The sequence below is a fragment of the Bradyrhizobium sp. Ce-3 genome (assembly GCF_022835695.1).
Taxonomy (GTDB): Bacteria; Pseudomonadota; Alphaproteobacteria; order Rhizobiales; family Xanthobacteraceae; genus Bradyrhizobium.
Window position 1 is genome coordinate 55838 of the sequence record NZ_BQUV01000014.1, and the last position, 52998, is coordinate 108835.

62 protein-coding genes, 1 tRNA gene and 1 pseudogene (2 of these 64 only partly in view) are annotated in these 52998 nt (G+C 64.6%); 36 read left to right on the plus strand and 28 right to left on the minus strand.

Annotated features, from left to right (window positions below; translation table 11 throughout):
- Window positions 1–415: the 5' end (the start) of a LysR substrate-binding domain-containing protein gene (locus tag BRSPCE3_RS34695; RefSeq protein ID WP_244071443.1), read on the minus strand. It extends 500 nt beyond the left edge of the window; the window shows 415 of its 915 coding nt (coding positions 1–415); its start codon is at window positions 413–415; its stop codon lies off the left edge, out of view.
- Window positions 416–538: 123 nt separating this feature from the next.
- Between BRSPCE3_RS34695 and BRSPCE3_RS34700 the strand changes: the two genes are divergently transcribed.
- Window positions 539–1465 (plus strand): alpha/beta fold hydrolase, encoded by a 927-nt coding sequence (locus tag BRSPCE3_RS34700; RefSeq protein WP_244071445.1) that lies wholly within the window; start codon window positions 539–541, stop codon window positions 1463–1465.
- Here the strand turns inward: BRSPCE3_RS34700 and BRSPCE3_RS34705 are convergent.
- From BRSPCE3_RS34705 to BRSPCE3_RS34715, 3 genes are all read right to left on the minus strand, one after another.
- A complete protein-coding gene (locus BRSPCE3_RS34705; RefSeq protein ID WP_244071447.1) occupies window positions 1462–1944 on the minus strand; it encodes a DUF992 domain-containing protein in 483 nt (160 codons plus the stop codon). The genes BRSPCE3_RS34700 and BRSPCE3_RS34705 overlap by 4 nt on opposite strands.
- Window positions 1945–2191: 247 nt before the next feature.
- The gene (locus BRSPCE3_RS34710) at window positions 2192–2713 is read right to left on the minus strand and encodes a DUF992 domain-containing protein (protein ID WP_244071449.1); all 522 of its coding nucleotides are present in this window, start codon (window positions 2711–2713) and stop codon (window positions 2192–2194) included.
- Window positions 2714–2996: 283 nt separating this feature from the next.
- Window positions 2997–4199, minus strand: coding sequence for a pyridoxal phosphate-dependent aminotransferase (locus BRSPCE3_RS34715; protein ID WP_244071451.1), 1203 nt, complete (start codon window positions 4197–4199; stop codon window positions 2997–2999).
- A gap of 675 nt (window positions 4200–4874) precedes the next feature.
- Here BRSPCE3_RS34715 and BRSPCE3_RS34720 point away from each other — a divergent pair.
- The 3 genes from BRSPCE3_RS34720 to BRSPCE3_RS34730 all read left to right on the plus strand — a co-directional run bounded on the left by BRSPCE3_RS34720 (window position 4875) and on the right by BRSPCE3_RS34730 (window position 6100).
- Window positions 4875–5528, plus strand: a complete 654-nt coding sequence (locus BRSPCE3_RS34720) for a glutathione S-transferase family protein (RefSeq protein WP_244071558.1) — start codon at window positions 4875–4877, stop codon at window positions 5526–5528.
- 178 nt (window positions 5529–5706) lie between these two features.
- The gene (locus tag BRSPCE3_RS34725; protein WP_244071453.1) at window positions 5707–5883 is read left to right on the plus strand and encodes a hypothetical protein; all 177 of its coding nucleotides are present in this window, start codon (window positions 5707–5709) and stop codon (window positions 5881–5883) included.
- Between the two features lie 61 nt (window positions 5884–5944).
- Window positions 5945–6100: a hypothetical protein gene (locus tag BRSPCE3_RS34730; protein ID WP_244071455.1), complete on the plus strand. Its 156-nt coding sequence runs from the start codon at window positions 5945–5947 to the stop codon at window positions 6098–6100.
- Window positions 6101–6116: 16 nt separating this feature from the next.
- Here BRSPCE3_RS34730 and BRSPCE3_RS34735 read toward each other — a convergent pair whose 3' ends face one another.
- Window positions 6117–6470, minus strand: a complete 354-nt coding sequence (locus BRSPCE3_RS34735; protein ID WP_212016991.1) for a DMT family protein — start codon at window positions 6468–6470, stop codon at window positions 6117–6119.
- Window positions 6471–6679: 209 nt separating this feature from the next.
- Here BRSPCE3_RS34735 and BRSPCE3_RS34740 point away from each other — a divergent pair, with 209 nt between their 5' ends.
- The 3 genes from BRSPCE3_RS34740 (at window position 6680) to BRSPCE3_RS34750 (ending at window position 9270) form a co-directional block, all read left to right on the plus strand.
- Window positions 6680–7495: a PAS-domain containing protein gene (locus tag BRSPCE3_RS34740; RefSeq protein WP_244071457.1), complete on the plus strand. Its 816-nt coding sequence runs from the start codon at window positions 6680–6682 to the stop codon at window positions 7493–7495.
- Between the two features lie 95 nt (window positions 7496–7590).
- Complete coding sequence (locus BRSPCE3_RS34745; RefSeq protein ID WP_244071459.1) at window positions 7591–8052, plus strand: GNAT family N-acetyltransferase; 462 nt, start codon at window positions 7591–7593, stop codon at window positions 8050–8052.
- 276 nt (window positions 8053–8328) lie between these two features.
- Window positions 8329–9270 carry an aldo/keto reductase gene (locus BRSPCE3_RS34750; protein ID WP_244071461.1) on the plus strand — a complete coding sequence of 314 codons (942 nt, stop codon included), beginning with the start codon at window positions 8329–8331 and terminating at the stop codon, window positions 9268–9270.
- A gap of 65 nt (window positions 9271–9335) precedes the next feature.
- Here the strand turns inward: BRSPCE3_RS34750 and BRSPCE3_RS34755 are convergent, their stop codons facing one another.
- From BRSPCE3_RS34755 to BRSPCE3_RS34765, 3 genes are all read right to left on the minus strand, one after another.
- Complete coding sequence (locus BRSPCE3_RS34755; protein ID WP_244071463.1) at window positions 9336–9680, minus strand: endonuclease domain-containing protein; 345 nt, start codon at window positions 9678–9680, stop codon at window positions 9336–9338.
- Window positions 9681–9759: 79 nt separating this feature from the next.
- The gene (locus tag BRSPCE3_RS34760; RefSeq protein ID WP_244071464.1) at window positions 9760–10989 is read right to left on the minus strand and encodes a DUF1501 domain-containing protein; all 1230 of its coding nucleotides are present in this window, start codon (window positions 10987–10989) and stop codon (window positions 9760–9762) included.
- On the minus strand, window positions 10986–12551 hold the full coding sequence (locus tag BRSPCE3_RS34765; protein WP_244071466.1) for a DUF1800 family protein: 1566 nt from the start codon (window positions 12549–12551) through the stop codon (window positions 10986–10988). The genes BRSPCE3_RS34760 and BRSPCE3_RS34765 overlap by 4 nt, the downstream gene beginning before the upstream one ends.
- 314 nt (window positions 12552–12865) lie before the next feature.
- Here BRSPCE3_RS34765 and BRSPCE3_RS34775 point away from each other — a divergent pair, with 314 nt between their 5' ends.
- From BRSPCE3_RS34775 to BRSPCE3_RS34785, 3 genes are all read left to right on the plus strand, one after another.
- Window positions 12866–13540, plus strand: coding sequence for an HAD family phosphatase (locus BRSPCE3_RS34775; RefSeq protein ID WP_244071470.1), 675 nt, complete (start codon window positions 12866–12868; stop codon window positions 13538–13540).
- A gap of 249 nt (window positions 13541–13789) precedes the next feature.
- Window positions 13790–14230: a hypothetical protein gene (locus BRSPCE3_RS34780; RefSeq protein ID WP_244071472.1), complete on the plus strand. Its 441-nt coding sequence runs from the start codon at window positions 13790–13792 to the stop codon at window positions 14228–14230.
- 98 nt (window positions 14231–14328) lie between these two features.
- Window positions 14329–14529: a hypothetical protein gene (locus tag BRSPCE3_RS34785; protein WP_244071473.1), complete on the plus strand. Its 201-nt coding sequence runs from the start codon at window positions 14329–14331 to the stop codon at window positions 14527–14529.
- A 20-nt stretch (window positions 14530–14549) separates the two neighbouring features.
- Here BRSPCE3_RS34785 and BRSPCE3_RS34790 read toward each other — a convergent pair whose 3' ends face one another.
- Window positions 14550–15146: a TetR/AcrR family transcriptional regulator gene (locus BRSPCE3_RS34790; RefSeq protein ID WP_244071476.1), complete on the minus strand. Its 597-nt coding sequence runs from the start codon at window positions 15144–15146 to the stop codon at window positions 14550–14552.
- A gap of 89 nt (window positions 15147–15235) precedes the next feature.
- Here BRSPCE3_RS34790 and BRSPCE3_RS34795 point away from each other — a divergent pair, with 89 nt between their 5' ends.
- A complete protein-coding gene (locus BRSPCE3_RS34795) occupies window positions 15236–16027 on the plus strand; it encodes a crotonase/enoyl-CoA hydratase family protein (protein WP_244071478.1) in 792 nt (263 codons plus the stop codon).
- 114 nt (window positions 16028–16141) lie between these two features.
- On the opposite strand, the gene BRSPCE3_RS34800 is transcribed toward BRSPCE3_RS34795, so the two are convergent.
- Window positions 16142–16849 (minus strand): glutathione S-transferase N-terminal domain-containing protein, encoded by a 708-nt coding sequence (locus BRSPCE3_RS34800; protein WP_244071480.1) that lies wholly within the window; start codon window positions 16847–16849, stop codon window positions 16142–16144.
- Between the two features lie 233 nt (window positions 16850–17082).
- Between BRSPCE3_RS34800 and BRSPCE3_RS34805 the strand changes: the two genes are divergently transcribed.
- A complete protein-coding gene (locus BRSPCE3_RS34805; RefSeq protein WP_244071481.1) occupies window positions 17083–18198 on the plus strand; it encodes an MBL fold metallo-hydrolase in 1116 nt (371 codons plus the stop codon).
- Window positions 18195–18827 (plus strand): SCO family protein, encoded by a 633-nt coding sequence (locus tag BRSPCE3_RS34810; protein ID WP_244071483.1) that lies wholly within the window; start codon window positions 18195–18197, stop codon window positions 18825–18827. The genes BRSPCE3_RS34805 and BRSPCE3_RS34810 overlap by 4 nt, the downstream gene beginning before the upstream one ends.
- A 122-nt stretch (window positions 18828–18949) precedes the next feature.
- Here the strand turns inward: BRSPCE3_RS34810 and BRSPCE3_RS34815 are convergent, their stop codons facing one another.
- Entirely contained in the window at window positions 18950–19183 is a 234-nt protein-coding gene (locus BRSPCE3_RS34815) for a hypothetical protein (RefSeq protein ID WP_244071486.1), read from the minus strand.
- A gap of 111 nt (window positions 19184–19294) precedes the next feature.
- Here BRSPCE3_RS34815 and BRSPCE3_RS34820 point away from each other — a divergent pair, with 111 nt between their 5' ends.
- The 8 genes from BRSPCE3_RS34820 (at window position 19295) to BRSPCE3_RS34855 (ending at window position 27354) form a co-directional block, all read left to right on the plus strand.
- Window positions 19295–20197, plus strand: a complete 903-nt coding sequence (locus BRSPCE3_RS34820; protein WP_244071488.1) for a LysR substrate-binding domain-containing protein — start codon at window positions 19295–19297, stop codon at window positions 20195–20197.
- Window positions 20190–21410, plus strand: a complete 1221-nt coding sequence (locus BRSPCE3_RS34825) for an NAD(P)-binding domain-containing protein (RefSeq protein ID WP_244071490.1) — start codon at window positions 20190–20192, stop codon at window positions 21408–21410. Before BRSPCE3_RS34820 ends, BRSPCE3_RS34825 begins: the two co-directional genes overlap by 8 nt.
- Before the next feature lie 138 nt (window positions 21411–21548).
- Complete coding sequence (locus tag BRSPCE3_RS34830) at window positions 21549–21785, plus strand: hypothetical protein (protein WP_244071492.1); 237 nt, start codon at window positions 21549–21551, stop codon at window positions 21783–21785.
- The gene (locus tag BRSPCE3_RS34835) at window positions 21782–21988 is read left to right on the plus strand and encodes a hypothetical protein (RefSeq protein ID WP_375710000.1); all 207 of its coding nucleotides are present in this window, start codon (window positions 21782–21784) and stop codon (window positions 21986–21988) included. Before BRSPCE3_RS34830 ends, BRSPCE3_RS34835 begins: the two co-directional genes overlap by 4 nt.
- A 110-nt stretch (window positions 21989–22098) precedes the next feature.
- Window positions 22099–25011 (plus strand): excinuclease ABC subunit UvrB, encoded by a 2913-nt coding sequence (gene uvrB, locus BRSPCE3_RS34840; protein ID WP_244071494.1) that lies wholly within the window; start codon window positions 22099–22101, stop codon window positions 25009–25011.
- Between the two features lie 3 nt (window positions 25012–25014).
- Window positions 25015–25431, plus strand: a complete 417-nt coding sequence (locus BRSPCE3_RS34845) for a pyridoxamine 5'-phosphate oxidase family protein (RefSeq protein ID WP_244071496.1) — start codon at window positions 25015–25017, stop codon at window positions 25429–25431.
- 259 nt (window positions 25432–25690) lie between these two features.
- Window positions 25691–26209: a hypothetical protein gene (locus tag BRSPCE3_RS34850; protein WP_244071498.1), complete on the plus strand. Its 519-nt coding sequence runs from the start codon at window positions 25691–25693 to the stop codon at window positions 26207–26209.
- Window positions 26209–27354 (plus strand): DGQHR domain-containing protein, encoded by a 1146-nt coding sequence (locus BRSPCE3_RS34855; protein ID WP_244071500.1) that lies wholly within the window; start codon window positions 26209–26211, stop codon window positions 27352–27354. The genes BRSPCE3_RS34850 and BRSPCE3_RS34855 overlap by 1 nt, the downstream gene beginning before the upstream one ends.
- 33 nt (window positions 27355–27387) lie before the next feature.
- Here BRSPCE3_RS34855 and BRSPCE3_RS34860 read toward each other — a convergent pair whose 3' ends face one another.
- A complete protein-coding gene (locus BRSPCE3_RS34860; protein WP_244071502.1) occupies window positions 27388–28026 on the minus strand; it encodes an MT-A70 family methyltransferase in 639 nt (212 codons plus the stop codon).
- Window positions 28027–28155: 129 nt separating this feature from the next.
- Here BRSPCE3_RS34860 and BRSPCE3_RS34865 point away from each other — a divergent pair, with 129 nt between their 5' ends.
- A complete protein-coding gene (locus BRSPCE3_RS34865; RefSeq protein ID WP_244071504.1) occupies window positions 28156–28944 on the plus strand; it encodes a BglII/BstYI family type II restriction endonuclease in 789 nt (262 codons plus the stop codon).
- Between the two features lie 41 nt (window positions 28945–28985).
- On the opposite strand, the pseudogene BRSPCE3_RS34870 reads toward BRSPCE3_RS34865, so the two are convergent.
- The 4 genes and pseudogenes from BRSPCE3_RS34870 to BRSPCE3_RS34885 all read right to left on the minus strand — a co-directional run bounded on the left by BRSPCE3_RS34870 (window position 28986) and on the right by BRSPCE3_RS34885 (window position 30836).
- A pseudogene (locus tag BRSPCE3_RS34870) lies at window positions 28986–29487 on the minus strand (GNAT family N-acetyltransferase).
- Between the two features lie 46 nt (window positions 29488–29533).
- Complete coding sequence (locus BRSPCE3_RS34875; RefSeq protein ID WP_244071506.1) at window positions 29534–29920, minus strand: hypothetical protein; 387 nt, start codon at window positions 29918–29920, stop codon at window positions 29534–29536.
- A 404-nt stretch (window positions 29921–30324) separates the two neighbouring features.
- Complete coding sequence (locus tag BRSPCE3_RS34880; RefSeq protein WP_244071508.1) at window positions 30325–30516, minus strand: hypothetical protein; 192 nt, start codon at window positions 30514–30516, stop codon at window positions 30325–30327.
- Between the two features lie 80 nt (window positions 30517–30596).
- A complete protein-coding gene (locus BRSPCE3_RS34885; protein WP_244071510.1) occupies window positions 30597–30836 on the minus strand; it encodes a hypothetical protein in 240 nt (79 codons plus the stop codon).
- Window positions 30837–30978: 142 nt separating this feature from the next.
- On the opposite strand from BRSPCE3_RS34885, the gene BRSPCE3_RS34890 reads away from it, so the two are divergent.
- Window positions 30979–31815 carry a hypothetical protein gene (locus BRSPCE3_RS34890; RefSeq protein WP_244071511.1) on the plus strand — a complete coding sequence of 279 codons (837 nt, stop codon included), beginning with the start codon at window positions 30979–30981 and terminating at the stop codon, window positions 31813–31815.
- A 64-nt stretch (window positions 31816–31879) separates the two neighbouring features.
- On the opposite strand, the gene BRSPCE3_RS34895 is transcribed toward BRSPCE3_RS34890, so the two are convergent.
- Window positions 31880–32998: an alpha/beta fold hydrolase gene (locus tag BRSPCE3_RS34895; protein ID WP_244071513.1), complete on the minus strand. Its 1119-nt coding sequence runs from the start codon at window positions 32996–32998 to the stop codon at window positions 31880–31882.
- Window positions 32999–33282: 284 nt separating this feature from the next.
- On the opposite strand from BRSPCE3_RS34895, the gene BRSPCE3_RS34900 reads away from it, so the two are divergent.
- The 6 genes from BRSPCE3_RS34900 to BRSPCE3_RS34925 all read left to right on the plus strand — a co-directional run bounded on the left by BRSPCE3_RS34900 (window position 33283) and on the right by BRSPCE3_RS34925 (window position 37038).
- Window positions 33283–33735, plus strand: a complete 453-nt coding sequence (locus tag BRSPCE3_RS34900) for a nuclear transport factor 2 family protein (RefSeq protein ID WP_244071515.1) — start codon at window positions 33283–33285, stop codon at window positions 33733–33735.
- A gap of 101 nt (window positions 33736–33836) precedes the next feature.
- Entirely contained in the window at window positions 33837–34097 is a 261-nt protein-coding gene (locus BRSPCE3_RS34905) for a hypothetical protein (RefSeq protein WP_050422442.1), read from the plus strand.
- 450 nt (window positions 34098–34547) lie between these two features.
- The gene (locus BRSPCE3_RS34910; RefSeq protein ID WP_244071562.1) at window positions 34548–34982 is read left to right on the plus strand and encodes a nuclear transport factor 2 family protein; all 435 of its coding nucleotides are present in this window, start codon (window positions 34548–34550) and stop codon (window positions 34980–34982) included.
- Between the two features lie 160 nt (window positions 34983–35142).
- Window positions 35143–36096, plus strand: coding sequence for a hypothetical protein (locus BRSPCE3_RS34915; RefSeq protein WP_244071517.1), 954 nt, complete (start codon window positions 35143–35145; stop codon window positions 36094–36096).
- Window positions 36097–36250: 154 nt separating this feature from the next.
- Window positions 36251–36673 carry a hypothetical protein gene (locus BRSPCE3_RS34920; protein ID WP_244071519.1) on the plus strand — a complete coding sequence of 141 codons (423 nt, stop codon included), beginning with the start codon at window positions 36251–36253 and terminating at the stop codon, window positions 36671–36673.
- Window positions 36674–36900: 227 nt separating this feature from the next.
- Window positions 36901–37038 carry a hypothetical protein gene (locus tag BRSPCE3_RS34925; protein WP_244071520.1) on the plus strand — a complete coding sequence of 46 codons (138 nt, stop codon included), beginning with the start codon at window positions 36901–36903 and terminating at the stop codon, window positions 37036–37038.
- A gap of 109 nt (window positions 37039–37147) precedes the next feature.
- Here BRSPCE3_RS34925 and BRSPCE3_RS34930 read toward each other — a convergent pair whose 3' ends face one another.
- From BRSPCE3_RS34930 to BRSPCE3_RS34940, 3 genes are all read right to left on the minus strand, one after another.
- On the minus strand, window positions 37148–37291 hold the full coding sequence (locus BRSPCE3_RS34930; protein WP_167350177.1) for a hypothetical protein: 144 nt from the start codon (window positions 37289–37291) through the stop codon (window positions 37148–37150).
- Window positions 37292–37462: 171 nt separating this feature from the next.
- A complete protein-coding gene (locus tag BRSPCE3_RS34935; RefSeq protein WP_244071523.1) occupies window positions 37463–37945 on the minus strand; it encodes a MaoC family dehydratase in 483 nt (160 codons plus the stop codon).
- Window positions 37946–37953: 8 nt separating this feature from the next.
- Entirely contained in the window at window positions 37954–38412 is a 459-nt protein-coding gene (locus BRSPCE3_RS34940) for a MaoC family dehydratase (protein ID WP_244071525.1), read from the minus strand.
- 320 nt (window positions 38413–38732) lie between these two features.
- On the opposite strand from BRSPCE3_RS34940, the gene BRSPCE3_RS34945 reads away from it, so the two are divergent.
- Both BRSPCE3_RS34945 and BRSPCE3_RS36095 read left to right on the plus strand, forming a co-directional pair.
- Complete coding sequence (locus tag BRSPCE3_RS34945; RefSeq protein WP_244071527.1) at window positions 38733–39029, plus strand: DUF4282 domain-containing protein; 297 nt, start codon at window positions 38733–38735, stop codon at window positions 39027–39029.
- Window positions 39030–39203: 174 nt separating this feature from the next.
- The gene (locus BRSPCE3_RS36095; protein WP_283843189.1) at window positions 39204–39332 is read left to right on the plus strand and encodes a hypothetical protein; all 129 of its coding nucleotides are present in this window, start codon (window positions 39204–39206) and stop codon (window positions 39330–39332) included.
- Between the two features lie 119 nt (window positions 39333–39451).
- On the opposite strand, the gene BRSPCE3_RS34950 is transcribed toward BRSPCE3_RS36095, so the two are convergent.
- From BRSPCE3_RS34950 to BRSPCE3_RS34975, 6 genes are all read right to left on the minus strand, one after another.
- Window positions 39452–40132, minus strand: a complete 681-nt coding sequence (locus tag BRSPCE3_RS34950) for a ParA family protein (RefSeq protein ID WP_021081815.1) — start codon at window positions 40130–40132, stop codon at window positions 39452–39454.
- 182 nt (window positions 40133–40314) lie between these two features.
- Entirely contained in the window at window positions 40315–40641 is a 327-nt protein-coding gene (locus BRSPCE3_RS34955; RefSeq protein ID WP_375710001.1) for a hypothetical protein, read from the minus strand.
- A 212-nt stretch (window positions 40642–40853) separates the two neighbouring features.
- Window positions 40854–41138, minus strand: coding sequence for a hypothetical protein (locus tag BRSPCE3_RS34960; RefSeq protein WP_375710002.1), 285 nt, complete (start codon window positions 41136–41138; stop codon window positions 40854–40856).
- Between the two features lie 220 nt (window positions 41139–41358).
- Window positions 41359–41435, minus strand: a tRNA-His gene (locus tag BRSPCE3_RS34965).
- A gap of 184 nt (window positions 41436–41619) precedes the next feature.
- A complete protein-coding gene (locus tag BRSPCE3_RS34970; protein WP_244071533.1) occupies window positions 41620–42054 on the minus strand; it encodes a phasin in 435 nt (144 codons plus the stop codon).
- Between the two features lie 292 nt (window positions 42055–42346).
- Complete coding sequence (locus BRSPCE3_RS34975) at window positions 42347–42745, minus strand: phasin family protein (RefSeq protein WP_212016897.1); 399 nt, start codon at window positions 42743–42745, stop codon at window positions 42347–42349.
- Window positions 42746–43080: 335 nt separating this feature from the next.
- Between BRSPCE3_RS34975 and BRSPCE3_RS34980 the strand changes: the two genes are divergently transcribed.
- Both BRSPCE3_RS34980 and BRSPCE3_RS34985 read left to right on the plus strand, forming a co-directional pair.
- Entirely contained in the window at window positions 43081–46974 is a 3894-nt protein-coding gene (locus tag BRSPCE3_RS34980; protein ID WP_244071535.1) for a PAS domain-containing protein, read from the plus strand.
- A 379-nt stretch (window positions 46975–47353) separates the two neighbouring features.
- Window positions 47354–48181: a metallophosphoesterase gene (locus BRSPCE3_RS34985; RefSeq protein ID WP_244071537.1), complete on the plus strand. Its 828-nt coding sequence runs from the start codon at window positions 47354–47356 to the stop codon at window positions 48179–48181.
- Here the strand turns inward: BRSPCE3_RS34985 and BRSPCE3_RS34990 are convergent.
- Both BRSPCE3_RS34990 and BRSPCE3_RS34995 read right to left on the minus strand, forming a co-directional pair.
- Window positions 48120–48605, minus strand: coding sequence for a Crp/Fnr family transcriptional regulator (locus tag BRSPCE3_RS34990; protein WP_244071539.1), 486 nt, complete (start codon window positions 48603–48605; stop codon window positions 48120–48122). The genes BRSPCE3_RS34985 and BRSPCE3_RS34990 overlap by 62 nt on opposite strands.
- A gap of 119 nt (window positions 48606–48724) precedes the next feature.
- Window positions 48725–49522: an alpha/beta fold hydrolase gene (locus BRSPCE3_RS34995; protein WP_244071541.1), complete on the minus strand. Its 798-nt coding sequence runs from the start codon at window positions 49520–49522 to the stop codon at window positions 48725–48727.
- Window positions 49523–49666: 144 nt separating this feature from the next.
- Between BRSPCE3_RS34995 and BRSPCE3_RS35000 the strand changes: the two genes are divergently transcribed.
- The 3 genes from BRSPCE3_RS35000 to BRSPCE3_RS35010 all read left to right on the plus strand — a co-directional run.
- Window positions 49667–50320 carry a GntR family transcriptional regulator gene (locus BRSPCE3_RS35000; protein ID WP_244071543.1) on the plus strand — a complete coding sequence of 218 codons (654 nt, stop codon included), beginning with the start codon at window positions 49667–49669 and terminating at the stop codon, window positions 50318–50320.
- Window positions 50317–51846: an aldehyde dehydrogenase gene (locus BRSPCE3_RS35005; RefSeq protein WP_244071545.1), complete on the plus strand. Its 1530-nt coding sequence runs from the start codon at window positions 50317–50319 to the stop codon at window positions 51844–51846. The genes BRSPCE3_RS35000 and BRSPCE3_RS35005 overlap by 4 nt, the downstream gene beginning before the upstream one ends.
- A gap of 76 nt (window positions 51847–51922) precedes the next feature.
- Window positions 51923–52998, plus strand: the 5' portion of a protein-coding gene (locus tag BRSPCE3_RS35010) for an MFS transporter (protein WP_244071547.1). It continues 292 nt past the right edge of the window; only the first 1076 of its 1368 coding nucleotides appear in the window; the start codon lies at window positions 51923–51925; its stop codon lies off the right edge, out of view.

Consider the following 52998-nt stretch of genomic DNA (forward strand, 5'->3'; position numbering starts at 1 on the left):
GCCGCCGCAGCGCCTCGGCGATCTCGGCCGCCAGCATCTCGTCGAGCACGAGCTCGACATCGGGACAGGCGTCGCGATAGCTCCCGATGACATCGGGCAGGCCGGCAAACATCGCCGAGCCGACGAATCCGATCGCGAGCTTGCCGGCCTGACCGCGACCGACGCGCCGCGTGTCGGCGACCGCGTTTTCGAAATTGGCAAGCAGCGCGCGAGCGCGCGTCAGAAACAGCTCGCCGGCCTCGGTGAGCCTGACCGGACGGCTATTCCGCTGCAGCAGCGTCACGCCGAGCTCGTCCTCGAGCTGACGGATCTGCTGGCTCAGCGGCGGCTGCGCGATGTGCAGCCGCTCGGCGGCGCGGGTGAAATTCAATTCCTCGCCGAGCGCCACGAAATATCTGAGGTGTCGCAATTCCATGCAGCGATATAGCACGGCGGCCAGCGCCGCCAGCAATACGCAATAGCTCTGCTAGCGTATCGAACGAGTATTGGACCGGACGCGCGAACATCGACAGCCTGCGGCAAACCACAGGAGGTCGCCATGACGGCGCTGGACAAGGCTTTCGCGGACGCAGCCGCGGCAGGCATCACGCAACAGAAGATCGATATCGGCGGCCTGTCCGTCAACGTGGCGCGGTTCGGCAAGGGGCCGCCGCTGCTGCTGCTCCATGGCTGGCCGGAGTTCTGGCTGGTGTGGCGCCCGCTGATGCTGCGCCTCGGCGACAGCTTTGAGCTGATCGCGCCCGACCTGCGCGGCTGCGGCGATACCGGCAAGCCGACGCCGCAGCCCGATGCATCCGCCACCGCGGAGCGCCATGCGCTGGACATGTTCGCGGTCATGGATGCGCTCGGCCATGACTGCTTCGGCGCGATCGGCGGCGATCTCGGCGCCTATGTCATGCAGGCGATGTCGCATCGCGAACCACGGCGGCTGCGAGGGACGCTCTATCTCTGCACGCCCTATCCGGGCCTTGGCCACCGCTACGGCCAGCCCGGCCACCTGATCGAGGTCTGGTATCAATACTTCCAGCAGCTGCCCTGGGCCGCCGAGCTGGTCGGCAGTTCGCGCGAGTCATGCCGGCTCTACTTCCGCCATTTCCTCGACCATTGGTCGGGCGACAATGCCGCCGTGTTCGATGACCTGCTGGAAGCTTATGTCGACAACTTCATGAAGCCCGGCAACATCCAGGGCGGCTTCGACTGGTATCTGTCATCCGCGCCCAATCGCCGGCTCTGGCTGGAAGGCAGGCTGCCGCCGGCGCCGCGCATCGAGATCCCCTCACGTTTTCTCTGGGGCCGCCGCGATCCGCTGATCGCGCCCGAATGGTCGGACAGGCTGGCGGACTACTGGCGCGAACCTTCGATCAGGTTCGTCGACACCGGGCATTATGTTCACGCCGAGGCGCCGCAGATCGTTGCCGAAGAAGCCCGCGGCTTCTTCGGCAGATTGCAGGAGCGCGGGCGTTAGCGGCCGGGACGCAGCTCCAGGCTCTCGAGGCCGGCGGCGATGTTGACGCCGACCTGGCCCTGCACGCTGAGCGGCTGCAGGGCGATCGTGTTGTCGGAACCGCCGACCAGCACGTTGCCGCCGACGCCGACGCCGAGCGTCGCGCTGCCCTGCGCACCGGCGTAATTGCCGGACAGCGCACCCGGCCCGAGCCGCTCCACCGGCGCATAGACGCCCCAGGCCAGCGCCGATTCCTGGGTGATGCCGAGATCGATGCCGACCTTCTGGATGGTCGCGATGTAGCGATCCTCAGGCAGGCCGTTGGCCCGCAGCACGCAACCGAGATGAGTCACGGAGCCGACGATGAAGCCGACGCTCGCGCCACCGCGGCATTCCAGGACGCCGACCTGAACGCGCTGGCTCGGCTGTTGGGCGTTGGCACCAACGATGGCGGTCAGCGTGGCGATGGCGGCAACGGCTGGGAGAGTGAAGCGACGCATGGTGGGAGTCTCCGGCTGAGAGGCATTGACGCGAGCACAGAACAGAACGGCGCCGTGTCTGCGGCGCCGTTTGCATCCTATGCCACAACATCGAACGGTCAGCCAGAATTTGCGGTGCCCGGCCACCGATTGTTGGGAGATGTTGCGGCGCTGCTATGTTCCTCGCAGCGCCGGAGTATAGGACAGCAAACCAAAGACAAAAAAGAGGCCCGCTTTCGCGGGCCTCTTTGATCGGACACCGACCAGCTTAGTGGTGGCGATGATGACGGTGGTGGCGATGATGACGGCGCGGGCCGTAGGCAACCGGCTCGAGATCGATCCCGGCGATACCGGCCGCAACGTTGAGGCCGGTCTGGCCCTGCACGCTGATCGGCTGCAGCGCGTAGGCGTTGTTCGGACCACCGAACAGGAAGTTGCCGCCGGCACCGAGGCCGACCGAAGCGTTGACGCCGAAGCCGCCATAGCTGCCGGCCAGCGCACCGCGCGGCACCACCGTGGTCGGCGCGCTCACGGCCCAGGCGAGCTGGGTCGTCGCGGTGACGCCGAGGTCGACGCCGATCCGCTTGACGGTTGCGATGTAGGGCTCGGGACGGCGGCCGCCGCTCTGGAACACGCATTCGAGGCGAGCGACAGAGCCGACGACGAAGCCGACATTCTCGCCGCCATGGCATTGCAGGACCCCAGCCTGAATCTGAGGCTGCTGCGCGTTGGCGGTGGCGAACGGCGCCAGCAACGCAAGCGCTGCAAGGGTGAGGGTCGAAAGTCGCATTATCTGTCTCCGCAAGGTGAACTGAACTGGAATTTGTGCGGCGGACAGAAGGGAAGGGTCGTGTCCAAAACAAGGCAGTTCGCAAAGAGGCCGTAAAAACTTCCAGCGTGTGGCATCGATGTTCGTACACACGCGCGTGAGGTGATTGCGATGTGATTTGACTCCGCGATTTTACCGCGAGGCGCAGGCACACATCAACGAACCAATACACAAACAGAAACGCTCCCGCACCGAATGCGGGAGCGTTGTCTCAGCGTTTCTTGGTTTCTTAATTCAGAACCGATTACCGAAGATTACCGCAGAAGCGCTGGATGCGCTTGCACGCATCCTCGAGATCCGAGGTCTTGGTGGCGTAGGAGATGCGGAATGCCGGTCCGAGACCGAATGCCGATCCCTGCACGACCGCGACGCCTTCGCTCTCGAGCAGCTCGGTGACGAACGCCTCGTCGTTGTCGATCACCTTGCCGGTCGGCGCCGTCTTGCCGATCGTGCCGGCGCAGGACGGATAGACGTAGAACGCGCCTTCCGGCCGCGGGCACTCGATGCCGCTCGCCTGGTTGAGCATCGACACCACGAGGTCGCGACGCTCCTTGAACACCTTGTTGTTCGCGGCGATGAAGTCCTGCGGACCGTTGAGCGCCTCGACCGACGCCCATTGCGCGATCGACGACGGGTTCGAGGTCGACTGCGACTGGATGGTCGCCATCGCCTTGATCAGCTGCGCCGGGCCGCCGGCATAGCCGATGCGCCAGCCGGTCATGCAGTAGGCCTTCGACACGCCGTTCACGGTCAGCGTGCGATCGTACAGGCTCGGCTCGACCTGCGCCGCGGTGGTGAAGACGAAGTCGTCATAGACGAGGTGCTCGTACATGTCGTCGGTCATCACCCAGACATGCGGATGCTTGACCAGCACGTCGGTCAGCGCCTTGAGCTCGCTCCTGGTGTAGGCCGAGCCGGTCGGGTTCGACGGCGAGCACAGGATCACCCACTTGGTCTTCGGCGTGATCGCCTTCTCGAGATCCTGCGGACGCAGCTTGAAGCCGGTCGAGGCCGGGCAGACCACCGGCACCGACTCGCCACCGGCGAGCGCCACCATCTCGGGATAGCTGACCCAGTACGGCGCCGGGATGATCACCTCGTCACCCGGATTGATGGTGGCCATCAGCGCATTGTAGAGCACCTGCTTGCCGCCGGTGCCGACGATGATCTGGTTCGGCTTGTAGGTCAGGCCGTTCTCGCGCGAGAACTTGTTGATGATGGCTTCCTTGAGCTCCGGAATGCCGCCGACATCGGTGTACTTGGTCTTGCCGGCCTCGATCGCGTGGATCGCGGCCAGCTTGATGTTCGCGGGCGTATCGAAGTCCGGCTCGCCGGCGCCGAGGCCGATGACGTTGCGGCCCGCGGCTTTCAGCGCGCGTGCTTTGTCCGTGACCGCGATCGTCGCGGACGGCTTCACACGGTCGAGCGCAGCGGACAGGAAGGCCATTATCATCTCCTGGCAAACGTCGTGAGCCGTTGGGCCACGACTTGATTTGAATGGGATCGCGGCACCCTAGGCCTGTCGCCGCTGCATCGCAAGAAGCTTGGCGGGAAAGCACGAAAACTTTCACGCATGGCTCGCGAGACGCGCAATTTTCCGCAAGTTCCGACCCCAAATGACTCATATCCGGCAAGCCCGGCTGTGGCCGCTGCAGCCTTGCCGGCAAGGCCCGCGGCGCTGTGCTCGTCCACGGATTGCTCCGAGGACAATGGGCCGTGTTGGCGCCTGGCAGGGCCTGCCGACGGCAGGCCGTCCGGCGCGGCAGCCGAGGTGCAAATCGCGTTAAGGTTTGTGAATGGTCACGCATCAGCCAAGGTATCCACCTCGGCAACCATGCCATCGACCGGCACCGTGCACAGCGTCGCGCGAGCGTGATCCGAGTTGTTCTGCCGTGTTGATGGAATCATTCTGCACGCGTGCAGTGCGGTAGACGTTTCGACTTTTTCCACGCTTCAGGGCTTGCGACGCACCCCCGACGGCATCATTGTTTAGCGGCGTTGCGGTGTGACAGGCCGCGCAATTTTGAAGCGTACCGTCTCAGACCAACCTGCTCAGACCAACCTGCTCAGACCAACCTGCTCAGACCAAGTGAACCTGACGCACCGAGTGAACCCCGACGCAATGTACAAGCTCTATTCGATGCAGCGCTCCGGCAACAGCTACAAGGTCCGGCTGGCGCTTGCGGTGCTGAACACGCCGTACGAGGCGATCGAGATCGACATCCTGCGCGGCGAGAGCCGCACCCCGGACTTCCTGGCCAAGAATCCGAGCGGCCAGGTGCCGCTGCTCGAGGTCGCCGACGGCCGCCATCTCGCCGAGTCCAACGCCATCCTCTGGTATGTCGCGATCGGCACGCCGCTGGCGCCGGAGTCGCGGATCGAGCGCGCCGAGGCGCTGCAGTGGATGTTCTTCGAGCAACACGCGCTGGAGCCGAATATCGGCGCCGCCTATTTCTGGCTGTCGCTGGTCAAGGGTGGGCGCGACCTGCAGACCCATGCGCTGGAAGATTGGATGGAGCGCGGCTATGCGGCGCTGCAGGTGATGGAAAATCACCTCAAGGGGCACGCCTATTTCGCTGCCGAGCAGTTCACCGTCGCCGACATCGCGCTCTACGGCTACACCCATGTCGCCGACCGCTGCGACTTCGACCTGACGACCTTCCCGTCGATCCGCGCCTGGCTGAAACGGGTCGAGCAGACCCCCGGATTTGTCTCGATGGATTGGCAGCCCGGGCCCGAGGCCGAGCCTCGGACCCGCCTTGTCGCCGGCCTCTGAATCCGGGTCTGAATTCCGGGAATAGCGGGGAAATTGCCTAAATTGCGGGCAGAACCCCCGCCGGCGCCGCATTTCCGCCGCTTTCAAGGGGCCCCGCCGCCGCAATCTTGCCGGTGACGCTGGGCAGATTCGCGCGGATGTCGCGAGTGATTCGCTCGCGGCCTGAGGGATTTAGACCATGACACGGTGGTCCGGCACGGCAGGCTTCGATGGCCACCCTACCCCAGTGGCATCATCCCGTCTGACCAACGCGATCGCGGCGTCGCTCGCGCTTGGCGCGCTGACGCTGTGCCTGGTCGTCGCCGTGACGGTGCTGTCGAGCAACATCAGCATGGCGACATCGATCCCGGCGTAATCAAGCAAATTCCTTTTGGCACCTGATCCGCGGCAAGGCGCGGGAGAGACAGCGGCGCGACATGATGAAGACCCCCGTCGGACTTGTGACCGTGACGCTGTCGGCGGCGATCCTGCTGGCGGCATCGCTGCTGATCGTGACCGGCACGCAGGGCGAAGACCGCGCGCACCCGGCGCACGTCACGGCGCCTGCCGCCAAGCCGGCCCCACAGCGCTAGCTCAGGCGCCAGGGCGCTAGCTCCATTTGTGGAAGATGAAGAACGCGCCGGCGGCGATGAAGGCGAAGCCGAGCGCGTGATTCCAGCCCAGCGGCTCCTTCAGGTACAGCACCGAGAAGCCGGCGAACACGACCAGCGTGATCACCTCCTGCATGGTCTTGAGCTGCGCCGCCGAATAGACCGCGCTGCCCCAGCGATTGGCCGGCACCGCCAGCCAGTATTCGAAGAAGGCGATCCCCCAGCTCACCATGATGACGAGGGGCAGCGAATGATCCTTGAACTTGAGATGGCCGTACCAGGCGAAGGTCATGAAGACGTTCGAGGCAAACAGCATCAGGATCGGCAGCAGCGACGGCGAAATGGCGGGCATTGATGTCCTCTTGCAAGCACGGCACGCGGTAACCCGCAGGCCCGGAACCGGGTTCCATGGATCTACATATCATTTGATTTGAAAGCAGCGAAAGCTGGTTCATCCGGCGCAAGGCCTGTTTAACGGTCGGAACGGAAATGCCGGCGCCGTTGCGGCGCTGTCGTCAAACTACCGCTTTATCGTTTGTTCGACAGATAGCGAGAACGCGCATGCGGTTCGACTGGCGTGCAATTTCAGGTCCGGCCTTGACGGCGATCACGGCGCTTGCCGCTTTCCTGATCGACCGCCTCATCGTCGCCGTGCCCAATCCCGCGCCGCTGTTCGTCTGCATCGTGGCGCTCGCCAGCTCGATCAGCGGCATCACCTCCGGGCTGATCTCCGCCGCGATCGCGGTCGCCGCCTCGGCGCTGTTCTTCCTCGATCACCGCGCGCTGCCCGGCTATGACGCCGCCGACGTCGCGCGGATGCTGATGCTGGCGGCGACCACCGCCGGCACCGCCTTGATCACCGGAATGCTGCGGCAGAAATGGATCGACGCCTTTGCCGCGGACCAGCAGCATCACGCCACCTCGGCGCGGCTCGCCGCCGCGCTCGACCAGGTCGACATCGGCATCGTGCTGCTCGACGCCGACACCCGTGCCGAATTCATCAACCGCGCCTTCCGCGACTATTTCGCGCTGTCGGACGCGCAGGCCGAGAGCAAGCCGCCTTTCGTCGCGCTGATGTATCATGGCCGCGACACCGGCGCGTATGAACTGCCGGAAGACGAGCTGAGCGCATTCGTCGCCAAGCGCATCGAGATGATGCGGTCGGGCGATTCCACGCCGATCAACCTCAATCTCGCCGATGGCCAGGTGCTGCGCTTCAGCTGCACCGCGCTGCCGGACGGCGGCCGCATGTTGAGCTACACGCCGGTGACCGACCTGGTGCGGCACACCGACGATCCGGCGAAGGCCGACGAATATCGCGCGCAACGCGCCGGCCGCGAACGCCATCCGGCGCGGTTGCTGCGCGCCGCCGAGTGAGGCGCGCGCTCGTCCGCAATTGATCCCACGAGATAGCGACGGTAGAATCGTTGCGAGCGATGCGCACGCGTCGCGCAACGCAGGATCATCCGCCCATGTCCGACGACGTCACCATCCGCTTCGTCACGCGCGACGACTATGCGCAATGGCTTCCTCTGTGGGACGGCTACAACGCCTTCTATGAACGTTCCGGACCGACCGCGCTCGCGCCCGAGATCACCGCGATGACATGGGCGCGCTTCTTCGACGCCTACGAGCCGATGCATGCGCTGGTCGCCGACGCCGGCGGCACGCTGATCGGGCTGACGCATTATCTGTTTCACCGCTCGACCACGGCGATCGCGCCAACCTGCTATTTGCAGGATCTCTTCACCAATCAGGCCGTGCGCCGCAAGGGCGTCGGCCGCGCCTTGATCAACGGCGTCTCCGCGCAGGCGAAGCTCGCGGGATCGCCGCGGGTCTACTGGCAGACGCATGAGACCAACCACACCGCGATGCGGCTTTATGACAAGGTCGCGGACAAACCCGGCTTCGTGATTTATCGCAAGATCATCTGAGCGAACCCTGCGCGGCCTGTGGATGCAATGCAGATGTCACCGGCGCGTTACAAAGCCCGGCTAGGCTTCCGCTCGCGTAAGATCAGGCCCCCCGTCTCAGATCTCGCGCCCCGAGCGGTCCCCGTCAGTCGCCGCGTCTGACCGGGACCGCTTTTTTTGTGACATTGCCGTGCGCGATGGGTGCCATGCGTGATCGGCGGTAGAGCGGCACCTTGCCGGCCCGCGGCGCGATTGTCACAATGCGCGCATCCCTCGCCTATCCCACAGGATTGTCTCATGGAAATTCGTAATCTCGGCGGCTCCGGCCTGCGCGTGTCTGCGGTCGGCATCGGCTGCAACAATTTCGGCCAGCGCACCGATCTGGAGACCTCGCGCAAGGTGATCCACAAGGCGATCGATCTCGGCATCACGCTGTTCGACACCGCCGACATCTATGCCGGCATGGGCGGCTCGGAGACCGTGCTCGGAACCGTGCTGGGCGACCGCCGCAAGGACATCGTGCTCGCCACCAAATTCTCCAAGCCGATGGCGACCGACGGCACCAAGCAGGGCGCCTCGCGGCGCTACATCATGTCGGCGGTCGAAGCGAGCCTCACCCGCCTGAAGACCGACTATATCGATCTCTACCAGCAGCACGATTATGATCCGCTGACCCCGATCGACGAGACGCTGCGCGCGCTCGACGATCTCGTGCGCCAGGGCAAGGTGCGCTACATCGGCAACTCCAACTTCCCGGCATGGCGGATCGCGGAGGCCGAATATGTCGCGCGCGAGTTGAACGTGAATCGCTTCGTGTCCTGCCAGGACGAATACAGCCTTGTGGTGCGCGGCATCGAGAAGGACCTGCTGCCCGCGGCACAGCAATACAATCTCGGCCTGCTGCCGTTCTTCCCGCTCGCCAGCGGGCTGTTGACCGGCAAGTACCAGCGCGGCGCCGCTGCGCCCGCCGACACCCGCTTCGCCAAGGCACCGGCCCTGAAGGATCGCTACGTCACGCCGCGCAACGAGGACATCGTCGAGAAGCTGCAGGCCTTCGCGAGCGAGCGCGGCCACACCATGCTCGAGCTCGCCTTCTCCTGGCTCGCCGCCCGCCCGCAAGTCGCCAGCGTGATTGCCGGCGCGACGCGGCCCGAGCAGATCGAGCAGAACGTCAAGGCGATCAGCTGGAAGCTGAGCGCCGAGGAGATGGCGGAGATCGACGGGATTACGAATGGATGAGCGAGCGGCGCCCGCTCAGCTCCCTCTCCCCGTTCTTCACGGGGAGAGGGCTGGGGTGAGGGGCTCTATCCACGTAGCTCGGTTTGAATTGCAATCAGCACACCATCGATATGACCGAGCACATCGTTGTTCCAGAAGCGAAGCACGCGATATCCCTCCCCAATCAGATACCGGTCCCGGACCATGTCTGCAGCCGAGTCCGCGTGCTGACCGCCATCCACTTCGATCACGAGCCGTTTCTCGCGGCAGACGAAGTCGCAGATGTAACTCCCAATCGGCACTTGCCGCGCGAACTTGTGGCCGTCGATCTGGCGGTTGCGGACGCGATTCCAAAGCACAGTCTCCGCATCCGTTTGATCGGTGCGCAATCGTCTCGCGAGTCGGATAGGCGTTTCCTTGCGGCCCCGCATTGCCTTGCCCCTCACCCGGAAGCAACGCGATGCGTTGCTTCCGACCTCTCCCCGCAAAGAGCGGGGAGAGGTTGAGGAGTCAAGCCACCAACCCCTTCATCGGCTTCACCGGGGCGCTGTCCGGAAACACCGTGTCCGCCAGCACGCGCTCGCCGAGGCCGAACTGGTCGTGCAGCACGCCCTTGATCACGGCGCGCAGGTCGATGGTCGGGGCGAGATCGCGGGCCTGGTAGAGATTGGCCGGCTTGAGGCCCGGCCAGTCGGTGATCATGCGGCCGCCGTTGACTGCACCGCCGGCGAGCAGCGCGATGGTGCCGGTACCGTGGTCGGTGCCCTCGGTGCCGTTGATGCGCGCGGTGCGGCCGAACTCGGTGGCGACCACGATCACCGTGTCGCGCCAGCGCGCACCTAAGCCGCTCTGAAATTCCGCCAGCGCGCCGTCGAGCCCGCCGAGCAGCTGCGCGAGCCGGCCGACCGGCCCGCCTTCATTGGCGTGGGTATCCCAGCCGTCGAAGGCCAGCGCGCCGATCCGCGGGCCGTCATCGGCCGCCATCAATTTCGCGGCGCCGCGCGCCACCAGCCGCATCGCCGCCACCCCGCCGCCGCCGGGCTTCGGCTTCATCTCGTCGCCCTGCGCCTGCTTCTCGAGCTGCAGGCCTTGCGTCAGCGCGCTCGCCAGTGTCGGATCGCGGTGTTGATACAGATCAAGCAGCCGCATCGCGGTATCGTCGGCCGCCTGCGGCAGCGCGGTCGGCGCCCAGCCGACGGTCGGCGCCGCGCCGCGCAACACCAGCGGCGTGGTCGGCCCGACCGCGAGCGCGCTCGTCACCCGCTCGCCCTTTGGCAACGCTTCGAGCGCGCGGTTGAGCCAGCCGGACTGCACCCGGCCGGGACCAGGGAAGCCGCTCTCCAGCACATCCTGCCCATCAAAGTGTGAGCGATCGCGATACGAGGTCGCGACCGCATGGACCACCGCGGCCTGCTTGGCGCGGTACATCCGCGCGAATTCCGGCATCGCCGGATGCAGGCCGAAAAATGGATCGAGCATCACCGCCGCGTTCGGTCCATCGGCGCGAAGTGCGATCGCGCCATGCAGCCCGGCATAATCGGGATCGCCGACCGGAGCCACGGTGGCAAGGCCGTCGAGCGCGCCGCGCAGGATGATGGTGACGAAGCGCGGATCGCGGCCGTCGGCCGCGCGCGCGAATCTCGGCAAATAGGCCCAGGCGGCAAAGGATGCGCCGCCGAGCAGCAGCGCACGCCGCGATGTCGCCTGCAGCATCAGGCTCTCGGAGCAATCCATCGTCATCTCCTCTGGAATTCCGGCGACATCAAGAGCAGCGCCAGCGCCTGCTGTCGCGTCTCCGCGCGCTCGATGGTGCGCCGCGTCTCCGGCGATGCGGCGTCGGCGGCAACCAGCTCGAGCAGGTCGCGCGGATCGAACTTGTCGGCGAGCTGGGAGGCGAGTTGCGCCGAGATGTCGAGCCTGAGCTTGATGCCCTCGGGTGCCGCCCATGCCGCAGTGGTATCCGGGAAACCGTTCGGCCCGGCCGGCGACCACAGCGGCTGGCCGAGCAAATTGAGGCCGTTGAGGTAGCGGGTCGGATCCTCGGGGTTGCGCGCCAGCAGGCGGCCGGATGCGACCACGAATTCATAAGGCGAGCGCATCTTCGTCAGGGGCGCCTGCCATGCCTCGTCGGCTCCGACCAGCGCGGTGGCGAGCGCCCGGAGATCGCCGTCGGTTTTCGTGAAGCTGTCCTGCAGCTTCGCCACCAGCGCGGGCGGCGGATCGTCGGCGACGAAATGGCGGGCGAACTTGGTCGCGATGAACTTCGCGGTCGAGGGATGCCGCACGATGTCAGCCAGCACCGCCTCGCCCTGCGCGACGCCAGCCTGCGCGTAAGTCTTGCCGAGCACCCGCTGCGGACCGGGCTGGTGCGCATTGGCATTGAACACGAAGCTGCCGGGCGCACCGAGCTGGCCACGGCGGCCGGCAAAGGTCCATCCGGTGATGACGCGCGCCAGCGAGGTCACGTCGTCCTGGGTGTAGCCGCCGCCGACGCCGAGCGTATGCAGCTCCATGATCTCGCGCGCGAGGTTCTCGTTGAGGCCGCGGTTGCGGTTGATGCCGGCGCGCGAGTCCGGGCCGAGCGATTGCTGGTTGTCGAGAAAGAACAGCATCGCCGGATGCTGCTCGACGGTCTTCAGCATGTCTGAGAAGCGGCCGAGCACGTGCGGGCGGACCGCCTCGCGCTCGAACGAGCCGGCCCACATCCGCGCCAGCGCGCCCTTGTTGGCCGAGATGCAGAAATGGTTCGACCAGAACACCACCAGCCGCTCGACGAAGCCGCAATCGGCGACCACGCCGCGCTGCAGCCGCGCCAGCGCCTCGGCGCGGAACGTCTTCTGAATGATGTTGAGCGGCTGCGCCGGCGGCTTCGGGGGAGCGGCCGCCGTCTGCATCGTCGGAGGCTGCATCGCCGCATTGGCGCCATCGGCCGCCTGCGGCTGCATCGCCGGATCCTTGCCGGCAATTTCCTTGGCGGCCGTCGACAGCGACAGATTGCGCAGCTGTTGCGGCTTCGCGTCGGAACCCTGCGGCGGCGTCTCGCTGGCGCCTTGCTGCGCGGCTTTCGCGGCGTCGCGCGCCTGCTTGATCTCGGCCTGATAGTCGAACACCTGCTTGCCGAGCTCCGGCGTCGAAAGCAGGCCCGGCACTTCGAGCAGCGCGCCGTTCGGACGCACGAGCTCTGACAGCACGAAACCGCGCGGATCGGAGGCCGCATTGATGAAGTCACCGGCCGCGCCGCCGCGGGCGCCGAATCCAAACCGGTTGAGGGCAATCAGCGCGGCTTGCGAATCACGGGCCATCAGAATTCCCTTAACGGCCTATCCCGGCTATATCAGTTGCCGGCATCATAGCGCGGCCCGGGATGAACCCGAGATTAATTCGCGCATTAAATCGCGGTTAGAATGGACCTCTCGTCAGACGATCGTTCCGAACAGACCTCACCGCGCCGGCTGGCCTGCACGGCATGCGGCAGCGAATTCTCCTGCTCGCTCTCGGGATCGTGCTGGTGTTCCGACGAGCGCTTTCGGCTGCCGATGCCAACCGACGGCAGCGACTGCCTGTGCCCGTCATGCCTGCGGAAGCTCGCGGAACAGCAAGCGGCGGCGAGCGGCACGTGAACGCACCCTGGACCGTCGACGCCATCCTGCTCGACATGGACGGCACGCTGCTCGACACCGAGAAGGTCTATTTCGACAGCCTGGTCGCCGCGCTGAACGCCTGCGGCTACACCGACGACGCCGTCGCGCTCTGCCATTCCATGGTCGGCCTTCCCGGCCCGGTCTGCGAGGCGATGCTGCGCGAGCACTACGGCGCGGCGTTTCCGCTCGCCGAGGTCAATCACACCTTCATCGTCACCCGCGATCGCATGTTCGATGCCGGTCTGCCGCTCAAATCAGGCACGATCGCGCTGCTCGACGGCCTCGCCGCCGCCGACCGCCGGACCGCGATCGTGACCTCGTCATCCCGCCGCACCGCCGAACGCCATCTCACGCTTGCCGGCATCCGCGATCGTTTCGACACGCTGCTGACGCTCGACGACGTCACCCACGGCAAGCCGAACCCCGAGCTCTATCTGAAGGCCGCCGCGCAGCTAGGCGTGACGCCGGCGGCCTGCATCGCCGTGGAAGACTCCAACCACGGCGTCGCCGCCGCCCACGCCGCCGGCGCCATCACGCTGATGGTCCCCGACATGGCGCCCCCGACGGAAGAGGCCCGCGCGAAATGCGCGGCGGTGCTGCCGGACCTCAATGCGGTGCTGGCGCTGCTGCAAGCGCGCGGCGCGCTTTAGCCGTCATTGCGAGCTACCCGGTCGGCGCGAGGCGCCGCCGGATGACAGGCTCCGCGAAGCAATCCATCGCTCCGCATATTCTGGACGATGGATTGCTTCGTCGCTTCGGCCCAAAATTGCTTTGCCGCCCGCAAGATTGACGGCGGATGCTCGCGGAGCGTGCATCAGGGACTCAATTGCGCTACGGTTCAGATGCAGCGGGACAATCTTCGACTTCCGGCGATGCCTTGCATGTGAGCAACATTTTCGATGATCAAGCCCGGCCTGTCAGTTTTCGATCCACCCAACGACCTGCTCGACACCTCCGGGGTGACACCCAAGCTCGGTGAAGGCGAGCGCGTTCTCTGGATTGGCACGCCGGGAAGGATCAGCAGCTTTTTCTGCACAGCCTCATTTGTAACCGTGGGCGCTCTTGTTTTGGCGCTTATCGCCTACCACGGGATTTACTCGCTAACGCCAGAACAATACGCCATTGAAGGGCTCGTTAGGAAGCGATGGATCGTTGTCGGTGCACTGGTCTTGTTTGCTTTCATACCTCAGCTGATAGCGCTGCGCATGGGCGGTGCTTTTGCTTACATTCTCACGACGAAGCGAATGATGGTCAGAGTAGACAGAACAAGATTCCTCGTCAGATTATTCAGGTACTTCGGGAACTCGCAGATGCAGACGGCTTCACCGCATATGATTTGAGATACCTCAACGGCGCTCGCGTCTATGCCGGCTTGTGGAGCTACGGAAATGTAAGCGTCCGATACACCGTCGGGTCGCTCGGCGAAGTCAGGGGCGACTTGAGCACATACGAATCCAAGCCGTTCTTTTCTCGCGACCGCCGCTACGTGAAAATTTTCTATCGCAAGCTTGCCTGCCTTCATCCGGCCGAGACGTTTTGCAACGTGTATTTCGGGATCAAGGATGTAGGCAGGCTTGGTGATATTCTGAACGATCAATGCGCGGCTCGCCTTGAGCGCATCGCGCCCCTGCAACATTAGCGAGACGAACGCGCAGGCCTTCAACCCCGCTTACGCCTTGGCTTCCCCAGCGCCGTCTCGATCAGCGTGCGCGCGGCTTCGCCCGCGGTTTCCATGTAGCTCGCGTCGCGATGCAGCAGTACGACGGCGAATGAGCCGTCCAGCAGCAGCAGGATCTGCCGCGCCAGCTTGAGCGGATCGGCGATCCCCTGCTCGGCGAAGGTCGCGCGCAACCAGTCCTCGAACTTCTTCTTGTGCGCGGCGCCGATCCGGATCGCGGGGTGGCCTGGCATGTTGGCGAGTTCGGCGGAGGTGCGCAGGAAGCCGCAGCCTTTCCACTTCGGATGCCGCGCCGAGCGCGCAAGGTTCTTGAAGATCGCCTCGACCTTCATCGGCACGCCGCCCTCGGCCTCCGCGAACCACTTTCGGAACAGCGCAAGGTTGGGCTGGTCGCGCGCGGCAAGATAGGCGGCGACCAGATCGTCCTTACTCTTGAAGTGATAATACAGCGTGCGCTTGGTGAGGCCGGCCTTGGCGGCGACCTCGTCGACGCTGACGCGGCGGATACCTTCGCTGTAGAACAGCGAATTCGCCGCCTGGACGATGCGCTCGCGGGTGGGTTCGGAGGGTCTGGGCATCCGTCGTATGTATACTCACCAGTGAATATACACAAATTCCGTCAGCCTCTAGGTTCGGCCCCACGAACACCCATGCCGGAGACTGCGCCATGCCCGACCCCATCCTGCTCGAGATCACCGACGGGATCGCACTGATCACCCTGAACCGTCCCGCGCAGCTCAATGCGCTCAACTACGCGCTGATCGACCAGCTGATGGCGGCGCTCGACCGCATCGAGGGCGACGCTACAGTGCGCGCCGTGATCCTGACCGGCGCCGGCGAGCGCGCGTTCTCGGCGGGTGCCGACATCAAGGAATTTTCCGAGAGCGTCAAGCAGGGCGCGGCCGTCGCGGTGCGCGACTTCGTCCGCCGCGGACAAGCCATGACCGCGCGGCTCGAGGCGTTCAAGAAGCCGGTCATCGCCGCGGTCAACGGGCTCGCCTTCGGCGGCGGCTGCGAGATCACCGAGGCGGTGCATCTCGCCATCGCCAGCGACCGTGCGCTGTTTGCAAAGCCCGAGATCAAGCTCGGCATGCCGCCGACCTTCGGCGGCACGCAGCGGCTGCCGCGGCTGGCGGGGCGCAAGCGCGCCCTCGAACTGTTGTTGGCCGGCGATCCGTTCCCGCCCGAGCACGCGCGCGAGATCGGGCTGATCAACAGCGTTGTGCCGCACGATCAATTGCTGACCGCCGCCCGCAAGCTCGCCGGCCGCATCACCAGGCATTCGCCCGGCTCCGTTGCCGGCACCATCACCGCGGTGACCCGCGGGCTCAACATGCCGATTGCGGAAGGCCTGCTGGTCGAGTGCGAGCAATTCGCCGCGCTGGTGCCGAGCCGCGACCTCGCCGAGGGACTTGCGGCATGGAAGGAGCGGCGGCCGGCGAAGTATGTTGGGGCGTGAGCTCCGTTCGCCCCACACCGTCATTGCGAGCGAAGCGAAGCAATCCATCGTACCACGCGGGGAAAGATGGATTGCTTCGTCGCTTCGCTCCTCGCAATGACGGAGGAGTTCGCCCTACCGCACCACCGCCGCGGTCTGCCCGAACAGCAGCTTGCGCTCTTCCTCGGTGCGGATCGCGGGCTGGCCGAAATTCGGGTTGACCTCCTTCGCCTTGGCATAGGCGCGCTCGGTCGCCGGGCGCTTGCCGATCGTCTCCAGCCAGCGCTTCAGATGCGGGAAGTCGTCGATCTCCTGGCCCTGGTTCTTGTAGGGCACGACCCAGGGATAGCTCGCCATGTCGGCGATCGAGTACTCGCCGGCGACGAATTCGCGATCAGCGAGCCGCTTGTTGAGCACGCCGTAGAGCCGGTTGGTCTCGTTGACATAGCGATCGATCGCGTAAGGCAGCTTCTCGACCGCGTAGTTGCGGAAGTGGTGGTTCTGCCCGGCCATCGGCCCGAGCCCGCCCATCTGCCAGAACGTCCACTGGATCGCGTCATAGCGGCCGTAGAGATCTTCGGGCAGGAATTTCCCGGTCTTCTCGGCGAGATAGAGCAGGATCGCGCCGGATTCGAACAGGGAGATCGGCTTGCCGCCGCCCTTCGGCGCGTGATCGACGATCGCCGGAATCCGGTTGTTCGGCGCGACCTGCAGGAAATCCTGCTTGAACTGATCGCCCTTGCCGATGTTCACCGGGAAGACCTTGTATTCCAGGCCGGTCTCTTCGAGGAACATCGTGATCTTGTGTCCGTTCGGCGTGGACCAATAGTGGAGATCGATCATGGGCGTGATCCTGCATTGCTGGGGATTGCTGACGCATCGGCGAGAAAGATGCGCGAGAAAGATGCGATTGCATGAAGTTGGGCGCATAACCGCACCCAAGTCAATGGCGCCGCATTGCGCCGCGCGCGAATGTGATCTGCAAACAACGCAACCGCCCGATTGAGCCGCGCCGCGATTGCTCCTAGGCTCGGGGTGTTTGGTATTGAAAAATTTTCAGAACATGGGGGATTACGATGACACGCGATTTGGCACGACGTGATTTCCTGAAAGGCTCGGCGGCGATCGCCGGCGCCGCGGCGGCGGGCGCATTCTCCTGCGTCGAGATCGCGAGCGCGGCGCCGATCGAGGTGCCGACCGTCGACAGACTGTCGATCCGCGTGCTGGTCGATTCCAGCTTCGACCTGTTCCTGCGGCCGAAGCAGGCGCATGGCGTCTCGATCGCGCCGGCGGCGCGCGGCGCCGACTTCCGCAAATCGCTGCACAATGAATGGGGCCTGTCGCTGTGGCTGGAATCGGAGGCCGCGGGCAGCCAGCGCAGCCTGATGCTGGATTACGGCTACACGCCGGAGGTGCTGATCAACAACATGGAGCTGGTCGGTGTCGATCCCGGCAAGCTCGACGCCCTGATCGTGAGCCACGGACACTACGATCATTTCGGCGGCCTCAATGGTTTCCTCGACAAATTCCGCGACAGGCTGCCGGCCGACGTCAAGCTCTATGCCGGCGGCGAGGATAATTTCTGCCACCGCGTCAACGCGACGCCGACCAAGGGCCAGTTCACCGATTTCGGCACGCTGGATCGCCGCCAGCTCGCCGCGCAACGCGTCACCACGGTGCTGTGCGAGACCCCGACCGTGATCGCCGGCCACGCCTTCACCACCGGCAAGATCACCCGCCGCAGCATCGAGCGCGTGCTGCCGCAGACCTGGGTCGAGTTCGGCATCAAGGATGGGCTCGGCTGCAACGCCAGCCACTATCTACCGGCAGAGCTCGACGGCAAGATCGTGCCCGACGAGCACATCCACGAGCACGCCACCTGCTTCAACGTGAAGGATTTCGGCCTGGTCGTGATCTCGTCCTGCGGCCATGTCGGCATCGTCAATTCGGTGAAGCAGGCGCAGGAGGTATCGGGCATCCAGAAGGTGCACGCCATCGTCGGCGGCTTCCATCTCGGACCGGCGCCGAAGGACTACCTCACCGAGGTGGTGGCCGAGATCAAGAAGCTCGATCCCGACGTGCTGATCCCGATGCATTGCTCCGGGCTCAACTTCGTGCAGGAGGCGACCGCGCAGATGGGCGACAAGGTGCTGGTCACGACAACCGGCAGCCGCCTCTCCTTCGGCATATGATCGCGCCGATCCTGCGCGGCATCGTGTACGCCGGCGCCGGACTGTGGCTGACGCTGGCGCCCGCGCCGGCCGGCGATGCGCCACGGCAATCGGCGCGTTCCGCCGCCGAGATCATGGACATATTGATGTGGAACAGGGAGCCGGTCGGCGGTCCGTTCGCGCTGACCGATCAGGCCGGCCAGGCGCGTAGCGACAACGAGTTCCGCGGCAAGCTGATGCTGGTCTATTTCGGCTTCACCACTTGCCCCGACGTCTGCCCGACCGACCTGCAGGCGATGGGGCTCGCGCTCGACAAGCTCGGCCGTGACGGCGACCAGGTGCAGCCGATCTTCATCACGGTCGATCCCGAGCGCGATACCGCGGCGCACCTTGCTGACTACGTGCCGATGTTTCATCCGCGGCTGATCGGGCTGACCGGCGACGCCGAGGCAATCCGCAAGGTCGCCGATGCCTACAAGGTTTACTATGCGAGGGTGCCGCTGAAGGACGGCGACTACACCGTCGATCACACCGCCTACATCTATCTGATGGACCGCGACGGCAATTATCTCGGCTTCTTCCCGCCGGGCACATCGGCCGACCGCATGGTCGAGATCATCCGGCCGCGGCTCACCGAGCCGGCGCATTAGTACGTAGGGTGGATTAGCGAAGCGTAATCCGCCTTCGGCCCGCCGGGTCGCGCACGTGGCGGCGGGTTACGCTGTCGCTAACCCGCCCTCAGCTCGCACGCTAGATGCAACGGACGACGCCCTCAATGCATCCGCCCATGCGCGCGCAGAAACGTCGCACCGGTTTCGGTCACCATCACCCGCATGCCCTCGACCGAGGGACGGCGCGCGACATAGCCGCGGTCGACCGCGTCCTCCCAGATCGTCAGCCGCGGGCATGAGGTGCGCCAGACCTCGAGCACCTCGGCGTAAGGCCGCGGCTCGCGCGCGACCCATTCCACGAGATCGAGCACCAGGGCGTCTGAGGTCTCAGTCATGTGGTCCTCGCCGGGTCAGCAGGGGATTGTTGCCTGCCATATTTCTGCGCCGCTTGGCCTGGTCCGGCAAACTGGTTTATCTTGCCCTTGCATCAGTTTTCCTGAGGGTTCATGCGGCGGCTGCTCTTTCTCAACGGCATCAAGGCATTCGAGGCCGCGGCGCGGACCGGCAGCTTCGCCGCGGCGGGAAGCGAGCTCAACGTCTCGGCCGCCGCGATCAGCCGGATGGTGCATCTCTTGGAAGAGCGGCTCGGCGTCGCGCTGTTCGAGCGCAAGGCCAACCGCCTCGTCACCACGCCGGCCGGCCGCGCCTATCAAGGCGGACTGACGCCGATCTTCGACGCGCTGGCGAGCCTCACCGCGCAGGTCACGGCATCAGCCAGCTCGCGGGTGCTGACCGTCGGCGTCGGCCCGACGTTTGCGATGAAATGGATGATCCCGCACCTCGCCGAGTTCCGCAAAGCGGAGCCCGACATCGAGGTGCGCATCACGACCGGCGGCATGGCGGTGCCGTTCGCCGACGACTGGAGCTGCGGCATCCAGCTCGGCGACGGCCAGTGGCCGGGCCTGGTCGCCGAGCCGCTGTTCGCCGCCGACCTGATGCCGGTGTGCACGGCGCGGCTCGCCAATACCTTGAAGCGCCCCGCCGACCTGAAAGGGCCGAGCCTGATCCGCGTCGCGCATTCGCCTGACGACTGGCCGTCCTGGCTGAAGGCCGCGGGCGTGCCGCGCCTGACGGCGCGCGGGCCGGAATTCCAGTTCTACGGCCAGGCGCTGCAGGCAGCCAGCGACGGGCTCGGCATCGCGATGGGCATCCGGCCCTATATCGACGACGATCTCGCCGCCGGCCGGCTGGTCGCGCCGTTCGACCTCAGCGTGCCGAAGGGCATGCGCTGGTATCTGGTCTATCGCGGCTTCCACGCCGAGCAGCGCGATTTCGCCGCGTTCCGGCGCTGGATCATCCGCGCGGCGGCGGAACCCGCCGCCCGCCGCAAGGGAACGCGCCGTGCATGATGAGACCATCGACACGCTGGTGATCGGCGGCGGCCAGGCCGGGCTCACCATGAGCCATCGGCTGAAGCAGCGCGGCATCGCCCATCTCGTGCTGGAGCGACGTCGCATCGCCGAGCGCTGGCGCAGCGAACGCTGGGACGGATTGATGTTCCAGTTTCCGAACTGGTCGGTGCGACTGCCGGAGTTCGCGTTTCCGCACAGCGATCCCGACGGCTTCTCGGACACCGCATCCATTATCGCGTTCATCGAGGCCTACGCCGCCTTCGTCGCGCCGCCGATCCGCTGCGGTGTCGAGGTCACCAGGCTGCGCGGCGACGCCGGCGGCTTCCTCGCCGAATTTGCCGGCGGCCGCATCGCCGCCCGCAACGTCGTCGTTGCCACCGGCCCGTACCAGCGGCCGCTGCGGCCCGAATTGCTGCGCGAGCATCCCGGCCTGTTTCAGGTCCATGCCAGCAACTACAAAAGTCCCGCGCAATTGCCCGACGGTGCGGTGCTGGTGATCGGCGCCGGCGCCTCGGGCGCGCAGATCACCGACGAGCTGGCGCGCGCCGGCCGCCGGGTCTTCCTGTCGGTCGGCCGTCATAACCGCCTGCCGCGCCGCTATCGCGGGCGCGACCTGTTCTGGTGGCTGGCCGAGATGGGCATCGACGAGACGCCGGTCGAGCAGCGCGGCCCAACGCGCCTGCTGCCGGTGATCTCGGGCGCGCATGGCGGTCACACCATCGATTTCCGCCGCTTCGCCGCCGACGGCGTGACGCTGCTCGGCCGCATCACGGCGGCCCGCGACGGCGTGCTCGAGATCGCGCCCGATCTCGCGACCAACATCGCCAATGGCGACGCCTACTACGCGACATTCCTCGGGATCGTCGACGACTTCATCGCGGGCCGCGGCCTCGAGCGTCCCGACGATCCGTTGGCGCGCGCCCGCCTGCCCGATCCGCCGTGTCTCACCGCGCCGCTTGATGCGATCGACCTCCGCGCCGAGCGGATCAACTCGGTGATTTGGGCCACCGGCTATGGCCTCGACCTCAACTGGATCGACATACCGGTGCTGGATGCCGACGGAGCACCCCGACACCGCCACGGCGTCTCCGACGTGCCGGGTCTCTATTTCCTCGGGCTGCAATGGCTGTCGAAGATGAAATCCTCCTTCCTGTCGGGCGTCGGTGACGACGCGGCCGCGCTCGCCGATCACATCGCAGCCCGCGGCTAGGACGGTTCGTCCGAGGACATCACGGCAAACCGCTGGAATTGCTTTGCCGCGCGGAAATAAACCGCGCGACTTGTGATCTAGTTCACAGAGGGCACCGTGCGCCCGTGCTTCCTATGAGAAGGGCATCCCGAGGTCGCCATGATTTACAGCGGTTTTGAGATCAAGTCGTTCGAGGTGGGGAAGGGGCAATGGCACGCCAGGATTCAACGGGTCGATCAAAAGCCGGTCGTGATCGATGGCATGCCGTTTCCGACGCTCGACATCGGCTTTGCGTGGTCCGATCCGGATGCGGCGATCGACGACGCGAAGAGAGCTATCGACCGGTTCCCACAACGGTCTGGCATGACCTTGCCGGTGGCCAAAGTGTCGGCGTGACCGGCAACGTCGTGATTGCCGCCGTTGCGCAATGCGAGCCGGATCCGGTCTGGCCGGCACAGGTCCGCACCAGCTGCCCGGAATGCGCCGCCCGGCTCTCTTTGCTGCGGGTGATTCCCGGCCGTGCCGCCGAATACTGGACCATGCGCTGCGACGGCTGCGGCGGAATTCATCTCGATATCGTCGACCGGCCGCGGGCCTGAGCGCCCGACTGCCTTGCTGCTGACACCCTGCTGTCAGCAGCCTCGCCTGCGCGGCAATCCAGCCGTCGATTGCCCTTTTCTCGCTGCCTGACTCGTCCCATATTCGGGCCATGGCGAAGACACCGAACACCCCGAAAAAGCCCGGCAAAACCCCAAAATCCAAAGCACACCGGCCCGAGGTCCAGCCGATCGGGCCTGCGCTTGCCGAACTGCTCAATCCCGCGATCAACCGCGGCGATGCCGGCATGGGTTCGGGCACCGGTCTGCAGCCGCCGCCGGACAATTCCTGGGACCGCCGCGCCGGCGGCGAGGCTGCCGCGCATCGCGCGCGGGCGTCGACGCGCGAGACCAGCGAGGGCGTTGCCAAGCGCGATGCCTCCGGCCTCGAGGAAGCCCCGCAGGCCAATTACGGCACCTCGGCCACCATCCCGACGCTGGATCCGGAACTGGCGCGGCAGCTCGGCCTGCCGACCGCCGAGGACGACGACGAGGCGCTGGCCCGTCCGCCGCGCAGCAAGATGGAAGCGCTCGGCGTCAAGGCGACCGCCGACGCGCTGGAGAATTTGATCCGCGACGGCCGCCCCGAGTTCCGCAAGGACGACGGCTCGATGCGGGTGTGGACCCCGCACCGGCCGCCACGCCCGGAGAAATCCGAAGGTGGCGTCCGCTTCGAGCTCAAATCCTCCTACGAGCCGAGGGGCGACCAGCCGACCGCGATCGCGGAACTGGTCGAGGGCATCCAGCGCAACGACCGCACCCAAGTGCTGCTCGGCGTCACCGGCTCGGGCAAGACCTACACCATGGCCCAGGTGATCGAGGCGACGCAGCGCCCGGCGCTGATCCTGGCGCCGAACAAGACGCTGGCCGCGCAGCTCTATGGTGAGTTCAAGAACTTCTTCCCCGACAACGCGGTCGAGTATTTCGTCTCGTACTACGACTACTACCAGCCGGAAGCCTACGTCCCGCGCACCGACACCTATATCGAGAAGGATTCCTCGATCAACGAGCAGATCGACCGCATGCGCCACTCGGCGACGCGCGCGCTGCTCGAGCGCGACGATGTCATCATCGTCGCTTCGGTGTCCTGCATCTACGGTATCGGCTCGGTCGAGACCTACACCGCGATGACCTTCGCGCTGAAGAAGGGCGAGCGCATCGACCAGCGGCAATTGATCGCCGATCTCGTGGCGCTGCAATACAAGCGCACCCAGGCCGACTTCACCCGCGGCACCTTCCGCGTCCGCGGCGACGTCATCGACATCTTCCCGGCGCACTATGAGGACCGCGCCTGGCGCGTGAACCTGTTCGGCGACACCATCGAGACCATCGAGGAGTTCGACCCGCTCACCGGCCACAAGCAGGACGAGCTCGAATTCATCAAGATGTACGCCAACTCGCACTATGTGACGCCGCGCCCGACCCTGGTGCAGGCGATCAAGTCGATCAAATCCGAATTGAAGATGCGGCTCGACCAGCTCAACGACCAGGGCCGCCTGCTGGAAGCGCAGCGGCTCGAGCAGCGCACCACCTTCGATCTCGAGATGATGGAAGCGACCGGAAGCTGCGCCGGCATCGAGAACTATTCGCGCTACCTCACCGGCCGCCGCCCCGGCGAGCCGCCGCCGACGCTGTTCGAATACGTCCCCGACAACGCGCTGGTGTTCGCCGACGAGAGCCATGTCACCGTGCCGCAGATCGGCGGCATGTTCCGCGGCGACTTCCGCCGCAAGGCGACCTTGGCCGAATACGGCTTCCGCCTGCCCTCCTGCATGGACAACCGCCCGCTGCGCTTCGAGGAATGGGACATGATGCGGCCGCAGACGGTCGCAGTGTCCGCGACGCCGAGCGGCTGGGAGCTGAACGAAAGCGGCGGCGTGTTCGTCGAGCAGGTGATCCGCCCGACCGGGCTGATTGATCCTCCGGTAGACATTCGCCCAGCCCGCACCCAGGTCGACGACCTCGTCGGCGAGGTGCGCGCCACCGCGGCTGCCGGCTATCGCTCGCTGATCACGGTGCTGACCAAGCGCATGGCCGAGGATCTGACCGAATATCTGCACGAGCAGGGCATCCGCGTCCGCTACATGCACAGCGATATCGACACCATCGAGCGCATCGAGATCATCCGCGACTTGCGTCTCGGCGCGTTCGACGCGCTGGTCGGCATCAATCTGCTGCGCGAGGGTCTCGACATTCCCGAATGCGCGCTGGTTGCGATCCTCGACGCCGACAAGGAAGGATTCCTGCGCAGCGAGACCTCGCTGATCCAGACCATCGGGCGCGCCGCGCGCAACGTCGACGGCAAGGTGATCCTCTATGCCGACCAGATGACCGGCTCGATGGAGCGCGCGATGGCCGAGACCACGCGGCGCCGCGAGAAGCAGGTCGAGTACAACGAGGCCAACGGCATCACGCCGGAGAGCGTCAAGAAGTCGATCGGCGACATCCTCAACTCGGTCTATGAGCGCGACCACGTGCTGGTCGAGATCGGCGACGGCGGCATGGCCGACGACGTCATCAGCATCGGACACAATTTCGAGGCCGTGCTGAGCGATCTCGAAACGCGGATGCGCGAGGCCGCGGCCGATCTGAACTTCGAGGAAGCCGCCCGCCTGCGCGACGAGGTCAAGCGGCTGCGCGCCACCGAGATGGCCGTGGTCGACGATCCCACCGCCAAGCAGCGCAATGTGCAGAAGCAGGCCGGCGCCTATGCCGGCACCAGGAAATACGGCGATGCCGCCAATCTTCCGGTCGCCGCGCTAAAGAACAAGACCGCCCAGACCTCGCTCAAGGCCAGCCGCGGCGGCAAGTCCGGCTCACGGGTGCACAAGCCCGACCTCGACGAGATGCACGGCCCGGAATCGCTCCCCTTCCGCCCCGGCGGCGCGCTGCCGGCCAAACCGTTTGGCACCACGAGCCGCATCATCCAGCCGACCGACTCGCGGCAGTCGGGGCCGGAGTTCGGGCCGAGCCCGCGGAGCAGCGGCGGAGCGCCGGGGAAGCGCGGCGGGTGGAAGAAGCGGTAGGCCATGACGCGTGCCGAGCTTCTCGCCTTCCTGCGGATGCATAGGCTCGCGGTGGTCAGCACGGTTCACGACGGTGCGCCGCAGGCCGCCGTCGTCGGCATCGCGGTCAGCGACGACATCGAAATTATCTTCGACACCCTGACCACCTCGCGCAAATACCAGAACCTCAGCGCCGATCCCCACGCCGCGCTGGTGGTTGGCTGGGATGCCGAGCAAACCGCGCAACTCGAGGGCACCGCCGACTTCCCGACCGGCGCCGAGCTCGCTGCCTGCAAGCAGGTGTATTTCGCGGCTTGGCCTGACGGGCCGGAGCGGGAGGCATGGGCGAATATCGGCTATGTCCGCGTACGGCCGAACTGGGTGAGATTCAGCGATTTCGGTGCAGTGCCGGCGCGGATCGAGGAGATGCGCGTCATCTAAGCGATGGGTCCAGCCTCACAACATCGAACGCCCACCGGCTCCTGCCGATTCGGTCCGGAGTTTGGCCCGCCTCACGCTCGAGGTGGGGCGCGACAATTTCGGAGAATATTGCAATTATCCCATTGCAACCTAAAGTATGACTTACAATAGCACTGGCAGGCACACTTTTCGGTTCTGGATGACGTTCTCATCGATTTATATTCTGCAGTCTGCACTAAACAGGGGCGGCTCGCGGAGATAGGGACTTGGTTGGGCTAGAATGAAGTTTTGGTTGAAGCAATTTTTTTCTAGTTCGAGGGCGCATCGCAAGGCTGCCGAAGAAGTGTTCTTCGTATGCATCATTTCGCTCATTCCGCTTTTCGCTCTCGGCGTCATCGATCAATTACGCCAAACTACGACAAGCGCAGGCGACCTCTTTTGGGGCGCAATCGATTCGGGACAACTCTACCTTTACAGCTTCTCGCTTTTCGGAACGCTATTCTGGCTCTGTCAGAAGGAATATGAGAATTTCACCCGGTTCGAGCCGCGAAAATATCTAATGTTGTTGGTATTTGCTCCGAGCGTACTGATTTTGATTGTCTACGCGCTCGAACCTTCCATGACGCAACCGCTACGCCCAAGGTTCGTGAACATCAGCTTTGTGATCTACGGGCTTTACGCAGTGTTGTATTATGTTTTGCTTGTTTTCGATCGCCTAGAACCACCAGCAGTAGAAGATAGCCTTCGGGAGGGCGCGGGCACGCTGATCAACAAGTTTGAACACCTGGGGGATCACTAATGGAAAACTTGGTCATCCCAGTCTTTTCGATTAAGCAACCTATTGGTGATTTCTACGTTGGAGTAATTCGTGCAGACGACCTGCTCCGTATATGCAGATTCGACTACCGTCGGATGCAATATGAAAATGAGTATGCTGACTACCTTGGCATTCAGCGCAAGCTCAACAAGAATCGCATCGCCGACATAAAGAAGTATGTAGGCACGCTCGACGCGTGTTTTCCTACCTCGATAGTGATATCGATAGATCAAAAGTGCGCAGAAATTCAAGAAACGGAGCGACAAGATTTTTTGTTGCTCAAAGTCAGCGATTACACTGACACGGAGGCGCCTCAACTTTCCATAGCACTAGATCAAGTAGCTACGATAATCGACGGGCAGCATCGACTAAAAGGACTCGAGGAAGCTGGCAAGGCAGGATTCGAGCTTCCAATTTCGATTTTTATAGGCGCGGACGAAGCAACCGAGGCGTCAATCTTCTCAATCGTAAATCTCGCTCAGACCAAGGTAAATAAGAGCCTTGCTTATGATCTATTTGAGTACGCTAAGACGCGAAGTCCTGAGAAGACGTGTCATGAAATCGTCGTCGCGCTGGATAAGCTAGAGGAAAGTCCTTTCCATAACCAAATAAAGCGGCTTGGAGTTCGAACGGAGAATCGATTTGGCGAGACGCTATCCCAAGCTACGATTGTCAAGGGATTGCTACCCTATATTTCGAAGGATCCCCTCTTAGATCGAGATGCCGGCAAACGGTATGGCTTTTGGGAGCCAGCGCTCGCATCTGCCAACTCGAAGCGCATCTTTTACGAATTTTTTCGCCGCGACGAAGACGAAAGAATTCTGCAAATTGTGATGAACTATTTTACGGCCGTGAGCGAAAGATGGTCTAAGGCTTGGGAAGGCAGCGGCAAAGGAAACATCATCAAGCGAACGAATGGGTTCAATGGCTTTATTCGATTCCTTCGGCCTGCCTATTTGCACTTCACTACAAAGCCACAACTCGTCACCAAGACCGAATTTGCAGAGTTGTTTGCCGACGTAAAACTAGATGACTCCGACTTCAATCCTACTAGATTTTTGCCAGGATCGAGTGGAGCTACAGAACTCTATAAAACGCTATTGAAGGATACCGGTGTTCAGAGCTGACCTCGCGCAGCATTGAGGCTTGGTGCAAAGCACCTATTCCGCTGCGATCAACCTCGCTTGCGAATGGTTCGAGTAAGTTTTCCACGTCGGGGTATAGCCGTCGTCAGCTTGATTACCCCATGTCGACCATCCCTTACGTGTTCCTCGCCCGAACAACTCCACGAACGGTCCTGGAGAACACGATTCAATAATGTCGTATTGCTCGTCTGGCTTGCGCGAATGCTCCCGCTTGCGCGTCGCCAACAGATTTACTTGCCGCCGCCCTGGCGCAAGCGTCCGCGCATTCTTGCCACGAACACCAAACAACATCAGTTCGGTGACGTTCCGAAAATAGAAGCCAACACCTCGCCCATCCGATCCGCCATCTTTGCGGACTTTGTGCCAGACGATGTTGGACTTGTAATTGAAGCCCCACGCCTTCATGACCGCGAGCCCATCGGGGAGCAACGCGTTGGGGCACCAGAGGTATAGATGCGACGTCGGCGCTGCGATCTCGGAGATCGGCAATGCGCTGATCTCATCCAGCTTCATCGTGCCGTAGCGAGACAGACGCTTGTGCTCGGGAGCGACTTTCCCGGTCTTGTTGGTGAATTGCCACGGGGGGTCCGCCAGGATCGTGGAGAACCGGCGACCATCCGCAAAACGCAGCAAATCCTGACCGGCGGAAAGCATCGGCGACTCCAAGACGTTAGGCATAGTGGACGATATACGCGGTATGCCGAGCGCATAATATCATGTTCACGTTACGTTCTCAAGATGGATAGTGGATAATTATTTGGAGTGGGGACAGGGTACTGGTTGATGTTTGATCGCCTGAAGGAACGCGGCTTCGAAATCGAATTCAGCTCTCACGCGGAAGCAATTCTCGGAGTCGACTTCCCCGAAGTTGCCGAGCGACTCGAAAGCGTATTGCTCGCGTCGACAATTCCGATCGAAGAGATCATCGGCTCAGGCGGCGGCGAAACCAAAGGAACCCAACGGCTTCGGAACGCCCTCGCAGGGCATGAGTGGCGCAAGCACAACTTCGTCGTGCAGAAAATCATCGACGGAGTAGAGCGCGAGGCCCAATCCCACGAGATCGACCACGTAAAGACGTTCGATGCGGGCACCATCGCACTGGAAATCGAATGGAACAACAAGGATCCATTTTTCGACCGCGACCTTGAAAACTTCAAACGGCTGCATGCAGACGGCGGCATCTCACTCGGCATCATCATTACGCGCGGTGCGAGCCTTCAAGATTCCATCGGAACGCTCGTTCGTCGCTTCGCAGATGAGAAGAATATTAATTCTCACGATGACATGGAGAGGATAGGGCTCAATCCGACGCGACGGCAAATTCGCGACGTTGTGAAACGCGTGACGCGCACTAAAAACCCGATCCCATTTCGGGATGCGTGGAGCGACCAATTCGTATCGGACAAATTTGGAGCGGCCACGACGCACTGGAGCAAGCTGCAAGACCGCGTAAGGCGCGGCGTAGGCAACCCCTGCCCACTAGTTCTCATCGGCCTGCCCTCATCGATCGTAACCTTTGGCGAAGATCAGGCAGACGTTCAAAAGCTTCTCGATGATGGTGAAGAAGACTGACGCGGACAAGCTCTGGTCTCAACGCCCAACGTTTAGCTGGATCATTCGATGTCGAACGCCGGATGGTAGCTCGCATCCCCCTTCGGCGGTTCGCCCCTCAGCACCAGTCTCTGAAAATACGGGCTCGGCGTGCCGCCATAGGTCAGCGAGTGATCCCTGATGAAACCAAAACGGCTGTAGTACGCGGGATCGCCGAGCAAGACGCAGCCGTCAGCATTCAGTGCCGCGAGACGCGCCAACCCCTCGCGGATCAGCGCACCGCCTATGCCCTGGCGTTGCAAGTCGGGCGTGACCGAGATCGGGCCGAGGCCGTACCACCGTCCGGCTACGCCATCGATCTGCATCGGCGAGAAGGCGACGTGGCCGACGATCTTTTCCGTCGTCGGACGTCGCCACCAGCGAAAGCGTCAGCGCGCGGGCCTGGCGCAGCGCCTCGACGATCCGGGCTTCGGTGCCGCTGCTGTGCGGCGCTGTCGCGAAGGCCGTCGCCGTGATCTCGCTGATCGCGGCGGCGTCCTCGAAGTATTCGTCCCTGATCTGCATGGCCGCAGATAAGGCCGATCGGTTGAGGCGCGCAAGTGGCGCTGCCTCACCCCACGCTGACCACCGCGACCGCGAGCAGCGACATCATGATCATCGTAGTCATCAGTTGCAGTGAGACGCCCGGCTGGCCGCGCCATCGTGCGATCTTCTCTGAGAACGACAGGCCGGCGTCGAAGAACATCGGCGCATGGATATGCACGAAGCGTTGCGGGAATTTGGCGGCGAGCCATGGCGTGATCGCGGCGTAGACCAGCGACGCCAGCACGACATAGATCGCGGCGCCGTAGCGCTCGCCGACGATCTCCGGGGCGCCGACCATCTTCAGCACCAGCACGGCGGCGGCGAAGGTCGGCAGCCCCTGCAGGATGGCGGTGAGCGCAAAGCCTTCGAGCCGATTCTGCGCAGGCGATTTCGGTGCGGCGATGGCGTTCATGGCGGCGATCCCTTCGGCAATCGGGTGATCCGATGCCGCCAATCTAACCGCGCGGGGCGACGCATGACGTGACGCGGGTCACGCCCGGACTCGGATCACGCAATCGGAAACGTAGAATCGTAGGATGGGTCGAGCGCAGCGATACCCATCAATCGGGCCACGCAATGAGAGGATGGGTATCGCTTCGCGCCACCCATCCTACGAGCTACTAAGAGCTACGAGCTGTTTGACGTGTGAAACGGAATCCCACCCACGTCGTCCCGGCGAAAGCCGGGACCCATTACCCCGACTGTCCAATGTTGCGCGACGCTGGGGCCCCAGCTTGCTTCAACAACGCAACCCTGTGGTTATGGGTCCTGGCTTTCGCCAGGACGACAGTGGGGTTTGCTGCGCGATCCCGAAGTCTACCCCGACCGCCTGTTGCTGGTGTTCTGGGTCAGATTGCCGTGTGCGGCCTGCTCGCGGATGTTGTGCTTCTCGTCGTCGCGATGGCCCTTGGTGGTGTCGAGGGGAACGGCGGGCCTGCTGCCGGCGCCCTTGTGGCTCTTGTTGTCGTCGGGAACGGGCTGGATGGTCTTGTTCAGTGGTTTCGTCATCATCGTCTCCGTTACGCAAGGAGACAACGCCGCCCCGGCGGGCGGCGTTCCGGAGATCAGACTTCACAACTGATCGTGTCCTACAGCTTCTCCTGCTGCGACGGTTGCGCCTGTTGCTGCTGGCGCTGACGTTCCTGCTCCTTGGCGTGATGGCGGCCGTAAAGGCAGCCGGCGGCAGCGCCGAGCATGCCGTGATGGCCGGCATAATGACCGGCGACGCCGCCGACGACCGCGCCCTTGATGCAGCCCTTGGCGTCGGCGGGTGACGCCATGGCAAGCGCGGCGACGGCAATGGCGGGTGCGAGAAGAAAAGACTTCATGATGCAGCTCCAATGCAATGATGCGTCATTAACGGCCGAGCCACCGCGCCGGTTCCCATCGGCCCGCCGCAGAAATTCGCTGCGCACAGGCCCCGATCATGCTCTAAATGCCGCCGCATTGCGGACAGCGTTTTTGAAGATCATGCGGACATCACACACTGCTTTGGCCTCCGGCACCCCGGTCCTTTGCGCGGCGGCGAGCCTCTTCATCGCAAGCCTCTTCATCGCAAGCCCCGCCCGCGCCGAGGACAGCGACCGCGCCCTGCTCGCGACCTTCTGCGCCGCCGGCAATATCAAGGGATCGGCCTGCTCGCGGGCAAGATCCTATCCGGACGGCGGCCGCGCCTGCGACGTCAAGCTGAGCAAGGAGCGCTACACCGGCCGCTTCCTCGCCGCCGGCAATCCGCTGCTCGTCGTCAACTACGACAGCGAATGCGAGCCGCACGCGACCGATTTCGGCGGCGTCGCTTTGTTCGAGCAGGACGGCAAGGCCACCCGCTTCATCCGCTTCCTGCCCGGCGCGCAGGGCCACGACTGCATCGTGCTGCCCAAGGACGACCAGCAGGATGTGCTGATCTGCTCGGTCGGTCACATGGGCCAGGGCATCCTCGAAACCGCGGTGGCGCGGATGGAGTTTTCGCGAAAATCCGGCAAGCGGATCGCGATCGCGCCGGACTTCCTGCTTCGCGCCGAGGATGCGGTCAGCGCCTATGGCTCCAACGTCGTGATGTGCAACGAGGGTCCGAAATATTTCGGCCTTTCCAACCTCGCCGCCGGCCCGCGCCGCAACACGGTTGCGGTCGACGTCGACTACGCCGACGACGACATCATCCGCACCGCCTGCGGCGAAGGCTTCGCGAAGCCGAAGGAGCTTTTCCACGACCTCCTGCCCGGCGAGGCCTTCGTGCCGGAAGGCAATGAGAAGAAAAAGCGCTTCATCATCGACCTCGCGACGGGCAAGGCCGCGCCGGCGAACTAAAGCCCGCGCCAGCGGATTAGAGGCCGCGCCGGCGGACCAACAGAGATCGCGCAGCGCAGTTTCATCAGTTCAATTTCTTGCCGCCATCGGTCACGCCGTCGAGGAACGCGCCGGTCTCGCGGTTGAGAAACTCGACATCCGCCGGGAAGAAGCCGCCGGCCGAGGCGTGGCCGGTCACGGTGCCCGGGCTGATCGTCTTGATCGTCACATCTGGGATGTTCTTGCCCATCGCGTTCGGCTCGAACTCGGGATTGAGCAGGTCCTTGGTGCCGGTCATGATCAGCGTCTTCGCCCTGATCGAGGCCAGCGCCCTGGCGGTGTCGCCGCCGAAGCCGGCGGTGGTGCCGACGTCGTGCCGGTCATAGGCCCAGCTCTGGTAGATCCAGTCATTGGCGTCGAACAGCTTCCACAGCGCGGTCTCCTGCTCCGCCATCCAGGGCAATACGTCAGGACCGGACTTGAACGGCGCCACATACATGTCCGGCGTGCGAGCCGCGAGCAGCGCGACGATGTCGCGGAACAGCTTCAGCCCCTTCTCCGGCGGCGCCTGGTAATTGCCGTCCTGCCACGCCGGATCGTTCATGATCGCCTTGCGCGAGGCCTCCATCACCGCGACCGACCAGGCCGGGGTCTTTGCAAGCGGCACCATCGCGACCAGCGCGTCCATGAAGTCGGGATGGCTGACGCCCCATTGCAGCGCCTGCATGCCGCCCATCGACGGGCCGACCACCGCAACCACATGGTCGATGCCGAGCTTCTCCTTCATCAGCCGGTACTGCGATTCCACCATGTCGCGGATCGCGAATTTCGGGAATTGCATCCGCGGCTGCGCCTTCGAATTGCTCGGCGAGGTGGTCAGCCCGTTGCCGATCGCATCGGTGCAGACGATGAAATATTTGTCCGGATCGAGCGCCTTGCCGGGGCCGATCATGAAATCGAGCCGGTGATGGTTGCCCGAGATCGCGGTCACCATCAGGATGGCGTTGGACTTCTTCGCGTTCAGCGTGCCGTGGGTGACGTAGGAGATCGAAAAATCCTTGATCGCCTCGCCGCTCTCCAGCTTGAGGTCGCCTTCATTGTAGAGCTGGTGCGGAGGCTGCTGCGGCGTATGCGCGAGGACGGGCAGGATCGCCGGTCCTGCCAGCAATGCCAGCACGGCCGCGAATTGGGTGATGCGCTTCATCGGTCTCTCCCCATTGTGGCGGCTCTGTTCGGCCGCCTTGCGCCGCAAAGCATACGGGCCGGCCCTGCTGCGGCAAGGCCGCGGGCAGGAAGATTCGGGCGGCCGCGGGTCTCGTCACGGAGCGTCCGCCGCGCGCTGTGCAATTTGTGCCACAATGCACGTGTTGGTTGCCGAACCTAATCCGGTCCCGCGCGTCAAACATGTGTTTGATTACGCAACGCTTCGGTTCACAATGTGGGCCGGGGCAAGCCAAGGCGAGTCGGATGGAACCGGCGGAGTCGACGATGGGCGAGGATTTGAACCGGCAGCGCGTGCTGAACTTCCTCGACGTCTATTATGCCGGCGGCATCGAGGGCGCGCTCGATCGCTGCAGCGACGATGTCGCGTTTCTGGCCAACGCCCCTATCGACATTCTTCCGCATATGGGCCAGCACCGCGGCAAGGCCGCGCTGCGCCAGATGTGGACCACGATCCATGAGCGCTATTCCGACATGCGCTACGAGGCGCCGATCGTGGTGGCGCAAGGCGACAAGGTCGCGGCCCAGCTGCGGGTGTTCTTCCGCAAGCGCGGCAACCGCCGTGTGGTGCAGTTCGACGTCGCCGTGTTCTACACGCTGCGCGACGGCCAGATCACCGAGATTCGCGAGATCATCGACACCTTCGATCTGGTCCAGCAGGTGCTGGAGCGCGACGTTGCCGCGGCACTGATCGGGCAACCCGCGGACTACGCCAAGTAGTCCTCCGCCCGGCTCGGGAAATTCCCCACCGCAAGCGTTGAACCTCGGACGCCCGGCGCTGACCTATCACTGGGCTTGTTGCGGTCGGGGCTGAAATCACCATGAAAGTCGCATTGCTCGCTGTGCTTGGTCTTGCACTGGGCGCCCTTGGCGGCGCCGCCCTCGGCATCGGAGCCGGGCTCACCTGGATCGGAATGGCCAGAACCTCGGGTCTCGACAGCGGAACGCTGGTGTTCTTCACCTTCATGCCGCTCGGCGCCGCGATCGGCGGCATCGGCGGGGCGCTGCTGTTCGCGGTGGTGGCGATCCGCGACGCCGAGATCGTGATCGAGCGGCAGCCGGTGCGGCAGCGCGACCGCTGAATAGCAAAAAGCGAGCGTCACTTGCTGCGTAAGGTGAGCACCGCTCGTCAGGCTCCCTTCCCCCTTGCGGGGGAGGGTTGGGGAGAGGGGTGAGTCCCGGGCGAGACGATCGACGTCAGCGTCGATGTTGCAATTCCAGCCTCGCATCGTTGAAACTCAATTTGAGAGGGATTGCCGAGTGGCCACCCCTCTCCCTAACCCTCCCCCGCAAGGGGGGAGGGAACCCTGCCACCGGTGTATCCCTCACTGGCCCCGCGTGATGCGCCAGCGGCGGCGGTCACATTCCGGTCAAGACCACTGCAATTGTGCATTGCAAAAAAGTCATTTGCGTTTTTGCCGTTCGGCACTATTTCAGCGTCCAATAGCGATGTGCAGCAACCTGGCAGGGCGTCGGCGCTGACCCCCTGCCATTCGTTTGCGTTGAAAATCCAGTTTCAGGACGAGACCGAAATGACAGAGCATAGCCTCTGGCGTTTTTCGCGCGCGTTGCATCGCGCGATCAACGAACGCCAGCTGACGGATATCGAGCCGCTGCTCGATGACGAGGTCGAGTGGTCCATCTATGGGCCGATCGACCTGTTTTCCTTCTTCGGATCGCGCCGCGGCAAGGCCGCCGTGCTCGAGGTGATCAGGCAGATCGGCGAGAACCTCAGGGTCCACCGCTTCGACCGGGAATCGATCATGCTGGGCGTGGATTCCGCAGCGTCGATGCTGCGTTATTCGCTGACGGCGCTGGATTCCAACAAGCCGATCTCGCTCCGGATCGCGCATTTCGCGCAGTTCAGGTCGGGCAAGCTCACGAGCTTCCGCGTGCTGGTCGACAGTTTCGACCTGGTCGAGCAGACCGTCGGCTACCCGATCCATCTGCCGCGCATCGCGGTCTGACGGCTTTCCGACTTCACGCCTTCGTCCTGTCCGGCACGCGCGCTTCGCGGTGCCCTGGATCGGACGATCACGCGTTGATCACTTGCTTTCGCAGCGCCAAATGCCACAATTTTGCGCCACGGCAAATCTATGCTGAGGCTCTGGAATTTGCGGGCTGGGAATGACTTCGACATTGCGATTTGGCTGGGCAAGGCTGCCGGTGCTGGCGGCCGGCTTCAGCATGGCGTTGGTGCTTTCGGCCACGGCGCAGAGCCCGCCCCTGCAGATCACGCCCGCCGTCCAGGATACCCCCAAGGGCGACGCCCAGGACGAGACCGACGCATCGGCCGACGCGGTGCCGCCGACGGCCGATGCCAATGACGCCGACATGCTGAAGGACATCGACGAGAGCAAGCTCGACTGGAGCCAGCTCGATACCGATTCCACCAGCCTGCCGACGCTGGCGCCGAAGAGCGCGGCGAAGCGCAGCGGCGTCGCCGGCAATGATCCGTCCTGGTCGACCAACAACAACGCCAACGGCTCGTCGGCGGTATCGGTCAAGCAGCAGGTCTCGCCCTTCCTCGACACCCGCGTCGGCGTCGACATGACGGTTGCCAAACAGGGCACGATGACCACCTCCGAGCAATTGTCGGAGCGGCTCGCCAATGGCGGCAGCCTGCCGCAGTCCGGCGGCTCGGCCTGGGCCGCGATCTCGACCGGCGGCGTGGCGTCGATCTGGGACAAGACCTCGGTCGAGGCGCGGGTCGATCCGGGCGCCGACCAGAGCAAGGTCGGGACCTCCCTGAGCAAGTCGGTGCCGCTGTCTGATCAGTATTCGCTGACGCTGCAGGGCGGCTACAATCTGATCCAGCAGGGCGTGGTCCCGGTGCCCGGCATCGACGGCCGCCCGTCGCGCAGCTACGACACCGACCAGTCAGCACGGCTGTCCGTTAACGACAGCGGCACCAGCATCACCGCGGGCCAGACGCTGTCGACCTCCGACGATAAATGGCTGCGCCGGATCGGCGCCCAGCAGAAGCTGCTCGACGGCGTCACCGTCTCCGGCTCGGTCGGCGAGACCGCCCAGGGCACGATCAACAAGAGCATCGGCGCCGGCTACAAGCGCTCATGGTGAACGATCTGTTAGCCCTGTCGCGCTAATGATCAGGCATTGCCCCAACTTGGCCCAGATGCGGTCAAATTCGGCGGGACTGATAGGTCCGTAACTTCATCAATTCGTCGTGCGGGGGACAAGCCGCGCTTCGCTATTGCGAACCAGGGGAAAGCCGATGAACGCCACCAACCGTACCGAGGACGCCGCCGAAGCGACGACTTCCGAGGTCGATTCCAACCTTGCTGCGGTCTCGGAAGTCGAAGCCGGCATCCGCGACTTCGTGCGCAACGACATTGCCTATCTGCGCCGGCCGGTGGCGAGCCCGGAGACCGCGCCGACCGATGCCAACACCGACGCCACCGTCAGCAACGTCAACTCGCTGATCCAGCGCGTCGCCGGCACCTCGCTTGCCGAGATCGAGAAGCTGATCGGCGAGCTCGAGAGCCTGCGCGACCTGCTGCATGCCGAGGGCCAGCGCGTCCAGCGCGAGATCTCCGGCTATGCCCAGCTCAGCCAGGCCGCGATGAAGTCGACGCGCATGATCGCCGACAACGTCTCGCAGTGGAAGCGCGCCGCCGACGGCCTGCGCAACAGCTGACACAGCTCAGTCTTCAGGACGAGTAGCCGCCGCCTCCCGAACCGGGGGCGGCGGCTTCGTTTTGCGTGCCCGATTAGGCGCAGAACGATTCGTTATTCTGCGCGGTGTAAACTCCGCGACGTCAATTCTTGCAGACACCGATTTGAACGTTACATGCCGAACCCGCGTCCAATCCGGGATGCGCGTCCGGACCACGTCCTGCGGGGCGTCCATTTGGAGACCAATTCATGCAGAGCGTCCGGCCGGATAACGCCGATCCGATTCCGCTGCGCCAGCCGCAGCAGGGCATCGGCACGATCATGATCCGGTTCGTCGCCATTCTGGCAGCAGCGACCGTCGTGATGGTGCTGATCTGGAATCGTTAAGCTGAAGCTTGAGAGAAGTGTGACGCAGCCGTCCGGCGAGTCACATTGAAAAACGCAAATTCGCGCACCGGGCGGCTCGTTGAGCGCCCCCGCGGTCAGAGAAGGTCAATCAGCGGTCGATGCTCGCGGTGGTCTCGAAGGAGTAGTTGCCGTCAGCAAAGCCCTTCACGACGAGTCCGGTCGCCAGCATCACGACAACTGTGACCGTGGCGAAGATAATGCCGACGAGTTTCAGCGCGCTGCGATCTGCCATGATATCCCCAGTAGTGCTCGCCCGGATGTCCGTGCTCTCAAACCATAGGCAGGGACAAAGGTTCAAAATGCGTTAGCAAAAAATGAGTTCCACGCAACGCACAATGACGTCGGCAGCAGACTTAGTCTGCCACCATGGCCTCCGGGCAACATCAGAGGCGCGCCGGCAACATCAGGAACCGGGATTGCGGCGCGGCACGAAGGCGGTCGCCAGGAACGAGAACACCACCTCATTGCGCTGATTGACGCCGGTATTGCGGGCCTGGAGGATGCCCCATTCGGGCCGCTTCTCGGACGTGCGCTTGGTCTCGATCTGGTTGGTGAAGCTGATGGTGTCGCCTGCCAGCACCGGGCGGATCCAGCGCAGCTCGCGGAAGCCCGGCGAGGGTCCCCAGACCGCGACCGTCTCACCGCGCGCGGCAGCTTCCGCGGCGAGCCGCTGTCCGTCGGCGACCAGTAGCTTCATGCAGACGCTCGCGACATGCCAGCCCGATGCCGCGAGCCCGCCGAACAGCGAGTTGCGCCCCGCCTCCTCGTCGAGATGGAAGCGCTGCGGATCGAACTGCGCGGCGAACCGCTTGATGTCCTCGGACGTGAAGGTGAAAGAGCCGAACGCGCGCTGGGCGCCGATCTCGATATCTTCAAAGAAGCGCATGATCTCTCCTATGCGCTCACGCCGTCACGGCGGCTGATGATGATCGGCGACTCCATCTCGCACAGCATCTCGCCGCGCGCATTGCGGATCGTGCCCTTGAAGGTGACGATGCCGGTCTCCGGCCGGCTCTTCGAGACGCGCGCCTCGACCACGTCGACGTCCAGCGTCAAATCGTCGCCCGGACGCAGCGGCGCCACCCAGCGCATCTCGTTGACCCCGGGCGATCCGAGCGAGGCGGTGCGGCCGATGAAGCCGTCGAACAGCATCCGCATCATCAGCGAGCCCAGATGCCAGCCCGAGCCCGACAGGCCGCGGAGCATGGATCTGTTCGCCGCCGCCTCGTCGAGATGCATCGGCTGCGGGTCGAATTCGGCGGCAAAGGCGAGGATCTCCTCGCGTGAAACATGGCGCGGGCCGAACGTGCCGAGGCGGCCCGGCTTGAAATCTTCGAAGGTCAGCGTGGTCATTGGGTGAGGATATGCCGGAGGGAAGCCCGATTGTGGCCGTTATTTGCAGCAATCACAACCGGCCCACTCGCATAGCTCGCCCCTGGACTGCCGGCGCCCGGTCCGGGGCTCGCCACAGGCGGGACCGATTGGGCTTCTGCGGTATCGACCCCTCTGGTTGCGGAGGCGCTGTGGCGCCGCCCTGAACCATTGGTCCGGCGAACGCCTCGTCCCGACGGACGCCTGCTGCGCAGGCTCCCGGGATGAAGTGATCACGCCGGGGGTGACGCAGTAGGATGCACGCGACGCGAATCATATTTGGGCCTGCCGGGAGAACCATGATGTTCGATTTCCAGGATCTGTTTCAGTGGGACCGCTTCATCACCCCCACGATCATCAAGACGTTCTACTGGCTGGTGATCGCGGTCATCGTGCTGTTCGGGATCTCCGGCATCCTGTGGAGCCTCACGGCGATGGCGATCAGCCCGTTCGTCGGCTTCATCCAGCTGCTCGCGTCGATCGCCAGCGTCTTCGTCGGCATCGTGTTCTCGCGCATCGCCGCCGAGTTCATCCTGATCGTATTCCGGATCAACGAGCATCTCGGCGCGATCCGCGATCGCGACGGCGGCGTGCACTGAGACCTTCAGGCTCCGGCGGATGCGTCGCGCCGCCCCGGGCTGTGGTTAATCCGAAGTAGCACCTGCGTGCAAATGCCAGCGAAATTCCAGCCGGGATCTTAAAGCCGCGCGCGTATCGGTCTCTGCATTGCCGCTTGAGACCAACGCGGGGGCGTCGTGAATTCGAGGAATGGGTTGATTGCCGTGAGGCCGGGCGCCGCGCCGGGCTTCACGACCGAGGATATTTTATGGGCTGTCGGCATCTGGTCGGTGATCCTGACCCTGGTGCCGGTGATCGCGTTCTATCTGCTGATGGTGGCGTGAGGCCATCCATCGCGTCTTAGCACGCGTCAGCCAGGCAATCTGAGATTGCCTGGTCGCTTCACACACAAAAAACGCGCGAGTGCCGCGCGTTCTTTCCAGTTCGAACCAAAGCGGCGTTGTTACGCCGCCTGCTTGTGCATCGCGCCGGACGCCGACGCCGTGCCGCGGATCGCCTTGATCGAGCGTTCGATCGCGGCCCACAGCCGGTTGATCTCGGCGGCAGCGCGGCCTTCCGCGTAATATTCGCGGGCGCCTTCGCCCTGGCCGAGCGCCATCAGAAGGTCGGCGCGGTTGGTGATCTGGCCGCTCCACACCGGCGCGCGGAATTTCGCCAACGCCTCGCGGGCGATCGCGACGATGCGGCTTTCGGCGCCGTCACGCTGCGCGGGCGCGCCGTTGATCACCACGGCGTAGGGCTTGCGCATCGAGCGGCAGGTCTGAATGGTTTCCTGCACCGCGTTGACGTCGAACACGCCGGGTCGCGCCGGAATGATCACCATCGTGGCGTTCTTGATGGAATCGTCGACCACGGCCGACAGGTTCGGCGGCGTGTCGATGAACACCCACTCGATGCCGTCGCGCTTGGCCTGGGCAATGATCCCGCTGACCGAGTTCACCGCCGTCTTGATCGCCGGCTCGTTGGTGCCGCGCAATTTATGCCAGAGCGTCAGCGAGCCCTGCGGATCGGCATCGATCAAAAGACAGGGCTTCGTTGCCTTGTGCACTTGCGCGGCGAGGTGGGCAGCCAGGGTACTTTTTCCCGAGCCCCCCTTACGCGAAGCGAAAACAATCACGTTCATACGTCGGCCTCCAGATTGACCCCAGGAGGCGAAAATGAATCAGCACGCTGATTCGCGAAAGAAGAAACTTCTTGCAATCCGCAAAGTGGCCAAGATTACCGGTGCATTTTGCTTTTTGAGTCACACTGCACTTATGACACAACCGAAAATGGAAGTGCTAAGCGCTTGATTTGACTCACCGCCTAGCGCTTTTCGGCAGCTTTGGCGCGCTCGCGCGCGATCCACTTGCGCTCGATCCAGCCGAGCAATTGCGCTGTGGGTTTCTGCAGCAACGGAACATCCTGCGCGAACAAAAGGAGTCCGAGCGGCAGCATCCAGAGTCCGAGCACCGGCAGGAAGCTGAAGATGCCGCCGATGATCAGCAGGATCGCGAGCGGAATCCGCACATAGCGCGACGACGGCTTGCGCAGCCACGCGACGAAGCGCGCCGGCTTCTCCGGAAGCTTGGCCTCGAACCAGGCGAAGTGCCGATCGATCTCTTGCTTGTAGTATTGGCTCACGCGTCCCACTCCAACCGTTCCACAAACGGGAACGGAGTTGGCAAACAACACAACCCCAAAGATGATGCTGCGTGACAGCGTCACAAGGCGTCAGTCTGTCGCGCATCGCAGCCTTGAAATCGCCGCCACGCGATCCAGCACGCGTTCTCGCGCGAGGCGCAGGGCAATTCGCGTCACGACAAACCCGTCGGGGACTCTTGCGTGCGCGCGATGGGAGCAGGTCAGTGAGCCGGCTTCTTCGTCTTGTGCGACCTGGAAACCTTCCGCTTCGCCACCGGCCGCCGCTCCACGCGCTCGCTCGCCTCGCGCGGTTCGGGGCCACCGCGGAAGAACGCGCGGCAGGCCGGCGACAGCTGCGCCTTGTTCCTGATCATGCAGGCCGTGATGCGATCGACGTCGGGAATCTCGGGACCGCAGAGCCGGAACGCATCCGGCGTACAGGCCTGCTGCTGGTCGGGTGTGTAGGCCTCACCCCGGCCCGGCAGCAGCAGTGCCGCGAGGGCCACCGCTGCAATCAACGCAAACGAAAAACTCCTCGAACCGGCGATCCCCATGCATCCCCCCAAGGTGGCACTAAGGTGTCGTTTAGGCGTCGTTTCGGAGAGTGTGGGTGATGCGACGATGAAGTGCAAGCGGGCGAGATGACACGCCAGCGGCGATCAGGCAGACGGCGCGCGAGCGCATGTTGGCCCGATCTTGCGACGTCGCGGTGGGTGATGGTGTGGATGGTACAGTTGGGTGGGCTCGAACCACCGACCTCCTGTTCCACAGACAGGCGCTCTAACCAACTGAGCTACAACTGCATCCTGACGCACGGCCCCGCAAAGGGGGGCGGCGATTTCGGCGGAAACTAGGTGCAACGCCCGCCTTTGGCAAGGCCGTAACGCGCCGATTTCCGCTCTTATCTCGGGCCGTTCGACGGCCCCATCCAGCAAAAAGGCCCGGACCGAAGGGCCGGGCCTTTCGCAATCTCATTCGGGCCGAAGATCAGGCGGCCGGCTTGTAGAACTTCGAGGCGCTGGCCTTGATCGGCTCGGCGGTCTCGCTGGCGACCTTCTGGCCGAGCTCGGCCAGCTCCTTGGCCTGCGCGGTGTAGGTCTCGAACTGCTTGCGGGTGTGCGAGGTCCACAGCTCGACCGCTTCGGTCGGCGACTTCACGCTGAACAGCTCCTGGGCGAAGTCGAGCGACGAGGTGGTGTTGGCCTTGAAGAACTCGATCAGCTTGGCCGAATATTCGCTGGCGCCCTTGCTCACCGAGGTGAACACGGCCTCGACCGTCGAGTTGTGGGTTTCGGCGGCATCCTTGAACTTGGCGTAGCTGTCGCGGGCCTGCAGCACGCCCTTTTCGGCGAACGCGCGCATCTGCTCGGGAACTTCAAACGGGATGATCGAGGCGGAGAACGGATCGGACGGGGTGGTCATGACGTGTAATCCTTCGCAACGGGTGAAGTAGATGTGACCATTGCGGACGCCCCCGGACCAATTGAAGCCGGGAACGTTGAAATGGATCACGCTGCCTTGATTCACGGGATTGCCCTTCGTCGGGCGCGCCTAATAAACACCCATATCATGTCAAGATTGTGCAACGCAACGTAAGATCGCGTGCAACGCCACATTTTTTATGTGGCGGAATATGGGGTTACCGCGCCCGACCAAGGTTGGCCGGCCAAAATCGGCCGGAATCAGCCTGGATCAGCTGCCGGTCAGTGCCCCCTCAGTTCTTGGGCTTGACGGCGTCCATCGCCGCACGGCTGACGGCCTGGCCCATTTCGCTGGCCTGCTCGGCGAGCGAGCGCATCTGGCCCTGGACATATTCGCTGTGCAGCCGCATCACCTCGGTGAGGTCCTTGGCCTTGAGCAGCGACTGGGCGTAGTCCAGCGACGACTGCACGTTCTTTTCCGCGTAGGACAGCGCCTTGGTGGACAGGTCCTTGGCGCCGGCGCGCATCGTGGCGTTGCGCTCCTCGATCTTGCCGGCAGTGTCTCGCGCATTGGTCACGAACTGCTCGAACGCCTTGCGCGCCTGGTCGAAGCTCGCCTCGGCCATCGACCGCATGTCCTTGGGGATTTCGAACTTGGGGATCTCGAAATGGTCACGCCCGTTGTCACTCATGGTCGTTCTCCCTCGCTTGGTGATCGGCCCGCCGGTTGGCCTCTGCGGGCGCGCGGCAGGATATATCGCGGCCGTGCGATCGCAGGTGTGACGCGGTGCCTCCGGTTCCGCATCACGCCGTCGCAGCCGGCTCTACCCAACAACGCTAAACCGCTGTGGATCGTTCAGCCAAGTTAACGTTATCCCGGCTTTGCCTGCTACAGGCTGCTGGCGGACATGGACCTGCCGCCCCCCAGTTGCGATACTAACCTTCTGTTAAGGCTGTCGTCCTGCGGCTGCCGGCGTCTCGGCAAAGCTTAGGAAGAAGCCAAACCCATGCGGTCAAATCTTGCGTGATGATTGACGCGGAATTCCAGATCCAGGCGCTCGGCGATGTCAGGCTGGCGGACCATGCGACGAGCCCCCTGCCCGCGTGGCTGTGGTCGGCCGACGGCGCACGGATTCTGTGGGCCAATCCGGCCGGCGCGCAGGTATTCGGTGCCGCCAACGGCGCCGACCTCGCGAAGCGCAGCTTCGGCCCGGCCGATCCGCATCGCCGCCAGGTCGCGCGGCTCGGCCCCAGGCTCGATGGCGGCGGCGCGGTGCGGCTGGAGCGGCTGCGCGGTTTCGGCGCCGCGCCCGGCATGCTTGCGACCTGCGGCTGCAGGCGGATCGAGCTCTCGGACGGCAGCCACGGCATCCTGGTATCGGCGCTCAATGCGACCGGGCGCGGCCTGTCGCTCGCCGAGCGCTTGCTGCGGCTGGTGCAGGGCTTGCCGCGCCCGGCCGCTGCGTTCACCAGCGATGGACTTTTGACCGCAACCAACGAGGCGGCGCGCGCGTTGCCCGGCCTGCACGATCTCGGCGAAGCCGGTCTCGATGCCGCGCGCGACGAGGCGCTGACCCAGGGCCGCGCCGCGGCAAATGTCGCGATCGGACGCGTCGTGCTGCAACGGATCGGCCGCGGCGCCGATCGCGCGCTGGTCGCGCTGATCAAGCCGGGCCCGCATCTCGCCGCCAAGCCGGCGGCGCCGATCGTGCCCGAGCCGGTTGAGCCGGAGACGGCTGCGCCGGAAGCAGCAGTGGGCGCAGCAGCACCGCAAGAGGTCGCGGTGGTCGAGCCGCTGCCAGCACCTGCCGCTATTGAACAGCCCGCAGTACTTGAAGAGGCCCCTGCGCCGGTCAGCGAGACGCCGGCCGCCTTAACACTGTTCGATGCGCTGGATCCACAACTGGACGAGCGCGTCGCGATCGAGCCAATCGTCGGCGCGACTGAGGCCGAGCCTGCGGTCGCGGCTCCATCTCCCGGATCAGAAGAGACGTCCACAGAGACCGCGCGCGTCGAGGCCGTGGCATTCGACACGACGCCCAATGAGACTCCCGCAGTCGAGGAGCCAATATCGGACGCGCTGATCGAAGCGCCCGCCGAGACGCAGGCCGAAGCGCCTGCGCATCTTGCTCCTCCGCTCGCGTCGGCAGAACTGGCGGATACGGAGCGAGCTCTGGCCGAGACCACGCCTGACGACACCACGCCCGACGAAATCGCCGCGGTCGAGGAGCCATTGTCGGACGCGCTGATCGAAGCGCCCGTTGATGAACCCAAGCCGGAGCCCGCGCCCGATCTCAAAGAGGCGGCGCACGCGCCCGCGCCGGAAATCGCGATGCCGCCCGCCGATCCCGTCCCTTCGCCTGATGCGATCGCGGATGTGCCCGCACCGCCGCCGGCCGCGTTGCCGGAGCCCGTAACGCTGGCGCCGGTAAAACCGCCATCCTGGCACGACGAGCCGTTGCCGATCCGGCGGCATCCGCTGCGCTTCATGTGGCAGATGGACCACGAGGCCCGCTTCTCGCTCGGCTCCGACGAATTCACCCGCCTGATCGGGCTGCACACCGCGGCCGGCTTCGGCCGGCTCTGGAGCGACATCGCCGAGAGTTTTGGCGTCGATCCCGAGGGCCGCGTCCTCAAGGCGTTCGCCAGCCATGACACCTGGAGCGGCATCACGCTGCACTGGCCGGTCGACGGCGGCGGCCGGCTGCCGGTCGAGCTGTCCGGCCTGCCGGTGTTCGATCGCAACCGGAATTTCGCCGGCTATCGCGGCTTTGGTGTGTGTCGTGATCTCGACGGGCTTGCGCGACTCGCCGCATTGCGCCGCTATGAGTTCTTCAGCGGCGCGATCGCGCCGCAATCGCTGTCGGCCGATGTCGCGCCGGCGCCGCGCACCGATGCGCCGCCAGGGCCTACCGCGCCGTATGATGATCCTCCGCCGCATGCGGAGCCGCCGCCCGATACGAATGCGATCACACCACCCGAGGAATTGACCGAGCCCGTAGCAGAGACTTCACACCAAGCCGATCCGGATCACGCCGTGGAAACGCACGAGGAAACGCACGAAGTGCGTCACGACCCGCCACCGAACGTGGTGCCGTTCCGCCCCGCCGGCGACGCACGGCCGCCGTCGCTGACGCCGGTCGAGAACAACGCCTTCAACGAGCTCGCCCGCCAATTGTCGGCCCGGCTCGAGAACGAGGCCGGCCTCACCGCGACGACGAACGACACCACGAGCGCAGAGCCGGTCGCCGACGATCCCGCTCCAAGCGAACCGCCGCGGCGGGCCGAGGCGCCGCCACAGCAGGACGAGGCCATACCGCAGGCGACGCCGGCCGAGGCGCCAAAGCCGGGCTGGCTCAGCGAAGCCGCGCCGGCGCCGCGCGCGGATTCCCGCCGCGACCGCGCGCTGCTCGATCTGCTGCCGGTCGGCATCCTGATCTACCGGCTCGACCGCCTGCTCTATGCCAACCACGCCTTCCTCGCCCGCATGGGCTATGACAGCCTGCACGCGCTGGAGGCCGCCGGCGGGCTCGACGCGCTCTATGTCGAACCCGGCGTCTCGCAGGCGAGCAGCACGTCGGGCACCGGCACGCCGGTCACGATCTCCGCGAACCAGAACGGCGACCACGGCGCGCAGTCGGTGTCCGCGGAGGCGCGGCTGCACACCATCAGCTGGGACGATGATGCCGCGCTGGCGCTGATCTTCTCGCGCACGCTGGACGAGGATGCCGCGGTCGCCACCGCGCTGTCCGATCCCGAACCGGCCGCCATCGCCGAGCCGGTGCTTGCGCCGCCGCCGCCGCAGGCCGGCCACGCCGACGCCGAGGAGCTCGGTGCGATCCTCGACACTGCGGCCGAAGGCATCATCATGTTCGATGCCGAGGGCAACATCCATTCCTGCAACCGCAGCGCCGAGGCGCTGTTCGGCTATGACGGCGACGAGTTCATCACGCACAATCTCGCCGACCTGTTCGCGCCGGAAAGCCAGCACGGCATCGCCGATTATCTTGCGAGCGTGAAATCCCCCGATGTCGCGAGCCTGCTCGACCACGGCCGCGAGACGCTCGGCCGCGTCCGCCAGGGCGGCATCATCCCGCTGTCGGTGACGATGGGCCGCACCCGCGCCGACGGGCCGAATTTCTTCGCCGTGTTCCGCGATCTGTCGCAGGCCAAAAAGAGCGAAGGCGAGTTGCGCGAGGCGCGGCGGCTCACTGAGCGCGCCGCCAACGGCAAATCCGACATGCTGGCGCGGATCAGCCACGAGTTGCGCACGCCGCTCAACGCCATCATCGGCTTCGCCGAGGTGATGATATCGGAGCGCTTCGGCGCGCTCGGCAACGAGCGCTATGCCGAATACATGAAGGACATCCGCGCCTCCGGCGAGCGGGTGATCGCCATCGTCAACGACCTGCTCGACCTGTCGCGGATCGAGACCGGCAAGCTCGACCTCGCCTTCACCAATCAGAATCTCAACGAGATGGTGGAGAGCTGCGTCGCCGTGATGCAGCCGCAGGCCAACCGCGAGCGCATCATCATCCGCACCTCGCTCGCGCACACGCTGCCGCCTGTTGTCGCCGATGCCCGCGCGCTGCGCCAGATCACGCTGAACCTGATCGGCAACTCGATCCATCTCGCCAATGCCGGCGGCCAGGTGATCGTCTCGACCGCGCTGTCTGACTTCGGCGAGGTGATGCTGCGGGTGCGCGACACCGGCCAGAGCCTCAACGACAACGAGGTCGCCGCCGCGCTGGAGCCGTTCCGGGCGCCTGCGCCGTCCGATCAGGCCGGCGCCGGCGGCGTCAGTCTGTCGCTGACCAAGGCGCTGGTCGAAGCCAACCGCGCCAAATTCCAGATCAGGACCGGCGGCCGCACCGGCACGCTGATCGAGATCGTATTCTCCCACGCCGCCGCAAGGGCGTGAGCGGGCGGCGCGCGCGCGTCCTCTGTCGCAGGCGTAAGGGGCGCACCGGCGCACGGGCTCCCTCCCCCCTTGCGGGGGAGGGTGGGGAGAGGGGTGGCCACACGGCGCGCGCTCTCCATTTGCAGAACGACGAGATCGAGATTGCGAGAACGAGGCTTTCCTCGATCATCGCGCCCGGGGCCACCCCTCTCCCGCAAGGGGAGAGGGGCCTGAGCGACGTGCTCGCCTCACGCCGTTCGAGCGGCGCATATCTGCGCACTGCGAAAATCTGTCGCGCCGGACCTCGGCGGCACGGCATAAATCTTGCTGCAATTCCGATTGTTTGAAATTCATTATCTTACGAACCCGCCCGCTTTCGCGGGCATCTGGATCTCGCCGGATGCGCTGTCTCGTCGTCGCCGACCTGCATTATTCATTGCCGCAGTTCGACTGGCTGCTGGCGGCCGCGCCGCAATTCGATCTGGTGATCTTCGCCGGCGACGCGCTCAATCTCGGCTCGGCGGTGGATTTCCGCGCCCAGATCGTCGTCGTCACGAAATATCTCGCGCGGCTCGCCGGCCTCACGCGCGTGATCTTCTGCTCCGGCAATCATGATCTCGACGAGCGCAACGCGGACGGCGAGAAGGTCGCGCGCTGGGTTGCCGGCATCAGGGAGTTCGGCGTCGCCTGCGACGGCGACAATCTGAGCATCGGCGACACGCTGTTCACGGTGTGCCCGTGGTGGGACGGCCCGCTGGTCAAGGCGCGGATCGACGACCAGCTGCGCGCGGCAGCCGCCATCCCGCACCGCCGCTGGGTCTGGGTGCATCACGCACCGCCGGCGGATTCCCCGATCAGCTGGGGCGGCAAGCGCTTCTTCGGCGACGTCGAGCTGTTGCACTGGATCGAGCGCCATCATCCGGCGATGGTGATCTCGGGCCACGTGCATCAATCGCCGTTCATCCCGAGCGGCTCGTGGTTCGACCGGATCGGGACCACCTGGGTGTTCAACACCGGCCTGCAGCCCGGCCGGCCGCCGGTCTACATCGTGCTCGATCTCACCCAGGAGAAAGCCTTCTGGCTCGCCGCCGGCGACGCGCAGATCGTCGATCTCAACGCCCCCCTGCATCGGCCGGCAACGCCGCTCAGCGAGGCGCCGGACTGGCTCATATCCTTGGATCGGATTGCCGATCCGAGCCTGGCGCGACCTGCATCGGCGGCAGGTTGATCATGCTCTGCAGCACCTCGCCGACCATCGCCAGATGGGTGCCGTGATCGGCATATTGATGCATCAGGTCGGCCAGATAGGTCGTGGCAACGTGCAGCCGTTGCGCCAATAGCTGGGCGATCAGCAGCGCCACCGCGGGCTGCTGGCGAAGGAACGACGCCGCATCGTCGAACTCGTACAGCACGCAATCCGACGCCGTGCGCACCTTTGCGCTGTGCGGCCGGTCGAGCAGAACGCTCATCTCGCCGAACACCGCGCCGGGCTCGTCGATCACGGCGACCAGACTGTCGCCCTTCATGACTTCCACCTTGCCCTCGAGCAGTACGAACAGATGACCTGTCTTGCCGCCCTCCGCGATGAAATCCATGCCGGCCGGCAGGCTGCGCCTGTTGCCGCCGGTGCAATGGTCAAGGATCGCCCGCATGCCGCTTGGTCTCCGTCTCCGGTCAGACTAGGCGGAGATGCGGCCGAGGTGAACGGGATTAGCCGGGCGGTATGCCCAAATTGTCGGCAGGCCGCCGCGACGGCGCGAGCGGCTGGCCGTCACGCAGCGGGCGCGGCGTCTCTGATCGACAGGAAACTGCCGATCGTATCCAGGAACAGCTTTGGCGATTGCAGCTGCGGGACATGGGCACATCCCGCAATGACCCTGAGCTTGGCTTGCGGCAGTCCGGCTGTCAGCTCGTATGACATTGCCGGCGGCGTCGCCTCGTCGTATTCGCCGACCACGACAAGCGCCGGGACCGACACGCCGCCGAGTTCGGCACGAAGATCGAGGCTCGCCAGCGCGTCGCAGGCCGCGCAGAAGACGTCGGGATCGGTGCGCAGGAAGGCCTCGCGGCGATCCTGCATCAGCGCCGGATGCTGCGCCTGGAAATCCGGCGCGAACAGCCGGCGCATCGCAACCTCGGTGATCGCGGCAAGTCCCTTGTCACGCGACACCCTCGCCATGTTGCGAAACGCTTCGCGGCCCGGCTCGGAGAACGCCGCGCCGGTATCGGCGAGGATCAGCCGGCTCGCGATCGCCGGGTGACGGATCGCCATCTGCAGCGCGACGAACCCGCCATAGCCGTTGCCGAGCACGATCGCCGGCATGCCATCAGCCGCATCGTGCACCGCATCCGCCATCCGGTCGGCGACGGCGGCAAGGCCGCCCTCGACGGTGGCCGATCGGCCGAAGCCCGGCAGTTCCGGCACGACGGTCCGGAACGACCGGGCAAGCTCGGGCACGATCGCATCGAAGCTCGCGCGGTCCGACAGCAGCGAGTGAAACAGCACCAGCGGCGGCCCGTCGCCGGCCACGGCTGCGTTCACTGTGCGGTTGGCGAAAAGCCTGTCCATTGCCGGTCTCTTTCCATTCGCGCCGGGAGGCCCGAGACGCCCCCTGCGCGGCCTTTGATAAATCAAATCACACGGATTTCAAGCAAATTGGCTTGACGTGATATTTCACAAGATGCAATTTTATAGGCAGGAGAGCCAAGACAAATGATCCTTCTGCGGGAAAATATCTACGAAAATCTGCGCTCTGATATTTTATCATGCCAATTTGCGCCGGGTGATGAAATACGGGAGCAGGATCTCGCCGAGCGCTATTCGGTCAGCCGGCAGCCGGTTCGCGACGCCCTGCTGCGGCTCGAGCGCGAGCATCTGGTGACGGTGCAGCCCCGCCAGGGCTACCGGGTCAATCCGATCTCGCTCTCCGATGCACGCGACCTGCTGCGCTTCCGGCTCGCGCTGGAGCCGGCCTGCGTCGCCGAAGCGATCGAGAGTGCGCCTGACGGCGTCCTGAAATCGCTCGATGAATTCCGCCGCTTCTCCGGCAGCCACGAGGACTTCATCGCCTACAATCGCGGCTTCCACTCGGCGCTGGCGCACGCATCGGGCAACCGTCGCATGGCGACGACGCTGTGCGACCTGATCGGTCAGGCCGACCGGCTGGTGCGGGTCAGCGTCTCCAACCTGAAAGGCCACGATCCGGCGAAGCTCGTGGCCGAGCACGTCGCGCTGATCGACGCCATGCAGCAGCGCGAGGCCCGCACCGCGGGGCGCATCATCAAGGCGCACATCGCCGCCACCGAGAAGCGCGTGCTGCCGGCGCTCGAGCGCAACGCCGTCATCGTCGAAGAGAGGTCCGCATGAACATTCCCTCGAAGCCCGCGACGATCGACGTCGAGATCCACGGCAACTTCATCGACGGACGCGAGGTCGAGGCCGCAGGCGGCGAGCTGCTGGACGTCCGCAATCCCGCGACAGGCGACGTCATCGCGAAAATCCCGAACTCCACCGCCGAAGACATCGACCGCGCGATGAAGAGCGCCCGCGCGGCGTTCGAAGGCAAGGCATGGGGCGGCATGGACACCCGCGCACGCGCCCGGCTCGTCAACAAGCTCGCCGACGCGTTCGAAGCCAATCTCGACACGCTGTACCGGCTGGAGACCTTGAACAACGGCCGCCCCGTCAACGAGACCCGCGCGCAGCTGTCGCGGCTGCCGGATTTCTTCCGCTATTTCGCCGGGCTCGCGCTGGCGCGCCGGGATTCCGTCATCCCGGTCGAAGGCTCCTATCTGAACTACACGCTGCGCACGCCGATCGGAATCGTCGCCAACTGCACGCCGTTCAATCATCCGCTGATGATCCTGTGCAAGTCGCTTGCCGTGGTGCTGGCGACCGGTTGCGTCACCGTGGTCAAGCCGTCGGAATACACGCCGCTGACGACGCTGAAGCTCGCCCAGATTTTCAGCGAGGCAGGCCTGCCGCCTGGCGTCTTCAACATCGTGCTCGGGCTCGGCCAGAGCGCCGGCAAGATGCTGGCCGAGCACGGCGACATCGACAAGCTGGTGCTGACCGGCGGCACCGAAGCCGGCCGCATCGCGGGCAGCGCCGCGGCGAAAGTGTTCGCGCACCAGACCATGGAACTCGGCGGCAAGACGCCGGTGATGATCTTCGACGATTTCGACGTCGACCGCGCCGTCAACTACGCAGCATTCGGCGCCTTCATCGGCGCCGGCCAGACCTGCGTTTGCGCCTCGCGCCACATCGTGCAGGCCTCGATCTACGACGAGTTCGTCGCAAAGCTGCAGGCCAAGACCCGCAGCATCCGGATCGGCGATCCCTTCGATCCGAACACCCAGCTTGGGCCGGTGATCTCGGCGCGGCAGCGCGACCGCGTGCTCACCTATGCACGCTATGGCCGTGAGGACGGCGCGCGGCTGCTCACCGGCGGCGTGGCCGCGAAGGTCGCGGGTCACGACAACGGCTATTTCGTCGAGCCGACCGTGTTCGCCGACGTCAAATCCGACATGCGGATCTTCCAGGAAGAGGTGTTCGGTCCGTTCACCTCGGTGACGCCGTTCAAGGACGAGGCCGACGCGCTACGGCTCGCCAACGACTCGCCGTTCGGCCTCGCCGCCGCCATTCGCACCCGCGACGTCGCGCGCGCCCATCGCGTCGCCGCCGCGGTCAAGGCCGGCATCGTCTGGATCAACGACCATCACCGGCTCGATCCGGCATCGCCCTGGGGCGGCGTCGACGATTCCGGCATCGGCCGCGAATGCGGCACCGAAAGCTTCGACGACCATTTCAACACCAAGAGCGTGATGGTCGCGACCCACGAACAGCCGTTCGATTGGTATCGCGACACGGCGAGCCAGCGCCGATTGAACTAGCAGGGATCGAGCAGCGGCAAACCGCCCACAGATGGCGGGCCGCAGCAACGAGGAAACAGGCAAGGGGAGAGCGTACATGTCGACATCGGTCAATGCCGGGAGCCGTCTCGATCGGCTGCCGATCGGACCATTCCATCGCCGCATCATGATCCTGATCGGAATCGGGATGTTCTTCGACGGCTTCGACATCTACATCGCCGGCACCGTGCTCGGCGTGACCTTGAAGACCGGGTTCTCGACGCTTGCCCAGAATGCCGCGTTCATCTCCGCGACCTTCGTCGGCATGATGCTCGGCTCGTTCGGCACCGGATTCCTCGGCGACCGTTACGGCCGTCGCTTCACCTACCAGTTCAATTTGCTGCTTTTTGGCATCGCGTCGCTGGCGGCGGCATTTGCGCCGAGCATGGCTTTCCTGATCGCCTGCCGCTTCGTGATGGGCGTCGGCCTCGGCGCCGAAAACGTCGTCGGCTATTCGACGATGACCGAGTTCGTGCCGGCCCGCAGCCGCGGCAAGTGGCTCGGCTTCACCGCGGTCTGCGTCGTGACCGGCCTGCCGATCGCGCTGCTGGTCGCCTCCGTGGTCGTGCCGCTGTTCGGCTGGCGCGCGATGTTCGTGCTCGGCGGCATCGGCGCCCTGATCGTCTGGTACTTGCGCAAATCGCTGCCGGAATCGCCACGCTGGCTGGAGGCGGTGGGCCGCACCGCCGAGGCCGAGGCGCTGCTGCAGGCGATCGAGAAGGAGGCCGCTCAGGGCCAGCCCTTGCCGGCCCCCGCGGTCACGGCGCCGGCGCCGGTGTCGCCCGATCTTGCCACGCTGTTCACCGCGCCGCTGCTGTCACGCATGATCGTCGGCGCGGTCTGCCTGATCACCATCAATACGCTGCTCTACGGCTTCGTGACCTGGCTGCCGGTGTTCTTCATCAAGCAGGGCCTCTCGGTCGCGACCTCGTTCGGCTACGCGCTGCTGATGGCGCTCGGCGCGCCGATCGGCTCGGCGATCGGTGCCCTCACCGCCGACCGCTGGGGCCGCAAGCCGACGATCATCGGCGCCTCGCTGATCACGATCATCCTCGGCGTGATCTATCCGATGATCTCGGATCCCTTCTTGCTGCCCGCCGTCGGCTTCGCGCTGACAGTGCCGATCTACGTTTT

What these genes read in the sequence shown, in the direction of transcription:
- BRSPCE3_RS34700 (WP_244071445.1), top strand. Translation starts at nt 539, where the DNA reads ATGACGGCGCTGGACAAGGCTTTCGCGGACGCAGCCGCGGCAGGCATC.
- BRSPCE3_RS34705 (WP_244071447.1), bottom strand. Translation starts at nt 1,944, where the DNA reads ATGCGTCGCTTCACTCTCCCAGCCGTTGCCGCCATCGCCACGCTGACC.
- BRSPCE3_RS34710 (WP_244071449.1), bottom strand. Translation starts at nt 2,713, where the DNA reads ATGCGACTTTCGACCCTCACCCTTGCAGCGCTTGCGTTGCTGGCGCCG.
- BRSPCE3_RS34715 (WP_244071451.1), bottom strand. Translation starts at nt 4,199, where the DNA reads ATGGCCTTCCTGTCCGCTGCGCTCGACCGTGTGAAGCCGTCCGCGACG.
- BRSPCE3_RS34720 (WP_244071558.1), top strand. Translation starts at nt 4,875, where the DNA reads ATGTACAAGCTCTATTCGATGCAGCGCTCCGGCAACAGCTACAAGGTC.
- BRSPCE3_RS34725 (WP_244071453.1), top strand. Translation starts at nt 5,707, where the DNA reads ATGACACGGTGGTCCGGCACGGCAGGCTTCGATGGCCACCCTACCCCA.
- BRSPCE3_RS34730 (WP_244071455.1), top strand. Translation starts at nt 5,945, where the DNA reads ATGATGAAGACCCCCGTCGGACTTGTGACCGTGACGCTGTCGGCGGCG.
- BRSPCE3_RS34735 (WP_212016991.1), bottom strand. Translation starts at nt 6,470, where the DNA reads ATGCCCGCCATTTCGCCGTCGCTGCTGCCGATCCTGATGCTGTTTGCC.
- BRSPCE3_RS34740 (WP_244071457.1), top strand. Translation starts at nt 6,680, where the DNA reads ATGCGGTTCGACTGGCGTGCAATTTCAGGTCCGGCCTTGACGGCGATC.
- BRSPCE3_RS34745 (WP_244071459.1), top strand. Translation starts at nt 7,591, where the DNA reads ATGTCCGACGACGTCACCATCCGCTTCGTCACGCGCGACGACTATGCG.
- BRSPCE3_RS34750 (WP_244071461.1), top strand. Translation starts at nt 8,329, where the DNA reads ATGGAAATTCGTAATCTCGGCGGCTCCGGCCTGCGCGTGTCTGCGGTC.
- BRSPCE3_RS34755 (WP_244071463.1), bottom strand. Translation starts at nt 9,680, where the DNA reads ATGCGGGGCCGCAAGGAAACGCCTATCCGACTCGCGAGACGATTGCGC.
- BRSPCE3_RS34760 (WP_244071464.1), bottom strand. Translation starts at nt 10,989, where the DNA reads ATGACGATGGATTGCTCCGAGAGCCTGATGCTGCAGGCGACATCGCGG.
- BRSPCE3_RS34765 (WP_244071466.1), bottom strand. Translation starts at nt 12,551, where the DNA reads ATGGCCCGTGATTCGCAAGCCGCGCTGATTGCCCTCAACCGGTTTGGA.
- BRSPCE3_RS34780 (WP_244071472.1), top strand. Translation starts at nt 13,790, where the DNA reads ATGATCAAGCCCGGCCTGTCAGTTTTCGATCCACCCAACGACCTGCTC.
- BRSPCE3_RS34790 (WP_244071476.1), bottom strand. Translation starts at nt 15,146, where the DNA reads ATGCCCAGACCCTCCGAACCCACCCGCGAGCGCATCGTCCAGGCGGCG.
- BRSPCE3_RS34795 (WP_244071478.1), top strand. Translation starts at nt 15,236, where the DNA reads ATGCCCGACCCCATCCTGCTCGAGATCACCGACGGGATCGCACTGATC.
- BRSPCE3_RS34800 (WP_244071480.1), bottom strand. Translation starts at nt 16,849, where the DNA reads ATGATCGATCTCCACTATTGGTCCACGCCGAACGGACACAAGATCACG.
- BRSPCE3_RS34805 (WP_244071481.1), top strand. Translation starts at nt 17,083, where the DNA reads ATGACACGCGATTTGGCACGACGTGATTTCCTGAAAGGCTCGGCGGCG.
- BRSPCE3_RS34810 (WP_244071483.1), top strand. Translation starts at nt 18,195, where the DNA reads ATGATCGCGCCGATCCTGCGCGGCATCGTGTACGCCGGCGCCGGACTG.
- BRSPCE3_RS34815 (WP_244071486.1), bottom strand. Translation starts at nt 19,183, where the DNA reads ATGACTGAGACCTCAGACGCCCTGGTGCTCGATCTCGTGGAATGGGTC.
- BRSPCE3_RS34820 (WP_244071488.1), top strand. Translation starts at nt 19,295, where the DNA reads ATGCGGCGGCTGCTCTTTCTCAACGGCATCAAGGCATTCGAGGCCGCG.
- BRSPCE3_RS34830 (WP_244071492.1), top strand. Translation starts at nt 21,549, where the DNA reads ATGATTTACAGCGGTTTTGAGATCAAGTCGTTCGAGGTGGGGAAGGGG.
- uvrB (WP_244071494.1), top strand. Translation starts at nt 22,099, where the DNA reads ATGGCGAAGACACCGAACACCCCGAAAAAGCCCGGCAAAACCCCAAAA.
- BRSPCE3_RS34845 (WP_244071496.1), top strand. Translation starts at nt 25,015, where the DNA reads ATGACGCGTGCCGAGCTTCTCGCCTTCCTGCGGATGCATAGGCTCGCG.
- BRSPCE3_RS34850 (WP_244071498.1), top strand. Translation starts at nt 25,691, where the DNA reads ATGAAGTTTTGGTTGAAGCAATTTTTTTCTAGTTCGAGGGCGCATCGC.
- BRSPCE3_RS34855 (WP_244071500.1), top strand. Translation starts at nt 26,209, where the DNA reads ATGGAAAACTTGGTCATCCCAGTCTTTTCGATTAAGCAACCTATTGGT.
- BRSPCE3_RS34860 (WP_244071502.1), bottom strand. Translation starts at nt 28,026, where the DNA reads ATGCTTTCCGCCGGTCAGGATTTGCTGCGTTTTGCGGATGGTCGCCGG.
- BRSPCE3_RS34865 (WP_244071504.1), top strand. Translation starts at nt 28,156, where the DNA reads ATGTTTGATCGCCTGAAGGAACGCGGCTTCGAAATCGAATTCAGCTCT.
- BRSPCE3_RS34875 (WP_244071506.1), bottom strand. Translation starts at nt 29,920, where the DNA reads ATGAACGCCATCGCCGCACCGAAATCGCCTGCGCAGAATCGGCTCGAA.
- BRSPCE3_RS34880 (WP_244071508.1), bottom strand. Translation starts at nt 30,516, where the DNA reads ATGACGAAACCACTGAACAAGACCATCCAGCCCGTTCCCGACGACAAC.
- BRSPCE3_RS34885 (WP_244071510.1), bottom strand. Translation starts at nt 30,836, where the DNA reads ATGAAGTCTTTTCTTCTCGCACCCGCCATTGCCGTCGCCGCGCTTGCC.
- BRSPCE3_RS34890 (WP_244071511.1), top strand. Translation starts at nt 30,979, where the DNA reads ATGCGGACATCACACACTGCTTTGGCCTCCGGCACCCCGGTCCTTTGC.
- BRSPCE3_RS34895 (WP_244071513.1), bottom strand. Translation starts at nt 32,998, where the DNA reads ATGAAGCGCATCACCCAATTCGCGGCCGTGCTGGCATTGCTGGCAGGA.
- BRSPCE3_RS34900 (WP_244071515.1), top strand. Translation starts at nt 33,283, where the DNA reads ATGGGCGAGGATTTGAACCGGCAGCGCGTGCTGAACTTCCTCGACGTC.
- BRSPCE3_RS34905 (WP_050422442.1), top strand. Translation starts at nt 33,837, where the DNA reads ATGAAAGTCGCATTGCTCGCTGTGCTTGGTCTTGCACTGGGCGCCCTT.
- BRSPCE3_RS34910 (WP_244071562.1), top strand. Translation starts at nt 34,548, where the DNA reads ATGACAGAGCATAGCCTCTGGCGTTTTTCGCGCGCGTTGCATCGCGCG.
- BRSPCE3_RS34915 (WP_244071517.1), top strand. Translation starts at nt 35,143, where the DNA reads ATGACTTCGACATTGCGATTTGGCTGGGCAAGGCTGCCGGTGCTGGCG.
- BRSPCE3_RS34920 (WP_244071519.1), top strand. Translation starts at nt 36,251, where the DNA reads ATGAACGCCACCAACCGTACCGAGGACGCCGCCGAAGCGACGACTTCC.
- BRSPCE3_RS34925 (WP_244071520.1), top strand. Translation starts at nt 36,901, where the DNA reads ATGCAGAGCGTCCGGCCGGATAACGCCGATCCGATTCCGCTGCGCCAG.
- BRSPCE3_RS34930 (WP_167350177.1), bottom strand. Translation starts at nt 37,291, where the DNA reads ATGGCAGATCGCAGCGCGCTGAAACTCGTCGGCATTATCTTCGCCACG.
- BRSPCE3_RS34935 (WP_244071523.1), bottom strand. Translation starts at nt 37,945, where the DNA reads ATGCGCTTCTTTGAAGATATCGAGATCGGCGCCCAGCGCGCGTTCGGC.
- BRSPCE3_RS34940 (WP_244071525.1), bottom strand. Translation starts at nt 38,412, where the DNA reads ATGACCACGCTGACCTTCGAAGATTTCAAGCCGGGCCGCCTCGGCACG.
- BRSPCE3_RS34945 (WP_244071527.1), top strand. Translation starts at nt 38,733, where the DNA reads ATGTTCGATTTCCAGGATCTGTTTCAGTGGGACCGCTTCATCACCCCC.
- BRSPCE3_RS34950 (WP_021081815.1), bottom strand. Translation starts at nt 40,132, where the DNA reads ATGAACGTGATTGTTTTCGCTTCGCGTAAGGGGGGCTCGGGAAAAAGT.
- BRSPCE3_RS34970 (WP_244071533.1), bottom strand. Translation starts at nt 42,054, where the DNA reads ATGACCACCCCGTCCGATCCGTTCTCCGCCTCGATCATCCCGTTTGAA.
- BRSPCE3_RS34975 (WP_212016897.1), bottom strand. Translation starts at nt 42,745, where the DNA reads ATGAGTGACAACGGGCGTGACCATTTCGAGATCCCCAAGTTCGAAATC.
- BRSPCE3_RS34980 (WP_244071535.1), top strand. Translation starts at nt 43,081, where the DNA reads ATGATTGACGCGGAATTCCAGATCCAGGCGCTCGGCGATGTCAGGCTG.
- BRSPCE3_RS34985 (WP_244071537.1), top strand. Translation starts at nt 47,354, where the DNA reads ATGCGCTGTCTCGTCGTCGCCGACCTGCATTATTCATTGCCGCAGTTC.
- BRSPCE3_RS34990 (WP_244071539.1), bottom strand. Translation starts at nt 48,605, where the DNA reads ATGCGGGCGATCCTTGACCATTGCACCGGCGGCAACAGGCGCAGCCTG.
- BRSPCE3_RS34995 (WP_244071541.1), bottom strand. Translation starts at nt 49,522, where the DNA reads ATGGACAGGCTTTTCGCCAACCGCACAGTGAACGCAGCCGTGGCCGGC.
- BRSPCE3_RS35000 (WP_244071543.1), top strand. Translation starts at nt 49,667, where the DNA reads ATGATCCTTCTGCGGGAAAATATCTACGAAAATCTGCGCTCTGATATT.
- BRSPCE3_RS35005 (WP_244071545.1), top strand. Translation starts at nt 50,317, where the DNA reads ATGAACATTCCCTCGAAGCCCGCGACGATCGACGTCGAGATCCACGGC.